The organism is Macrococcus equipercicus (assembly GCF_024205945.1).
GTDB lineage: Bacteria > Bacillota > Bacilli > Staphylococcales > Staphylococcaceae > Macrococcus > Macrococcus equipercicus.
Map to the genome: position 1 here is coordinate 1,892,513 of NZ_CP073809.1, position 57,269 is coordinate 1,949,781.

Annotated in this window: 62 protein-coding genes, 1 pseudogene and 1 riboswitch (2 of these 64 running past the window's edge); of the genes and pseudogenes, 21 read left to right on the top strand and 42 right to left on the bottom strand. The window is 45.9% G+C overall.

All coding sequences use genetic code 11. The features are described 5' to 3' along the window. From glpX to KFV11_RS10105, 5 genes are all read right to left on the bottom strand, one after another. Window positions 1-558, bottom strand: the 5' portion of a protein-coding gene (gene glpX / locus KFV11_RS10085) for a class II fructose-bisphosphatase (RefSeq protein ID WP_149459161.1). The gene continues 420 nt to the left of window position 1, outside the view; the window shows 558 of its 978 coding nt (coding positions 1-558); the start codon lies at window positions 556-558; its stop codon lies beyond the left edge, outside the window. A gap of 130 nt (window positions 559-688) precedes the next feature. Further along, window positions 689-1,024, bottom strand: a complete 336-nt coding sequence (locus tag KFV11_RS10090) for a winged helix-turn-helix transcriptional regulator (RefSeq protein ID WP_149459162.1) — start codon at window positions 1,022-1,024, stop codon at window positions 689-691. Between the two features lie 97 nt (window positions 1,025-1,121). Continuing rightward, window positions 1,122-2,384, bottom strand: a complete 1,263-nt coding sequence (gene murA, locus KFV11_RS10095; protein WP_149459163.1) for a UDP-N-acetylglucosamine 1-carboxyvinyltransferase — start codon at window positions 2,382-2,384, stop codon at window positions 1,122-1,124. 189 nt (window positions 2,385-2,573) lie between these two features. Beyond that, entirely contained in the window at window positions 2,574-3,431 is an 858-nt protein-coding gene (fdaB, locus tag KFV11_RS10100) for a class IIb fructose-bisphosphate aldolase FdaB (protein WP_149459164.1), read from the bottom strand. An 88-nt stretch (window positions 3,432-3,519) separates the two neighbouring features. Further along, window positions 3,520-3,870, bottom strand: coding sequence for a response regulator (locus KFV11_RS10105; protein ID WP_149459165.1), 351 nt, complete (start codon window positions 3,868-3,870; stop codon window positions 3,520-3,522). 61 nt (window positions 3,871-3,931) lie between these two features. On the opposite strand from KFV11_RS10105, the gene KFV11_RS10110 reads away from it, so the two are divergent. After that, window positions 3,932-4,432: a DUF2529 family protein gene (locus KFV11_RS10110; protein ID WP_149459166.1), complete on the top strand. Its 501-nt coding sequence runs from the start codon at window positions 3,932-3,934 to the stop codon at window positions 4,430-4,432. A gap of 266 nt (window positions 4,433-4,698) precedes the next feature. On the opposite strand, the gene pyrG is transcribed toward KFV11_RS10110, so the two are convergent. The 6 genes from pyrG to KFV11_RS10140 form a co-directional block, all read right to left on the bottom strand. After that, window positions 4,699-6,294, bottom strand: coding sequence for a CTP synthase (pyrG, locus tag KFV11_RS10115; protein ID WP_149459167.1), 1,596 nt, complete (start codon window positions 6,292-6,294; stop codon window positions 4,699-4,701). A gap of 145 nt (window positions 6,295-6,439) precedes the next feature. Then, window positions 6,440-6,970, bottom strand: coding sequence for a DNA-directed RNA polymerase subunit delta (gene rpoE / locus KFV11_RS10120; RefSeq protein ID WP_149459168.1), 531 nt, complete (start codon window positions 6,968-6,970; stop codon window positions 6,440-6,442). An 86-nt stretch (window positions 6,971-7,056) separates the two neighbouring features. Next, on the bottom strand, window positions 7,057-8,181 hold the full coding sequence (locus KFV11_RS10125; RefSeq protein ID WP_149459169.1) for an acyl-CoA dehydrogenase: 1,125 nt from the start codon (window positions 8,179-8,181) through the stop codon (window positions 7,057-7,059). Between the two features lie 60 nt (window positions 8,182-8,241). Further along, on the bottom strand, window positions 8,242-9,051 hold the full coding sequence (locus tag KFV11_RS10130; protein ID WP_436970232.1) for a GNAT family N-acetyltransferase: 810 nt from the start codon (window positions 9,049-9,051) through the stop codon (window positions 8,242-8,244). After that, a complete protein-coding gene (locus KFV11_RS10135) occupies window positions 9,048-10,226 on the bottom strand; it encodes an acetyl-CoA C-acetyltransferase (protein WP_254249850.1) in 1,179 nt (392 codons plus the stop codon). The genes KFV11_RS10130 and KFV11_RS10135 overlap by 4 nt, the downstream gene beginning before the upstream one ends. Window positions 10,227-10,228: 2 nt before the next feature. Continuing rightward, window positions 10,229-12,286: a (Fe-S)-binding protein gene (locus KFV11_RS10140; RefSeq protein WP_254249851.1), complete on the bottom strand. Its 2,058-nt coding sequence runs from the start codon at window positions 12,284-12,286 to the stop codon at window positions 10,229-10,231. A gap of 294 nt (window positions 12,287-12,580) precedes the next feature. Between KFV11_RS10140 and coaW the strand changes: the two genes are divergently transcribed. Next, window positions 12,581-13,399 (top strand): type II pantothenate kinase, encoded by an 819-nt coding sequence (coaW, locus tag KFV11_RS10145; RefSeq protein ID WP_149459173.1) that lies wholly within the window; start codon window positions 12,581-12,583, stop codon window positions 13,397-13,399. 194 nt (window positions 13,400-13,593) lie between these two features. Here the strand turns inward: coaW and ldmS are convergent, their stop codons facing one another. From ldmS to KFV11_RS10170, 5 genes are all read right to left on the bottom strand, one after another. Next, complete coding sequence (gene ldmS / locus KFV11_RS10150; RefSeq protein WP_149459174.1) at window positions 13,594-14,769, bottom strand: L-aspartate--L-methionine ligase LdmS; 1,176 nt, start codon at window positions 14,767-14,769, stop codon at window positions 13,594-13,596. A gap of 4 nt (window positions 14,770-14,773) precedes the next feature. Continuing rightward, window positions 14,774-15,973: a M20 family metallopeptidase gene (locus KFV11_RS10155; RefSeq protein ID WP_149459320.1), complete on the bottom strand. Its 1,200-nt coding sequence runs from the start codon at window positions 15,971-15,973 to the stop codon at window positions 14,774-14,776. 75 nt (window positions 15,974-16,048) lie between these two features. Next, a riboswitch (SAM riboswitch) is annotated at window positions 16,049-16,147 on the bottom strand. A gap of 75 nt (window positions 16,148-16,222) precedes the next feature. After that, a complete protein-coding gene (locus KFV11_RS10160; protein ID WP_254249852.1) occupies window positions 16,223-17,875 on the bottom strand; it encodes a sensor histidine kinase in 1,653 nt (550 codons plus the stop codon). Continuing rightward, the gene (locus tag KFV11_RS10165; RefSeq protein WP_254249853.1) at window positions 17,872-18,540 is read right to left on the bottom strand and encodes a response regulator transcription factor; all 669 of its coding nucleotides are present in this window, start codon (window positions 18,538-18,540) and stop codon (window positions 17,872-17,874) included. Before KFV11_RS10165 ends, KFV11_RS10160 begins: the two co-directional genes overlap by 4 nt. 97 nt (window positions 18,541-18,637) lie before the next feature. Further along, window positions 18,638-19,180: a GrpB family protein gene (locus KFV11_RS10170; RefSeq protein ID WP_254249854.1), complete on the bottom strand. Its 543-nt coding sequence runs from the start codon at window positions 19,178-19,180 to the stop codon at window positions 18,638-18,640. 172 nt (window positions 19,181-19,352) lie between these two features. On the opposite strand from KFV11_RS10170, the pseudogene KFV11_RS10175 reads away from it, so the two are divergent. The 4 genes and pseudogenes from KFV11_RS10175 to KFV11_RS10190 all read left to right on the top strand — a co-directional run. Beyond that, window positions 19,353-19,898 (top strand): annotated as a pseudogene (locus KFV11_RS10175) (methyltransferase domain-containing protein); the annotation flags it as partial. A gap of 45 nt (window positions 19,899-19,943) precedes the next feature. Beyond that, entirely contained in the window at window positions 19,944-20,849 is a 906-nt protein-coding gene (locus tag KFV11_RS10180) for a PLP-dependent cysteine synthase family protein (protein ID WP_254250620.1), read from the top strand. Between the two features lie 11 nt (window positions 20,850-20,860). Beyond that, window positions 20,861-22,006: a bifunctional cystathionine gamma-lyase/homocysteine desulfhydrase gene (locus KFV11_RS10185; RefSeq protein ID WP_254249855.1), complete on the top strand. Its 1,146-nt coding sequence runs from the start codon at window positions 20,861-20,863 to the stop codon at window positions 22,004-22,006. A gap of 11 nt (window positions 22,007-22,017) precedes the next feature. After that, the gene (locus tag KFV11_RS10190) at window positions 22,018-22,482 is read left to right on the top strand and encodes an S-ribosylhomocysteine lyase (protein ID WP_254249856.1); all 465 of its coding nucleotides are present in this window, start codon (window positions 22,018-22,020) and stop codon (window positions 22,480-22,482) included. Window positions 22,483-22,984: 502 nt separating this feature from the next. Here KFV11_RS10190 and KFV11_RS10195 read toward each other — a convergent pair. Then, window positions 22,985-23,581, bottom strand: coding sequence for a hypothetical protein (locus tag KFV11_RS10195; protein ID WP_254249857.1), 597 nt, complete (start codon window positions 23,579-23,581; stop codon window positions 22,985-22,987). Between the two features lie 198 nt (window positions 23,582-23,779). Here KFV11_RS10195 and KFV11_RS10200 point away from each other — a divergent pair, with 198 nt between their 5' ends. Continuing rightward, window positions 23,780-24,049 (top strand): hypothetical protein, encoded by a 270-nt coding sequence (locus KFV11_RS10200; protein WP_149459182.1) that lies wholly within the window; start codon window positions 23,780-23,782, stop codon window positions 24,047-24,049. A 249-nt stretch (window positions 24,050-24,298) separates the two neighbouring features. Here KFV11_RS10200 and KFV11_RS10205 read toward each other — a convergent pair whose 3' ends face one another. From KFV11_RS10205 to KFV11_RS10230, 6 genes are all read right to left on the bottom strand, one after another. Continuing rightward, window positions 24,299-25,219, bottom strand: a complete 921-nt coding sequence (locus KFV11_RS10205) for a nuclease-related domain-containing protein (RefSeq protein ID WP_149459183.1) — start codon at window positions 25,217-25,219, stop codon at window positions 24,299-24,301. Window positions 25,220-25,414: 195 nt separating this feature from the next. Continuing rightward, complete coding sequence (locus tag KFV11_RS10210; protein WP_149459184.1) at window positions 25,415-25,762, bottom strand: DoxX family protein; 348 nt, start codon at window positions 25,760-25,762, stop codon at window positions 25,415-25,417. Continuing rightward, window positions 25,755-26,936 (bottom strand): phosphopentomutase, encoded by a 1,182-nt coding sequence (deoB, locus tag KFV11_RS10215; RefSeq protein WP_254249858.1) that lies wholly within the window; start codon window positions 26,934-26,936, stop codon window positions 25,755-25,757. Before deoB ends, KFV11_RS10210 begins: the two co-directional genes overlap by 8 nt. 11 nt (window positions 26,937-26,947) lie before the next feature. Continuing rightward, entirely contained in the window at window positions 26,948-28,249 is a 1,302-nt protein-coding gene (locus KFV11_RS10220; protein ID WP_254249859.1) for a pyrimidine-nucleoside phosphorylase, read from the bottom strand. A 38-nt stretch (window positions 28,250-28,287) separates the two neighbouring features. Beyond that, a complete protein-coding gene (gene deoC / locus KFV11_RS10225) occupies window positions 28,288-28,950 on the bottom strand; it encodes a deoxyribose-phosphate aldolase (protein WP_254249860.1) in 663 nt (220 codons plus the stop codon). 146 nt (window positions 28,951-29,096) lie between these two features. Further along, window positions 29,097-29,483 (bottom strand): Dps family protein, encoded by a 387-nt coding sequence (locus KFV11_RS10230; RefSeq protein WP_246143141.1) that lies wholly within the window; start codon window positions 29,481-29,483, stop codon window positions 29,097-29,099. 211 nt (window positions 29,484-29,694) lie between these two features. On the opposite strand from KFV11_RS10230, the gene KFV11_RS10235 reads away from it, so the two are divergent. After that, window positions 29,695-30,375, top strand: a complete 681-nt coding sequence (locus KFV11_RS10235; protein ID WP_149459189.1) for a hypothetical protein — start codon at window positions 29,695-29,697, stop codon at window positions 30,373-30,375. A 28-nt stretch (window positions 30,376-30,403) separates the two neighbouring features. Here KFV11_RS10235 and KFV11_RS10240 read toward each other — a convergent pair whose 3' ends face one another. Beyond that, complete coding sequence (locus tag KFV11_RS10240; RefSeq protein WP_254249861.1) at window positions 30,404-31,339, bottom strand: LCP family glycopolymer transferase; 936 nt, start codon at window positions 31,337-31,339, stop codon at window positions 30,404-30,406. Window positions 31,340-31,495: 156 nt separating this feature from the next. On the opposite strand from KFV11_RS10240, the gene KFV11_RS10245 reads away from it, so the two are divergent. The 5 genes from KFV11_RS10245 (at window position 31,496) to icaB (ending at window position 35,191) form a co-directional block, all read left to right on the top strand. After that, window positions 31,496-31,681, top strand: coding sequence for a hypothetical protein (locus KFV11_RS10245; RefSeq protein ID WP_149459191.1), 186 nt, complete (start codon window positions 31,496-31,498; stop codon window positions 31,679-31,681). A gap of 141 nt (window positions 31,682-31,822) precedes the next feature. Beyond that, window positions 31,823-32,647: a GGDEF domain-containing protein gene (locus KFV11_RS10250; RefSeq protein WP_254249862.1), complete on the top strand. Its 825-nt coding sequence runs from the start codon at window positions 31,823-31,825 to the stop codon at window positions 32,645-32,647. Between the two features lie 11 nt (window positions 32,648-32,658). Continuing rightward, window positions 32,659-33,906 (top strand): poly-beta-1,6-N-acetyl-D-glucosamine synthase, encoded by a 1,248-nt coding sequence (gene pgaC / locus KFV11_RS10255; protein ID WP_254249863.1) that lies wholly within the window; start codon window positions 32,659-32,661, stop codon window positions 33,904-33,906. Next, complete coding sequence (locus KFV11_RS10260; RefSeq protein ID WP_254249864.1) at window positions 33,864-34,322, top strand: hypothetical protein; 459 nt, start codon at window positions 33,864-33,866, stop codon at window positions 34,320-34,322. The genes pgaC and KFV11_RS10260 overlap by 43 nt, the downstream gene beginning before the upstream one ends. A gap of 2 nt (window positions 34,323-34,324) precedes the next feature. Beyond that, complete coding sequence (gene icaB, locus KFV11_RS10265; protein WP_254249865.1) at window positions 34,325-35,191, top strand: intercellular adhesin biosynthesis polysaccharide N-deacetylase; 867 nt, start codon at window positions 34,325-34,327, stop codon at window positions 35,189-35,191. A 31-nt stretch (window positions 35,192-35,222) separates the two neighbouring features. Here the strand turns inward: icaB and nhaC are convergent, their stop codons facing one another. The 17 genes from nhaC to KFV11_RS10350 form a co-directional block, all read right to left on the bottom strand. Then, complete coding sequence (nhaC, locus tag KFV11_RS10270) at window positions 35,223-36,656, bottom strand: Na+/H+ antiporter NhaC (RefSeq protein ID WP_254249866.1); 1,434 nt, start codon at window positions 36,654-36,656, stop codon at window positions 35,223-35,225. 246 nt (window positions 36,657-36,902) lie between these two features. Beyond that, window positions 36,903-37,424, bottom strand: a complete 522-nt coding sequence (locus KFV11_RS10275; protein ID WP_254249867.1) for an acetyltransferase — start codon at window positions 37,422-37,424, stop codon at window positions 36,903-36,905. Window positions 37,425-37,433: 9 nt separating this feature from the next. Next, window positions 37,434-37,994: a sugar transferase gene (locus KFV11_RS10280; RefSeq protein WP_254250621.1), complete on the bottom strand. Its 561-nt coding sequence runs from the start codon at window positions 37,992-37,994 to the stop codon at window positions 37,434-37,436. Window positions 37,995-38,026: 32 nt separating this feature from the next. Continuing rightward, complete coding sequence (locus KFV11_RS10285) at window positions 38,027-39,214, bottom strand: glycosyltransferase family 4 protein (protein ID WP_254249868.1); 1,188 nt, start codon at window positions 39,212-39,214, stop codon at window positions 38,027-38,029. Between the two features lies 1 nt (window position 39,215). Further along, on the bottom strand, window positions 39,216-40,490 hold the full coding sequence (locus KFV11_RS10290; protein ID WP_254249869.1) for a nucleotide sugar dehydrogenase: 1,275 nt from the start codon (window positions 40,488-40,490) through the stop codon (window positions 39,216-39,218). 40 nt (window positions 40,491-40,530) lie between these two features. After that, window positions 40,531-41,760 carry a lipopolysaccharide biosynthesis protein gene (locus KFV11_RS10295; RefSeq protein WP_254249870.1) on the bottom strand — a complete coding sequence of 410 codons (1,230 nt, stop codon included), beginning with the start codon at window positions 41,758-41,760 and terminating at the stop codon, window positions 40,531-40,533. Window positions 41,761-41,774: 14 nt separating this feature from the next. After that, complete coding sequence (locus KFV11_RS10300; protein WP_254249871.1) at window positions 41,775-42,935, bottom strand: capsular biosynthesis protein; 1,161 nt, start codon at window positions 42,933-42,935, stop codon at window positions 41,775-41,777. Window positions 42,936-43,155: 220 nt separating this feature from the next. Beyond that, complete coding sequence (locus tag KFV11_RS10305; RefSeq protein WP_254249872.1) at window positions 43,156-44,241, bottom strand: glycosyltransferase family protein; 1,086 nt, start codon at window positions 44,239-44,241, stop codon at window positions 43,156-43,158. Beyond that, entirely contained in the window at window positions 44,238-45,362 is a 1,125-nt protein-coding gene (gene wecB / locus KFV11_RS10310) for a non-hydrolyzing UDP-N-acetylglucosamine 2-epimerase (protein ID WP_254249873.1), read from the bottom strand. Before wecB ends, KFV11_RS10305 begins: the two co-directional genes overlap by 4 nt. A 2-nt stretch (window positions 45,363-45,364) precedes the next feature. Next, window positions 45,365-46,474: a polysaccharide biosynthesis C-terminal domain-containing protein gene (locus tag KFV11_RS10315; RefSeq protein WP_254249874.1), complete on the bottom strand. Its 1,110-nt coding sequence runs from the start codon at window positions 46,472-46,474 to the stop codon at window positions 45,365-45,367. Window positions 46,475-46,483: 9 nt separating this feature from the next. Beyond that, window positions 46,484-47,506 (bottom strand): nucleoside-diphosphate sugar epimerase/dehydratase, encoded by a 1,023-nt coding sequence (locus KFV11_RS10320; protein ID WP_254249875.1) that lies wholly within the window; start codon window positions 47,504-47,506, stop codon window positions 46,484-46,486. A gap of 29 nt (window positions 47,507-47,535) precedes the next feature. Further along, entirely contained in the window at window positions 47,536-48,228 is a 693-nt protein-coding gene (locus KFV11_RS10325; RefSeq protein ID WP_254249876.1) for a CpsD/CapB family tyrosine-protein kinase, read from the bottom strand. Between the two features lie 9 nt (window positions 48,229-48,237). Further along, window positions 48,238-48,915 carry a YveK family protein gene (locus tag KFV11_RS10330; RefSeq protein ID WP_254249877.1) on the bottom strand — a complete coding sequence of 226 codons (678 nt, stop codon included), beginning with the start codon at window positions 48,913-48,915 and terminating at the stop codon, window positions 48,238-48,240. A gap of 184 nt (window positions 48,916-49,099) precedes the next feature. After that, window positions 49,100-49,489: a transcriptional regulator, SarA/Rot family gene (locus KFV11_RS10335; protein WP_254249878.1), complete on the bottom strand. Its 390-nt coding sequence runs from the start codon at window positions 49,487-49,489 to the stop codon at window positions 49,100-49,102. Window positions 49,490-49,696: 207 nt separating this feature from the next. Further along, window positions 49,697-49,912 (bottom strand): hypothetical protein, encoded by a 216-nt coding sequence (locus KFV11_RS10340; RefSeq protein ID WP_254249879.1) that lies wholly within the window; start codon window positions 49,910-49,912, stop codon window positions 49,697-49,699. Window positions 49,913-50,020: 108 nt separating this feature from the next. After that, complete coding sequence (locus KFV11_RS10345) at window positions 50,021-51,460, bottom strand: EVE domain-containing protein (RefSeq protein WP_254249880.1); 1,440 nt, start codon at window positions 51,458-51,460, stop codon at window positions 50,021-50,023. Between the two features lie 103 nt (window positions 51,461-51,563). Beyond that, window positions 51,564-52,526 carry a YeiH family protein gene (locus KFV11_RS10350; protein ID WP_254249881.1) on the bottom strand — a complete coding sequence of 321 codons (963 nt, stop codon included), beginning with the start codon at window positions 52,524-52,526 and terminating at the stop codon, window positions 51,564-51,566. Window positions 52,527-52,600: 74 nt separating this feature from the next. Between KFV11_RS10350 and KFV11_RS10355 the strand changes: the two genes are divergently transcribed. Continuing rightward, a complete protein-coding gene (locus tag KFV11_RS10355) occupies window positions 52,601-53,227 on the top strand; it encodes a thermonuclease family protein (RefSeq protein ID WP_254249882.1) in 627 nt (208 codons plus the stop codon). 117 nt (window positions 53,228-53,344) lie between these two features. Next, the gene (locus KFV11_RS10360) at window positions 53,345-54,115 is read left to right on the top strand and encodes a thermonuclease family protein (RefSeq protein ID WP_254249883.1); all 771 of its coding nucleotides are present in this window, start codon (window positions 53,345-53,347) and stop codon (window positions 54,113-54,115) included. Window positions 54,116-54,189: 74 nt separating this feature from the next. Here KFV11_RS10360 and KFV11_RS10365 read toward each other — a convergent pair whose 3' ends face one another. Further along, the gene (locus tag KFV11_RS10365) at window positions 54,190-55,230 is read right to left on the bottom strand and encodes a LysM peptidoglycan-binding domain-containing protein (protein WP_436970202.1); all 1,041 of its coding nucleotides are present in this window, start codon (window positions 55,228-55,230) and stop codon (window positions 54,190-54,192) included. A 508-nt stretch (window positions 55,231-55,738) separates the two neighbouring features. Between KFV11_RS10365 and trhA the strand changes: the two genes are divergently transcribed. From trhA to KFV11_RS10395, 6 genes are all read left to right on the top strand, one after another. Beyond that, on the top strand, window positions 55,739-56,395 hold the full coding sequence (gene trhA, locus KFV11_RS10370) for a PAQR family membrane homeostasis protein TrhA (protein ID WP_254249884.1): 657 nt from the start codon (window positions 55,739-55,741) through the stop codon (window positions 56,393-56,395). Between the two features lie 74 nt (window positions 56,396-56,469). Continuing rightward, window positions 56,470-56,658, top strand: a complete 189-nt coding sequence (locus tag KFV11_RS10375) for a hypothetical protein (protein ID WP_254249885.1) — start codon at window positions 56,470-56,472, stop codon at window positions 56,656-56,658. Window positions 56,659-56,711: 53 nt separating this feature from the next. Continuing rightward, window positions 56,712-56,849, top strand: coding sequence for a hypothetical protein (locus KFV11_RS10380; RefSeq protein ID WP_254249886.1), 138 nt, complete (start codon window positions 56,712-56,714; stop codon window positions 56,847-56,849). Between the two features lies 1 nt (window position 56,850). Next, entirely contained in the window at window positions 56,851-57,039 is a 189-nt protein-coding gene (locus KFV11_RS10385) for a hypothetical protein (protein ID WP_254249887.1), read from the top strand. Further along, entirely contained in the window at window positions 57,039-57,236 is a 198-nt protein-coding gene (locus tag KFV11_RS10390) for a hypothetical protein (RefSeq protein WP_149459217.1), read from the top strand. The genes KFV11_RS10385 and KFV11_RS10390 overlap by 1 nt, the downstream gene beginning before the upstream one ends. Next, window positions 57,236-57,269: the beginning of a hypothetical protein gene (locus KFV11_RS10395; protein ID WP_149459218.1), read on the top strand. Its footprint extends 170 nt past the window's final position; 34 of the gene's 204 nt are visible here — the first part of the coding sequence; it begins with the start codon at window positions 57,236-57,238; the stop codon falls past the right edge of the window. The genes KFV11_RS10390 and KFV11_RS10395 overlap by 1 nt, the downstream gene beginning before the upstream one ends.

Below are 57,269 nucleotides of genomic sequence, written 5' to 3' on the forward strand. Positions count from 1 at the left end.
GTGTTCAATCAGCTTGATGCGGGCACCTGCCGCACGAATTTCCTTGATGATCGCTGCATGACGTTCACGGTTCAGCAGTGTTGCCGTGACGTTAGTAATATCTTTGTTCTTCGCTTTCGCCACTGCATGCAGATTTTCAGTGACGCTCTTTGATATATCAACGACGCCGACACATTCCGGTCCGACGGCGATTTTCTCCATGTACATGTCCGGTGCATGCAGCAATGTGCCGCGGTCGCCGACAGCAAGAACAGTCATCGCGTTCCAGCTTCCTTCAGCGACAAGCGTCGTCCCTTCAAGCGGGTCGACTGCGATGTCGATTTCAGGACCTTCTTTAGTTCCGAGCTCCTCACCGATATAAAGCATCGGCGCCTCGTCCATCTCCCCTTCACCGATAACGACAACACCATCCATCGGAATTGTATCAAATACTTCACGCATGGCAGTGGTCGCTGCGTCATCCGCCTCATTTTTCAGCCCTTTGCCGACCCAGCGTGCACTCTGCAGAGCAGCCGCCTCAGTCACTCGTACTAGCTCCATCGATAAACTACGTTCCATCGTCATTCTCCTTTGTCCAACGTGATATAACTTTCAGCAATAGTATAACACATTTATCATTAAGTCCTACCCATGATTATCAACAATCCAGAATAAATGAAATATATACAGCCATAAAAAAACAGCCATATTAATGACTGTTCACTTCTTCTGCAAGCTCCAGGTTATTCTGGGCCCATTGTTCTATAGGAATCATCGCCTGACTTAACGCATAGCCTTTGTCCGTCAGCACATATTTGATTGATAATGGTGTCGTCGTTATGACTTTCTTCTCCACTAAGTCCCACTCTGCCAGTTCGCCGAGTTTCAGGCTTAATGCTCTAGGTGTAATGGACTTCAAATCGCGTTTGATGTCTGAAAAGTGGGCCGCACGGTCATCACAGCGTGAAAGATAATTGATCAACAAACCATTCCAGCTGCGCCCAAGAATTTTAAACGTTTCCTCTAAATAAGGACATATTTCCATATCTTTCACCTCACTGACATATTATACCACGGTATAAAAAATATATCAAATATATAATATATATAAAAGAAGAAACCTCCTGTTAAGGAGGTTGCTGTTAGTCTTCGATTGTCTCACGCCAGATGTCTGCGCCTAATGCTTTCAACTTCTCGACGATACCGCTGTAGCCGCGGTCGATGTGCTTGACGTTGTAGACAGTCGTCACACCTTCTGCAGTCAGACCCGCGATGACGAGACAGGCACCTGCACGAAGGTCACTTGCTGCGACTTCTGCGCCGGTCAGCTTTGACGGCTTGATTGTCGCAGTGCCGCCCGCTTCCTTGATGTCCGCAGACATTCTTGCAAGCTCCGCTACGTGGTTGAAGCGTGCCGGATAAATCGTGTCAGTAACCGTGCTTTCACCGGTCGCTAAAAATAACAGTGGTGTATACGGCTGCTGCAAGTCGGTCGCAAACCCCGGATAAACGTTCGTCGTGATCGTCAGCGGAGCGAGCGGTCCGGATTTACGGATGACTGCTTTATCTTCTCCCACTTCAATGTCGACGCCCATTTCAACGAGCTTCGCTGTTAAAGGCTCCATGTGCAGCGGGATGATGTTCTCGATGACGACTTCCTCACCCATGGCAGCTGCGGCACACATATAAGTCCCCGCTTCGATACGGTCAGGAATAATCGTATGCTTTGTACCGTGCAGCTGCGGCACACCTTCAATCTTCAGTGTATCTGTTCCTGCGCCGCGGATTTTAGCGCCCATATTGTTCAGCAGTGTTGCGACATCGACGATTTCAGGCTCTTTCGCCGCGTTCTCGATGACCGTCTTACCTGTTGCCATACTGGCAGCCAGCATAATATTAATGGTCGCACCGACACTGACGACATCCATGAAGATCTTTGCACCGATCAGCTCTTCAGCTTCCAGATGCATCGCGCCCATTTCATTCGTCACTTTAGCGCCTAAAGCTTCGAATCCTTTAATGTGCTGGTCAATCGGACGTGGTCCGAGCGGGCAGCCGCCCGGCAGACCAATCGTACATTTCTTGAAGCGACCGAGCATCGCGCCCATCATATAGTATGAAGCACGTAATGACTGTACTTTGTTGTTAGGCAGTGGCAGGTTGATTGCTTCGCTTGAATCGACTTTCAGCAGATCTCCGTCAAGCTCTGTCTTAATGTTCAGATCTTCAAGCAGGCTCATCAATGTGACAACGTCTGAAATTTCGGGCAGACCTTCAAGCGTTACGACACCGTCAGCCATCAGTGTCGCAGGAATTAACGCGACCGCACTGTTTTTAGCGCCGCTGATCTGCACCTTTCCGCGCAGAGGATTTCCACCTCTAATCTTGATTACTTCTTGTGACATGTCAGTACTCCTTTTCTATCTCCATTAAAAATCTTATCATCGTTCATTATTTATTGTATTGTAAACTAAGTCGTTGAATGATTGCAAAACATAGAATGCGCGACCTTAAATATAATTCAGTTTTACACGACGAGTCAAGAAAAAAAACACATCAGCGGAGCTGATGTGTTTGTGTTGACACCCAGTAAATTACGCTTTGCCAGATGTACCGAACTCGCGGATTTTACCTTGAACAGTCGCTTTGATAGCTTCACGTGCAGGTCCAAGATATTTACGTGGATCGTATACGTCAGCATCATTATTCAATGTATCACGCACTGCTTTAGCAGATGCGATCTGGTTTTCAGTGTTGACATTGATTTTAGCTGTTCCTAAAGAGATAGAGCGTGTGATGTCTTTAGTCGGGATACCCGTACCACCGTGCAATACTAATGGCAGACCAGTCGCAGCGCCGATTTCTTCCATTTCTTTGAATCCAAGGTTTGGTTCACCTTTGTAAGGACCGTGTACTGAACCAAGAGCTGGTGCTAAGCAGTCGATACCTGTTTTTTCGACAAGTTCCTGACATTCGCGAGCATCTGCATAGACAACACCGTCAGATACGACGTCATCTTCCTGACCGCCGACACGACCTAATTCAGCTTCTACAGAAACTCCTTTAGAATGTGCATATTCTACTACTTTTTTAGTGATTTCAACGTTCTCTTCAAATGAATGGTGAGAAGCATCGATCATGACAGATGTGAAGCCGGCATCGATCGCTTCTTTACATTTCTCGAAACTTGAACCGTGGTCTAAGTGAATCGCTACAGGAACAGTGATGTTCATGTCTTTCATTAAACCTTCAACCATTTTCACTACAGTGTAGAATCCGCCCATGTATTTTCCAGCGCCTTCAGACACGCCAAGAATTACGGGTGCGTTCTCTTCTTGAGAAGCGCCAAGAATTGCCTGCGTGAACTCTAAATTGTTGATGTTATACTGACCTACCGCATAACCGCCTTCTTTAGCCTGGATTAACATTTCTTTCATAGAAACTAATGGCATGAAAAAATCCTCCTTGTGTGCTGCTGCACAATTTTATGTCATTAGTATATCAGACAATTCGCGTATTTGCATAACATTAGAACCTGTTTCAGCGATATTTCAAAGCAATTTCCGCCACTTCTTCAATTGAAAACGGCTTCATTAAAATCCCTTCTATACCAAGGCTTATAAACGCCTCCATCTCTTCACTCGTCTGATAGGCAGAGATGAGATAGACGGGCACATCGCTCACTTCCCGCAGCCGTTCAAGTGTTTCAAATCCGCTCATGACCGGCATGCGTTTGTCCATGAAGACAAGGTCATAATGGGCAGCGGCAAGCTTGTCCAGGCCGACTCTGCCGTTTTCTGCTTCATCCATCGTCAAGCCGTAGAGCGCGAATATTTCTTTTAGCAGCAGCCTGATATTATCTTCATCATCAATCACTAAAATGCGTACCATTGTCTTCAGTCCCCTTTTTATAATAGAATTGTACTATAAATGGAGAGAAAGAAGGATTAAAATGTTAAAGATATTCAATACGCAGCTGAACGGTATATTCAAAAAAATCGACGCCCAGGAAACAGAGATTGACATCGCCTCGCGTCTCCTCGCCCAGGCGGTCGTCGGTGAAGGCAGAATTTTTGTCAAAGGCTTCGGTGACTTGAGATACTTCGAAGATTTCATCGTTGAAAGCGAAGAAAGCCTGTTCGGCGCTGAGAAAATGATCACGGAGTCCGTGCTTGACCGTACTGACCGCGTGCTCTTAATGGCAGATACATATGACGACGCCGTTATCGAATACATTAAAGACCTTGACGAGTTCGACATCGATTATGTGCTCGTCTGCAATAAAGACGAACGCATCAACAGCATGAACTTCATCGATCTGTCAACGCCGCGTGCGCTCGTGCCGATGGAAGACTTCAGCCGTATTATCAAGCCCCACTTAATGGCGATGAACTACATCTACTACGCTATCTATGCCGGAATGAAAGAACTGCTGGAAGAAGAGACAGACTGATTGATCGTTTGAAGGCCAAAATTCAGGTGTTGACCGCCGAACTCGAGGAGAAGTGGCCTTCAGGAGCCGTTTGAAGGCCAAAATTCAGGTGTTGACCGCCGAACTCGGGGAGAAGTGGCCTTCAGGAGCCGTTTGAAGGCCAAAATTCAGGTGATGACCACCGAACTCGGGGGAAAGTGGCCTTCAGGAGCCGTTTGAAGGCCACTTCCCACTTCTCCAAGCTTCATTCATACATAAAAGCCGCTCATGATGAGCGGCTTTTATTATTAGTTAAGCGTTGCTTCGATAAATCCTCTGAATAATTTCTGTGGTCTTGTCGGACGTGATAGGAATTCCGGGTGGAACTGACATGCGACAAACCATTTATGGTCCGGAATTTCGACGATTTCAACGAGTCGGCCGTCAGGAGATGTGCCAGAGAACACCAGTCCTTTAGCTTCCAGATGCTGACGGAATTCATTGTTGAACTCATAACGGTGACGGTGGCGTTCTTCTACTAAAGCTTCACCATAAGCTTCATGGGCTTTTGTGCCTTCAACAAGCTGACATGGGTATAAGCCAAGACGCAGCGTGCCGCCGAGATCAACGACATCTTTCTGGTCAGGCAGCAGCGCGATGACCGGGTACGGCGTGTTCGGATCAAGCTCTGCTGAATGCGCGCCTTCAAGGCCGACGACATTACGTGCGAACTCAACAGTCGCGAGCTGCATGCCTAAGCAGATGCCGAGGAACGGAATGTTGTTTTCACGCGCATACTGCGTCGCTAAAATCTTCCCTTCGATACCGCGCTCACCAAAGCCTCCTGGAATTAAAATACCGTCGACGTCTTTCAGTTCATCTTTGAAGTTCGTGACATCTAAATGCTCTGAATTGATCCATTTGATCTCTACTTCTTTGCCGAACTCATAACCTGCGTGCTTCAATGCTTCCGCTACTGACAAGTAAGCATCCTGCAGCGCGACATATTTACCGACTAACGCGATGCGCGTTTTACCGTTTAAGTTACGTACAGTCTCAAGTAATTTTGTCCATTCAGTCAGTTCTGCTTCTTCTGCAGCTTCAAGACCAAGGCGGTTGATGACGATATCATCCATTTTCTGTTCTTTGAGTGCAAGCGGCACTTGATACAATGTGTCAGCGTCACGGCATTCAATGACTGACTTTTTGTCGATGTCACAGAACAAGGCAATTTTATCGCGTAAGTCCTGCGTCATTTCGTATTCTGTACGGACGACGATCATGTCCGGCTGGATACCGAGGCCGCGCAGTTCTTTCACACTATGCTGCGTCGGTTTCGTCTTCATTTCTCCCGCTGCCTTGATATACGGCAGCAGCGTGCAGTGAATGTACATCACATTTTCGCGGCCGAGGTCGCTTTTAATCTGACGGATGGACTCTAAAAATGGCAGTGATTCAATATCACCTGTCGTCCCGCCGATTTCAGTGATGACGACGTCTGCCTTCGTGCTCTCACCGGCAAGCAGCAGACGTGATTTGATTTCATTCGTAATGTGCGGGATGACCTGCACTGTACCGCCTAAATAGTCGCCGCGGCGCTCTTTCTTCAGCACGTGGGAATAAACTTTACCCGCTGTCACGTTGGAATACTGATTCAAGTTAATATCGATGAAACGCTCATAGTGCCCAAGGTCAAGGTCTGTCTCCGCGCCGTCATCAGTGACGAACACTTCGCCGTGCTGATACGGGCTCATCGTACCCGGGTCAACGTTCAAATACGGGTCAAATTTCTGGATGGTGACGTTCAGCCCACGGTCTTTCAATAATCGCCCTAAGCTCGCTGCAGTAATCCCTTTACCTAACGACGAAACAACGCCGCCAGTCACAAATATAAATTTAGTCATTACGTTCCTCCTGAATAAAAAAATAAAAAACGCTCCTTTTGCATATCGCAAAGGGAGCGTATCGGTTTATACATTTGTCCTAATTAAAGGAGCCCAAGTAAAATAATAATCACTTTTCAATCAAATGTCAACATAGAGAAGAAACTTATTCCTCTTCTTCCTCGTAGTCTTCATAGTCTTCTTCGTCTTCATCCTCGTCGAACTCTTCATCTTCTACAACAAGACCTGCTGTATCGATCTCGTCTTCCACTTCTTCATCTTCAGGGTCTTCAAGGTTCTCCTCGTCAGCGCCGCCCTGGACCACAAGATCCAGGTCGTCTTCTACTTCTTCTTCTCCGAGAAGAACGATGTTCGCATCATCTTCGTCCTCATCAAGAACATCAAACTTCTGAACAGTCGGCGCGATTTTCTCTTCGATATCATCGACAGAGTACCAGTCGCGGAGCCCCCATAAGTTTTCGCCGGTTGACAGGAAACGGCCGTCTGTATTTAAGTCTGTGTAGAACTGCAGTACACGCGTTTCGATTTCTTCGTCGTTGTAACCGCCGATTTTCTTGAATTCATCTATCATATCGTACAGGCCGGTATCTTTGCCTTGTTCGCTTAAATAAAGGTAGGCAAGGTCAATGAATGAATTTTCGTTCATCATTTCTTTTGTATATTCACTGATTTTCATTAATGTTCGTCCTTTCAGCTCGTTCAGTCGATTGTTATTCACAGTTCATCATATCAAGAACCCGACTGTTTTTCCAGTAAATTCTGCTAGTGCATGAGCTGTCTTGAAATGACGAGCCGCTGAATCTGCTGCGTCCCTTCGTAAATCTGCGTAATCTTCGCGTCACGCATAATGCGCTCCACCGGATAATCCGTCGTATAGCCGTTGCCGCCGAATATTTGCACCGCATCAACCGCCGCTTTCATCGCTATGTCCCCTGCCAGCAGTTTCGCCATGCTGCTCATCATCGTGCTCGGCCGGCCCTCAGACAAATACCAGGCGGCCTGCCGCGTCACTAATCGTGCAGCTTGTATTTCTGCTGCCATATCCGAAAGCATAAAGCCGATACCTTGATGCAGAATGATCTTTTTGCCGAACGTGCTGCGCGTGTTGGCATAGTCGAGCGCATGGTCAAGCGCGCTTTGAGCAATACCGACTGCCTGCGAGGCAATGCCCATACGGCCGCCGTCCAGAGCTGCCATCGCCACTTTGAAGCCCTCGCCCGCTTCCCCGAGCACGTGGTCATCACTAACAAAGACGTCATCAAAAATGATTTCTGTCGTCGCCGATGACCGAAGCCCGAGCTTGTCTTCCTTCTTGCCGACCGTAAATCCCGGCAGCTCTTTATCAACGACAAAGCACGTCATGCCATCGTCCGTCCGAGCGAATACGATGTAAATATCTGCATGACCGCCGGATGTGATCCAAGTCTTCGTGCCGTTCAGTATGTAACCCGAGTCGACAGCACGTGCCGTCAGTTTCATCGCCTGGACATCGCTGCCGGCGTCAGGCTCACTGAGTGCATAAGCTGCAAGATAGTCCCCGCTTGTCAGCTTCGGCAAATACCGCGTCTTCAAGAATTCTGAGCCGAAGCGGTAGATCGGCACGCAGCCGAGCGAGACATGTACAGACAGTGTGACACCGATTGAAGGGTCGACTCTCGACAGCTCCTCGAGACAGATGGAATAGCTCAAGTAATCCATTCCGGCGCCCCCATATGTTTCAGGAATGACGATTCCCGTCAGTCCGAGCTCACCCATCGCTGTAAACAGCGCGCGGTCAAACCGCGCTTCTTTGTCACGCTCTTTTACGCTCGGTGCAATCTGCTCAAGCGCAAATTCCCGCACCATTTTTCTGAGCATCTGCTGCTCATCAGTCAAATTAAAATCCATTCCCCTTACCCCTTTGTGCATGAAAACAGCTGAACCATTCATGGATCCAGCTGCATCATTTTAATATTGGATTAATTTTGTCAGTACGTCCGGCTCCTGCTGGTCCATATGAACAAAATTAGCATTCAAGTACTCATCCGGCTCAGCTGTCTTGACGACGAGCTTGAGGACATCCGGTTCATTTTTGCGCACGAATGTCGAGAGCTGACGGAGGGCGCTTTCCCTTACCGCGGCGTCATCCGCTTCAAACGTTATGATATAAGCAGTGTCCCCTTGAACATCAAGCTTGATGCGACCTACTGCTGTGCCGTCTTTTTCAAGCGCGATGTCACCGTGCTGCTGCACTAAGCGCAGTTTAGAGACATACTTCCCTTCAAGGTCGAGATAATACAGCCGCTCTTTACCGAGCGGTCCTTCAGGATTCGTCGCGAGATGCAGGAATCCTGCACGCTCGTATAAGTTCCACGCTGCCTGATTCTCAGCGTCGACAACTAAATACAAGTCTTCAAAATCCAGGAACACCGTCTGCACGAATGAAGGGATGTTCATCATAATCTCCGTGCCGTAGCCTGACCCTTGAAGCTTCGCATCGATGGACAGACTTCTGACATACACTGCATTAATCGGTGTATCATACCCTTCATGCTGATAAAACTGATGCAGCACGAAGAAGCCGACGACCTGTCCTTCTTTATTAAGCACGATGCACGGACGTCTGTTCGGGTCCATCAGCCCTTCGTCCAGCACTTCTTTCGGTAGTGATGAATAGATGAGCTGACGCTCTTCCAGTTCAAATGCTTCCAGCTGTTCGCGGTATCTCTCATTGTATTGTACGATATCAATCTGCGATCCTTTATATTCCACTGTTATACCTCCAGGAGAACAGCATCCCCCTGACCACCGCCACTGCATATCGCTGCGATTCCTTTTCCTCCGCCTGCACGTTTTAAGCTGTGAATCAACGTCAGAATAATACGGGCACCGCTCGCACCGATCGGGTGGCCGAGAGCTACTGCCCCGCCATTTTGATTTATTTTTTCTGATGGTAGTTGTGCAATGTGCTGACTGGCAAGTGCGACCGCGCTGAATGCTTCGTTCATCTCAAAGAGCGTGATATCATCTGCCGTGAGCTGCTGTTCTTCAAGGAGCTTATTGATGACGAGTCCCGGCGTTTCAGGGAAGCGCTCCGGCGCAACACCGATTTCACTGTGGGCGATGAGCGTCGCAAGGACGTCCAGCCCTTCAGCTGCTGCGCGTTCTTTCGTCATTAAGATCAGTGCGCAGGCACCGTCGTTAATGCCCGGTGCGTTCCCGGCAGTCACCGTGCCGCCTTCTCTGACGAACGCAGGCTTCAGTGCCGCGAGCTTGTCGACCGTCGTATCACGGCGCGGCGCTTCGTCCTTATCGACGATAACGGTCTCTTTACGTCCTTTCACTTCAACCGGAGTGATCTCATCATCGAACAGTCCGGCATCAGTCGCCGCCACGGCCTTCTGATGAGAATCAAAGCTGAACTGGTCCTGAGCTGCGCGTGACAAGTTGAACTTCGCTGCCGTCTTGTCGCCGTAGACACCCATATGACCGCCTGTAAAGCTGCATGTCAAGCCGTCGTAGATGAGGCCGTCAATAAATTCAACGTTCCCCATCATCTTGCCGGAGCGCATATCCTTTGAATAAAAGACGGCGTTTGACATCGACTCCATGCCGCCTGCAACAACGGCCTCGTAATGGCCGAGCTTCAGCTGGTCCATCGCGTGAGACACCGCGCGCATACCTGATGCACATACTTTGTTGATCGTCTCCGTATGCACATGAAATGGAATACCGGCATGATGCTGCGCCTGGCGTGACGGCAGCTGGCCCTGGCCGGCCTGCAGCACGTTGCCCATAATGACCGCATCCACTTTGTCAGGTTCAAGACTGATACTGTCTAAAGCCCCTTTGATGGCGATGCCACCGAGTTCTCCCGCGGTCTTCGTTTTCAGGCTTCCACCGAGCTTACCAAATGGTGTTCTCTTGCCAGCAACTATTACTACCTCAGTCATCTTTACACTACCCCTTTTTTTATGGAATCATTCAATAACTCTGCTAAATCTTTCGTCGCGACGTGGTCGTTCACTTCAAGCGCCTTTGTCCCGTCTGAAATCATCGTCAGACAGAACGGACAGGCTGTGGCGATCATTGTCGCACCGGTTGTGAGCGCCTGCTCCGTCCGGTTGATGTTGACGCGTTCCCCTTCTTCCTCCGTCCACATCATGCCGCCGCCCGCGCCGCAGCACATGGCGTCTTGACGATTGCGCTTGATCTCGACGACATCTGCACCGAGTGCATTGAGCAGCTGGCGCGGTGCGCTGTAAATGTCGTTGTAGCGGCCGAGATAACATGAATCATGATACGTGATTGTCTCGTCAAGCGTCTCGGTCGGCTGCAGCCGCCCTGCTGCGACAAGTTCCGCCAGCAGCTCGGTATGATGCTTCACTTCAATGTCGAGTCCGAAGTCCGGATATTCATTTTTAAACGTATGATAGGCGTGCGGGTCGATTGTGACCAACTTCTTCGTACCGGTCTTCTCGATGTCTTTCACGTTCTTGTCGGCAAGCTCCTGGAACAGAAACTCATTGCCGAGCCTGCGCACCGTGTCACCGGAATTCCGCTCTTTATTGCCGAGAATCGCAAATGTGACGTCTGCTTTATTCAGCAGCTCACAGAAGCTCGCGGCAATTTTCTGCGACCGTTTGTCAAATGCGCCCATGGACGACACCCAGAACAAGTACTCAAACGGCGTGTCCCCTAGTTCTTTCACCGTCGGAATAGTGATGTCCGGATAATCGTCACGCCACTTTTCCTTATCTTTCTTGTTCAGTCCCCACGGGTTGCCCTGCCGCTCAATATTCTGCATGGCACGCTGTGCGTCGGGCTTCATGCGGCCTTCTGTCATGACGAGATAGCGGCGCATATCGATGATCTTATCGACATGTTCATTCATCACCGGGCACTGGTCTTCACAGTTCCGGCACGTCGTGCACGCCCATAGTTCATCTTCTGTTATGACGTCACCGACCATCGCCGGATGATACAGCTCTACAGGACTGCTGCTTAGTGCGAGCTGATTGCCGAGCGTCCCGGCGAAGAGCGGTGCCGGCACCCACGGCGACTTGCTCGTGACGGCGGCACCGGTCAGCGTCAAATGGTCGCGCAGCTTCGTGATGATGTGCATCGGCGACAAAGTTTTGCCGGTGATGGACGCCGGACACATATTCGTGCAGCGGCCGCATTCGACGCAGGCATATAAGTCGAGCAGCTGCTTGTCGGTAAACTGGTCGATCTGTGATACACCGAACGCCGGTGCTTCTTCATCCACCTCTTCAAAGTTGACGGTGTCAAGCTTGCCGGTCGGCCGCGTGCGGTTCAAATAGACGTTGGCCGGCCCCGCGATTAAATGGGCGTGTTTGGACTGCGGCACGTAGACAAGGAATGCCAGCAGGAATAATAAGTGCAGCCACCAGAACAGAAAGAACAGCGGTGCAGCAGCCGGCTGAATGAACCGGAAGACAGCTGCAATCGCTGACGCAATCGGTTCCGACCACACGCCGCTCTCACCATGCCAGAGCAGCTGCATCGCGTTTGCAAACAGCACCGACAGCATCAGGCCGCCGATAAAGATCAGCACAAGCCCTGCCTTCCAGCCTCGTTTCAGGCGTGCCAGCTGTTCAATGTAACGTCGATAGAACGCCCAGACTACTGCGACAAGTATCATCAACGTCACAAGCTCCTGGAAAAATGTGAACAGCGGATACACCGGTCCGAACGGCAGATGTTTCCCGGGCAGTAATCCTTTAATGATCAGATCAATCGCCCCGAACTGCACGAGCAGAAAGCCGTAGAAAAACATGACATGAATCGTCCCGGACTTTTTATCTTTCAGCAGCTTCTTCTGGCCGAACACATTGACGAGCACTTTATGAATCCGTTCATCACGCGCGGCATTGAACTCATGCTTTTTGCCGAGCTTGATGAACTGATAGCGCGTCCTCACTAAATATATAAACAAATAAACCGCATAGCCTGTCACAGCTAGAAATAACAGCCAGTTCAAATAAATCAACCTACTACCCCCTTGACCCCTTTGCGTTCATTCTACATAATGAATGAACGTTCAGTCAACAATAATCTGAAAATTCTTACGGTTATTACGGCAGGACGCGCGAAATAAATGCAGATGATAATAAAAATTATTTAAAAAACTTGAAAATGCATTTAAATCATTATTGTTTACTGTTATAATGAATGTACCTAGGCAACTCAGAAAAGGAACGGGACTGCACCCGTTCCTTTTTTTATTGTACAGCGGGATATGAGAGGCTAGAATAGAGCTATCACAACAGAACGAGGTAATGACATGAAAATTGGTATTGATGCAGGTGGCACATTAATTAAAATTGCGGTTGAGGACCAGGGGCAGCTCACGTTCAAAAAGCAGCCTTCTACTGAGATTACAGAAGTTGCAGCATGGCTTGCAGCACTGCCGGATGCTGACGTTGCACTGACCGGCGGCAAGGCGACTTATCTGCAGTCACTCATTCCGCAGCAGGCGTTTCAGTCGATTGAGTTTGACGCGACGTTCAGAGGCATCCAGAGTTTTCTTGAGCAGCATGACATCGCGCTTGCTGACTATATATTTGCCAACGTCGGCACCGGCACATCCATTCACTTTGTCGACGGTGAGAATCAGCTGCGTGCAGGCGGTACTGGTGCAGGCGGCGGCATGATCCAAGGTTTAAGTTATTTATTGACCGGCATCACTGACTTCAGTGAAGTGACGTCACGTGCGGCAGCAGGCGACCGTGAGAAGATCGACTTGAAAGTCAAACATATTTATAAAGGGGATAAGACGCCGATTCCGGGTGATTTGACAGCCGCGAACTTCGGTAATGTGCTCCACAATATGCATGACATGACATTCACAGCTGATGACAAGCTGGCAGCAGTCATGGGTGTCGTCGGTGAAACAGTGACAACAATTTCTATTCATGCAGCCCGTGAATTCAAGACAGAGCATGTCGTCTATATCGGCTCCTCATTTTTAGGCAACGCCCTGCTGCGCGAAGTCGTCATGGACTACACTGTTCTCCGCGGCTTTAAACCTTATTTCATCGAAAATGGTGAATTCTCAGGCGCCGTCGGAACGATGCGTCTAATGGAAGCAGCTGCCCGTTAATCATAGTGCGGCCGTCAGCTTATTACTCAATCTGACGATCTTCTCCTGAATTTTGGCCTTCAAACCGCTCCTGAAGGCCACTTTTCACTTAGTCTGACAGTCTTCTCCTGAATTTTGGCCTTCAAACGGCTGCCGTCTTTCACTTCAAGCCAAAAAAATCCCGCAGTTGACTAAAGTCAGCTGCGGGATTTCCATTATGAGTTAAAAGCAGCCAATGCTGCATCTTTTGCTGCCACTTCTTCTTTTGTGCCGTGCCATATGCCGACGAAGCGCGATATCGTCTGATCTTTGCTGTAGAAATCGCCGTCATAATAAGCGAGCGGGAACAGCTGACCGGATTTTACTTCCTGCATAATGCGGTCATAGAACTTACTGTTCTCGATATTGGAATAATAGCCGAGGAATTTCTTGTGTTCTCCTGCCAGTAAATCATTAATCAGCAGCAATGACGTTGAGCCGTTCTGACGGAAATTCAAGTCGATTGCATAAACATGGTCCTTGTCATCCAGCAGCAGATCGAATCCTGCGATGCCGCGGTAACCTGCGTCAACGCCGTTCTGCATAATTTCCTGCCCGGCTTTAATGACGTGCTCCGGCACATGCTCTGCCGTCGTGTTGCCTTTATATTTCCCATATTCATCTGTATTCTGGATTGAGGCACCTAAGTACTTCATCCCCAGTTCATCACTGTAAGCATACTGCACGCAGTAGTTGGCAGTCGTCTGAATGAAATCTTCGATGATGAAATCACTCGCGCCTTCTGCTTCCCCGATGCGCTGCAATGCTTTTTTCAAATCCTTATCATTATAACAGATCATCACGCCGTAACCGCCTGCTGTCGGGTGGTCGTCCGCCGGCTTCAGTACATACGGGAATTCCCAGTCACGAAGTTTGTCGGCCAGCACTTTGACATTCACTACTTCACGGTGCGGCAGAAATTTACCTTTCGTCCATTCCGCTAGACGCATCTTGTTGTTCAGTGCGATGAACGTCGCACGGTCTACATATGACGTCTCAGAATTCACATATTCTGCTTCATGGGTATATTGAAAGAAAATCTTTTCTCCGTTGTTCTCTGCTTCTCTGAGCCGCGCATTATAAGAAGCTTCATCCGTATAACTGCGGAAGTTCTCCGGCATAGCGATACCGGCTGCTTCAAATAAGGCGCGTGATTTGTCGCCGACTGCTGCTTCGTGGACAATGACCGGCATATCAGCGATCAGCAGTTCACGGGCTGTCAGCATATTGGATTGATGTCCTTCAGTCGTCAGCCATGGATTTTTGCCGAACGACGGGCGGGACGTAAAAACTACATGATCACCATATAGTTTGTGTAGTGTCAGCGGTAGTTTCGCAGCGAAATTGTTCATTAATTTACCCCTTCAGATGTTGATGCAGCTCCTTGATTTCGTCAAGGACAGCTGGTTGTGTGATTAGCTCAACTGCCATTGTCGCCATTATACGGGCACCCTGCAGCAGCGCGCGGTCGCCTTCAGCACTTGCTGCGGCCTGCTCAAATTCATACGTATGCCCGATCAATGTGGACGGACCGATCTTAAGGTGCGGGTGAATCGTCGGAATGACATGGCTCACATTTCCCGTGTCCGTAGACCCAAAGCCAAAGTCATCGTGCTGAATCACTTCGCCGTGAAGCGCAGCATGCCGTTCAAACAGATCGTCCAGACGGTCATTCACTATAAATTCATCGACACCGTTTTGAATATGATTCAGTCTGTACTGACCACCGGCCATCTCCGCGGCACCTGCTGCGATGCGTTCCACTTTCTCTGTCAGCCCGTTTAAATCACGACGGCTGAGCGCGCGCGTATAAAATCTTGCTTTCGTATAATCCGGTACAATATTGGCACTTGCGCCACCATTTAATATAATACCATGAACTTTGTCTTTTGGTTTAATATGTTGTCGCAATTGTCCGACACCATTGAAAAAGCTGATCATCATGTCGAGCGCGTTGACGCCGTTGAAGGCATTCTCTGAGGCATGGGCACTTCTGCCGAAAAACTCGACTTCAAATACATCGACGGCAAGCGTCGGCACTGTGCGGTATGATTCATGTCCCGGATGGACCATGAGCGCGACGTCACAGTCATCAAACAGGCCGGCTTTGACATAAGTCGCTTTCGCGCTGCCGTTCACGCCGCCTTCTTCTGCCGGTGTGCCGAATACTTTGATGACGCCGCCGATGTCATCGATCACGGTCTTCAGTGCCAAAGCGGCAAGGACACTGCTCGTGCCGATAATGTTATGGCCGCATGCGTGTCCAAGGTCAGGCAGCGCATCATATTCCGCTAAAAACGCGATGACCGGCCCTTGCTGCGCCGCTTTATAAGTCGCGATGAAGCCGGTCGGATGGCCTGCGATGTCACGGACAACGTCAAATCCGTTTCTTTCCAGCAGCTCTGACAGCTGCTCCTGCGCGAAGTACTCTTCGTTGCCGAGCTCCGGCCGTGCATGGATGGCATGGCTGATTTTAATAATGTCGTCTTCATGTGCTGCGATATAGCGGGTGATGCTTTCTGTATAGGCGATTGCTGCCGTTGAATTAGTTGTCATGGTTTCATTTCCTTCCTGTTCCACTCATTCAAGAAAACAAAAGAGGCATCCCTGTCAGATAAGGAATGCCTCTTCTTCTTATCTTCCAGCTGCTGCTGGTAGGAATTAGCACCTTGCCGTAAGGTAGGTTGCTGGACGTCATTGGGCCGTTCCCTCGATCCGTCTTGATAAGTGATTGAATTGTTATTGAACACTATACAATTGTTTGCTGGAAACGTCAACCTATTATTGACTGAAAATTCATTTATTTCATGTCTCATTAAGCGGCAGATAAATTCTGAACTGCGTCCCTGCGACCGAACTCTCGACTTCTATCCGGCCGTTATGGCTGCGGACAATCTGCTGCGCAACCGCGAGACCGAGGCCGGAGCCGTTAGTGTCAGCGGTCGTATTCGTCCCTCGATAATAATGGTTGAATATATAAGGCAGTTCTTCTTTGTTGATGCCGCTGCCGTTGTCCGCAATCGTGATGACCAGCGCATCGTCCACTACTGTCGTGTTGAGCCAGACGTCAACATTATCGTTATGTACGAAGGCATTCGATATAATGTTGAGCAGCACCCGCTTCATCCGTTCGCGGTCAATCAACACGACTACATCCGTCTGATTGACATAGCGCAAGTTCGGCTGATTGTAGTTATCGACAAACTGATTGATATAAGGCACGATAGGCGTTGCTTCCTTATTGAATTCCAGCACATCGCTTTTCAGCTCGTAAGTCATGTTCAAGTCTTTGATCAACGTATCGATGTAGAGCGCTTTATCTTCAATGATCTCGGCAAATCGCTGCCGTTCCTCGCCCGTGATCTCGATGTCGCTTGTCAGCAGTTTGCTGTAGCCGTAAATCGAGCTGAGCGGCGTCTTCAAGTCATGACTGATTCCTGCGATCCATTCCTCACGCAGCTTGCCGATCCGCTTCTGATACGCTTCATCCATCCGGAGTTTCGTCGTCAGCTCTTTAATCGATTCATCGACAGACGTATACATGCGGTACTTTCGGCGCAGACGGCCACGCCGATATACTTTGTCGTTCTCCGGCACTACATAAGTCCCGCTCTGCAGCTGCTTCACCCAGTCGATAAAATGGACGAGCGGCCGTGTCAGCCGGTAGCCGAGAATCAGCGCAAGCGTCAGTATGATACCGAATACGAGGACGGAAAAGCCGAGGTACCACAGCAGGAAATTCTTTATGTCCGACATAAAGGCCTGATCTTTGAACACGCCGTTCTCGTCAAAGATGATCTGCTTGTCGAGCACGCTCGGATTTTTCTGGACGAACAAGTAGTAGCGGCCGTCGCGCATCGTCTCCCGGATATTGTAGTCATTGAAGTTATCCCCGTTTAAATCCTGGAACCACGCCTTCTCAATAAGCTTCGTCGAGAAATCACCATGGATCTTCTTCAGCTCCGCCGCTCGTGAACTCTGCATGAATAAACCGAGCTCATGCTGATTCATATAGCGCTTCAGCTTGTCGTCCTGCCTTAAGTCAAACAGCTCCGCCGCCTTGACGATCGGCTTCCGGCTGATTAAAACCGCCTGGCGGTCAGGTGTCAGCGACCATGTCGTTATATCTTGAATATAATACCAGTACAGCCCGTGCAGCTGTTCATTGTTCTGGTTGAAGACTTTTAGTGTCCTGCCGTTCTCATCTCTAATAAGCAGCATGCTGTCATTCTTCTTCAGTGCATCCCGGAGCGGCTGCTTGATGGAGATGCCGCCCTTCGTGTTGATCAGTGACTGCATCGTTGACGTCGACTCAGTCGTGAGGTCACCGGTGAGCAGCGTGCCGTCCCAGCGGATGGTCAAATAAATGAAGAGCGCGATGACAGCGATATTGATCAATACATATAATAATAGGAAATAATTGATGAAACGCCATGTGAATTTCCGTCCGATGCTCATTCTTCAATGCCTACTTTTAAAATATAGCCGACACTGCGGATGGTCAGCAGCCGCTTCGGTTCACTCGGATTGTCCTCGAGCTTCTCTCTCAGCTTTCTGACATGGACCATTACTGTGTTCTCATCGACGAAGCGATTTTCCCACACTGCCTCGTAAATCTCTTCTTTCGTCAGCACCCTGTTCTGGTTTTCGTACAAATACTGCATCAGTAAATACTGCTTGCCGGACAGGTGATACGTCCTGCCGTCCACAATCAGCTCTGCTTTCCGCTCATCAAAGAAAAACGCAACATTCCGGTAATCGCGTACATAACGCTGGGCATTCGCTTTGACGCGTGCCGCTAAAATAAGCGGGTTAAAAGGTTTTGTAATATAATCATCTGCGCCTGTAGCGAAGCCTTTCAGCTTGTCGTCGTCAGTGACATTCGCTGAGACATAGAGGATCGGTGCCTTCGAGAAGCTTCTGATCTGCTCAGCAAGCTTATACCCTGAGCCGTCCGGCAGATTGATGTCCAGTATATACGTGTCATGGTGAACGGCCAGCCGGTCTTCCGCTTCCTTGCAGTTCAGCGCGATATTTACTGGCTCAAAGCCTTCTTTCAGCAGAATGAAACGAATCATTTCAGCAATCTCAATCTCATCTTCAATTATCAGGACGCTTGTCATCCTCTCACCTCTTTGCCATTTGTTATAGCATTAAACATGACCGGATTCAATAGCGTCCCTTAATTTTTAAGGAAAATTTAAGAAAAAAGCCCGGCTCTCACGAAATCAGTTCTTTCGGCAGCAACGAATGATTGTTATACCAGGACAATGCTTTCTGCTCCATCACCAGGACGAAACTATTCTTCCCTTCGATATAGGACGCGATATCAAACGGATAGCGCTGTGCAAGCTCGAACTTCAGGGCTTGATAGCGTTCCATCTCACCGCGGAACGTCCGCAAGTAGTCACGGAACGCCAGATGCCGCACGATATTGGCATCTCCTTTTTGGTACACATGAACGTGATGCGTCCGGTTGTCACCGCCTTTTTGGAAATAGCGGCGGCCCGGTATGCCGTTCTCACCGTGCACCGTGTAGCCGAGCGCTGTGAGACAGTCGGTCAAGTCATCGACCGCCGCAAGATCTTTGACGACCGGCATGATATCGATGACCGGTTTCGCGGCCAGCCCCGGCACAGCTGTCGAACCGATATGATGGATGGCCACAAGCTGGTCTTTGAACACGTCGCGGAGCTTCCGTGCTTCTTCAATGTAGAGATGCTGCCATATGCTGTCATAAGGCTCCACTATGACTCTTCTCATCTAACTCCCTCCTTAGAAATCATAATAATCAGACTTCTCTGTTGGAAGTATTATAGTATGATGCCGGCATTTTCACAAATCATTTCATTGTCACTACAAGACATTCATGGTATTATTAATCCCGAGTTAATCAGTAGGAAAAAGAAGAGGTGGCATAATGGCTTTATCTTTTATGGATATTTTTGAGGAATGGGCTGTGAATTATGACGAGGCAGTGAGCGGTCATAATCCAGAGTACAAAGATGTGTTCGAGAACTACACGTTTATGCTGAAGGAAGCAGCAAAGCGCGCTGAAGGACGGACGATTGAATTCGGTCCCGGTACCGGCAATTTGACGCTGCTGCTCCTGAACAAAGGACTGGAAGTGACCGCATACGAACCAAGCCCTGAGATGGCGGCAATCGGCGAGCAGAAGACCGGCCTGTCATTCAAGACAGGTGACTTCCTGCATTTTGCTGCGACCGAAGCCGATACGATCATCAGTTCGTTCGCCTTCCATCATCTGACGGACACGGAAAAGTCAGCAGCCATCAAACAGTACGGCACACTGCTCAATGACGGCGGCCGCATCGTCATCCTTGATACGATGTTCAACAGCCGGGACGAGAAACAGCACATCATCCGCCATTACGAGGCGCTCGGCCATCATCATCTGGTCGAGGATTTGAACCGCGAATACTATCCATTGAAAGAGACAATCATGGCCATCGCAAAGCAGCACGGCTTCAACTTTGAGTCGGTGCAGCTGAACAACTTCGCTCATCTGACGGTCCTCACTAAAAAGACATATCACAAGCCTGCTGACTTAACCGGCGGCACACCGCTTGTCGAACTGACAGCATTTGAGCTGCCGGCAGGTGTGCGCCTGTTCGCAAAGCTTGAGATGTATAATCTCGGCGGCTCCGTGAAAGACCGGCTCGGCCGTCATTTGATCGACGAGGCTGTGCGCCGCGGTGACATTAGCACCGGTGAAGTTGTAGAGGCGACTGCCGGCAATACAGGCATCGGCCTCGCTCTCGCCTGCCTCGCGCACGGCTTGAAACTCCGCCTCTATGTTCCTGAGAAATTCAGTATTGAGAAGCAGGCGATCATGCGGGCGCTCGGCGCAGAGCTGATCATGACCGCGACTGCTGACGGTATGCTCGGCGCCCGTGCAGCAGCCGCGGCAGACGCAAAGAGGACCGGCGCCTACTATACGAATCAGTTTGAATCGTCAGCTAATCCCGCAAGTTATGATAAACTGGCAAATGAACTGACCGCTGAACTCGGTGAGGTCGCGATGATTGTTGCCGGTGCAGGCAGCGGCGGGACGTTCACCGGTCTCGCTGAACGGCTGAAGCCAAGAGGTGCGCGCACGGTCGTCGTTGAACCAGTCGGCTCGATCTTAAACGGCGGTGACAGCGGGTCACACCGCACAGAAGGTATCGGTGTGGAAGTATGGCCGAAGTTTATGACACGGGAACTGATTGACGCGATTGAGACCATTACTGATGACGCCGCGTTTGATGCAGTGAAAGAACTGGCACGACGTGAAGGGCTGCTGGTCGGCAGTTCATCGGGCGCTGCACTTGCTGCAGCACTGAACCAGGCACCTTATGTCCAGGGAAATATCGTTGTTATTTTCCCGGATGCAAGCGACCGTTATTTATCACAGCATATATATGATTAAGGAGCGTTATAATGAAAAAGAAAACAATGATGATTCACGGCGGCCGTACGACCGATGAATTTACCGGGGCAGTCTCCACGCCTATCTACCAGACAAGCACGTACAAGCAGGACGGAATCGGCGGACTCCGTCAGGGCTATGAATATTCACGGACAAAAAATCCGACGCGGTCCGCACTTGAGTCACTCATCGCAGACCTCGAGCACGGCACTGACGGCTTTGCCTTCGGTTCAGGGATGGCAGCTGTATCAGCGGTCATCATGATGCTGAATGCCGGCGACCATATCGTCGTCGGTTCTGATGTCTACGGCGGTACATACCGCGTATTCACGAAAGTATTCGACCGTATCGGTGTCAAATCAACGTTTGTCGATACGACGGACGAAGCAGCAGTGACAGCAGCGATTACAGAGAACACAAAGATGCTCTACATCGAGACACCGACTAACCCGCTGCTGAACGTCACAAATATTGAACGCATGGCCGCCATCGCAAGCGCGCACGGCTTGATCTCTGTCGTCGACAATACATTTATGACACCCTACTTCCAGAATCCGCTTGACCTCGGGGCAGACATCGTGCTGCACTCAGCGACTAAATATATCGGCGGTCACAGTGACGTTGTCGCAGGTCTGCTTGTCACAAAAGATGCCGCGATTGCGGAGCAGTTAGGGTTCATCCAGAACTCAGTCGGCGGCGTGCTCGGACCACAGGACAGCTTTCTGTTGATCCGCGGCATTAAAACGCTCGCTCTGCGTATGGAGCAGACGGAGAAAACGACGCTTGAAATCGTCGATTATCTGAACAGCAACAGTCAAGTGACAGCTGTCTTCCATCCAAGTCAGCTCGGTGCGGCGCAGCTTGCTGTACAGAAACGCCAGGCGACCGGTTTCGGTGGAATGATCGCCTTTGACGTCGGTTCTAAAGAACAAGCAGAACTGCTCGTCCGCTCGCTTGAGTACTTTACGCTGGCAGAATCTCTCGGCGCCGTCGAAAGCTTGATCTCAGTACCGAGCCAGATGACGCATGCTTCTATTCCACGTGAACGTCGCCTTGAACTAGGTATTACAGATGGATTAGTCCGTATCTCAGTGGGTATTGAAGATAGTGAAGACTTACTGGAAGACTTAAAACAAGGCTTTAAAGCCATTCAATAAGGAGTGTCAACATGCAGAAAATGAATGTGGAAAGTTTCAACCTTGATCACACAAAAGTCGCGGCACCATTTGTCCGCCTAGCAGGCATTAAAGAAGGACAGCACGGCGATGTCATCCATAAATATGACATCCGTTTCAAGCAGCCGAACAAAGAACATATGGAGATGCCGGCGCTTCATTCACTGGAACACTTAATGGCAGAAAACATCCGTAATCATACCGACAAAGTCGTCGACATCTCACCGATGGGCTGCCAGACCGGCTTCTACTTATCGCTCATCAACCATGCGGACTACGATGACGTCCTTGTCATTTTAGGGCAGACATTGAACGACGTGCTGACAGCAACAGCCGTGCCGGCCTGCAACGAAGTGCAGTGCGGCTGGGCAGCAAGCCACAGCCTGGCAGGCGCACAAGCACTCGCGACAGACATGTTAGCTCATAAAGACAAATGGTCTATCATTTATCAGGATTAATTATTGAGAGTAGTGGCCTTCAAACAGAGCGTTAATTTGAAGGCCACTTTTTTGCTGATTATGGTGATTATTCCGGAATTTTGGCCTTCAAACGGCTCTTGAAGGCCACTTCTCACTGATTTCACTCATTTTTCTGGAATTTTGGCCTTCAAACGGCTTCTGAAGGCCACTTTTCATATAATAACAAAAAAATCCCGCTGTTATTAGCGGGATTTTATTTATCGACCGAACTCTGTCCGGTAATGTTGGAACCTTGGATGAAGTATTTGTAGAGCATAAAGAACAGAACGATGACCGGCAGCAGCACCATCAGCCACCCTGCCATCAAATAGTTCTATCGGGTCGTGCTTCGTTCTTTGAAAACTTGCAGATCGAGCTGCAGTGTATAAAGATTTTCATCATTGCTGTCAAGCTGTGGTCCTAAAAAGTCATTCCAGACACCGCAGTTTATTTGTCTAAAATTATTCTAAATAAAAAAGCAGTGCTACTGCTTTTTTAATATTTAGAAGCGGATGATATTCACCGCGCCATACACATCATCAAAGTTATTCAACACTTTCAGCTGGTTATCTACGATGTCGAGTTTGTATTTCCCGGTTCTTTCATTCAATTTCGCGGCAGTGTTCTTATCAGCGTCTTCACGCTGCTTGAAGTCGAATATCACGGCATAGTCTTTACGGTCGCCTGTGCCGTAGACTAAGTCACCGATCACTTCCGCCGTCCCGTCACCTTCAAATGACTGTCTGTATTCTTCAGGCAGTGTGAATCTGAATGTGTAGTGCGGTGTGTTATGCATCAGATGGTTGTACAGTATATCATCAATCGTATAGTCGATGCGCACTGATACGCCCGTCTCATTCGGTGTCACATGGAAGTTTTTCAGCATAAAATGCGGCATGTAGAACTCCTGACCGATATACTGGTTCGGTGTCTTCTGTTTTTCGAACAGCTTAGGCGCGTCAGCCCCCTCACTGGATGATTTCTTTGTTAATGCTATAACTGTTGCTCCGATTGCCAGCGCACCAAGCAGTACTCCAAGAGTGTATCTGGATTTGCCAGGGCGACGGACCGGTTCTTCATAATGATATGGGCAGCCCATAGTTGAACCCCTTTCGTCTATAGAATAATACTAGTATACCCTTTTACTGTGCTGTAATGCATGTCCCACCTAAAAAAGTTTCCTCTAACAGCTAAGGCTGAATGTCGTCACGTATTTACTTTATTTACAATTACTTAACTGAAAATTAACCGCATGGCCGACCGTTTCTTAGTATGATGTGAATACGGAGATGATGTCATGTTCAACAGAAAAGAACGGCTGCAGCTCATTGAGACATATGGCAGAGAAGATGCGCTTGCTCGTTACACTGCTGAAGCTGAGCTGATCACAGCGGAAGAGCTGAAACGCTACCGGGCAGAACTCATCAGTGACTTCCATCATCATTGTGCAGTCGATGATGCGACCTGCTTCATAGACTACTGCTATACTCATCATACTGACAACTTCGACGATATCGTCGACTGGCTCCATACGTTGAGAGCCATCCAGCGTCAAATCGAAGGATAACTCCTTAACAGGAGAACAAAAAGTGGCCTTCAGCTAATTGCTGAAGGCCACTTCTCACTCTTTTCAGCGGTCACCGCCTGAATTTTGGCCTTCAAACGGCTCCTGAAGGCCACTTCTCACTCTTTTCAGCGGTCATCGCCTGAATTTTGGCCTTCAAACCACTCCTGAAGGCCACTTCTCACTCTTTTCAGCGGACTCCATCTGAATTTTGGCCTTCAAACCACTCCTGAAGGCCACTTCTCACTCTTTTCAGCGGACTCCATCTGAATTTTGGCCTTCAAACGGCTTCAACTTGTATTTTGTCGACCGGTTATTGCCCATTTTAATCGCATGTTTCCTTAGAAACCGCTTGACGGTCGTTCTGGAACTCATCGTCCAGTCCATCGCTTCTGCAATCGTAAACGAGTCGTTCTTAATCAGCATCAGTTCATGCAGGTTGGCCATCATCACCGCTTCCCGCTTCATTGAATGACCGCAGCTGCAGTCCACGTACTGCTGATACAGCACTGGCGTAAACAGCTGCCGGCAGTCCATACATCGCAGCCGTGAATCAACACACTCATAATCAGTAGTCTTCCTGTTACTGTACGGATAATGGCCAGCGTGCTTCGCGACGAGTGTTTTTCCGATGGCGATGTCGCGCGGTGTCACTTCCAATGTGTTTAAATAATCGACAATCTGCGGGCACTGCGCCGGAAATACGACCCGCGCATCACCGTCAAACCCGACAAGGCGGAATGTTTCGTTGATAAAGACAATCCGGCTCGTTATTTTCGCTGTGATGCCGCTGTCCTGCAGCACTTTGTCGAGCATGTAGCGGGCGCGTTCCAGCTGCGGCCGGTAATCTTTAATAATGCGTGCGTTTCTGCCGATCATATTCCCCTGGTCATACTGATAAATCCCGCCGTTATTCTTGACATCAAAGAGCAGCACATGACCGCCCGCAATCACGATGAAATCATACTGCGCGTAGTCTTCCGCTTCCAGCAGCAGATCCCAGATGACAACACTATCGAGCGATTCAAGCAGCTTGAAAAACTGCTTCTCCCCGTCCAGTCCTGACCGGTGCTTCATTAACTGCCGGTAATCTTCATCGACCAGCGTCACCCGTTTTTCCAGCGCTTCAAGATAGACAAATTCATGACTTTTACTATAGCTTTTCAGTAGCAACAGCTCACCTCCGCCACTATAATAACACGTCTACGTGAATGACGTTTTTTCGCGCCGCTGCAGTTTTTCAAGAAAATCTGGCAGCTTTTGAAGAAATCACGCTCACAAGCTGCAGATTTTCACGAAAATCACACTTTTCATCAAAATTCGCTTTTTTCGCGCCGCAGAAAAAAGAGAGTCGTCATCGACTCTCTTCTACAACTTATCCATCTCTTTAATCAGCCATCCCTGCAGCGGCAGTCTGCCCCACAGCGCCCACCATGGCAGCTTTCTGCCGTTCAGGTCGATATTGTTCGCCGCCATATAGACGTTCGCCGGAAAGACTGCGACTAAAAACAGCTGCAGCAGCCGCTTTGTCTTCGGGCCCGGCTTTCTTAACAGCAGGCTCAAGCCGAACAGCACTTCCATGACGCCGGACGCCTGGACGATGAACTTGCGGCACGGCAATACTTTCGGCACAATCTTACGGAAGTTCTCCTCCCGTGTGAAATGCAGCACGCCGGCCACCGTATAAACCGTGCCGTACAGCAGCCGCCTAAACATTCATGTCACCTAAATAGCTGCGGCCGAACTCAGGCAGCGGTACACCAAAGTTATCAGCGATCGTCGCACCGATTGACGCGAATGTGTCGTGGCCGGCAAGCTTATGGTAATCCTTCACTTTCGGACTGAACATCAGGAGCGGCACATATTCACGCGTGTGGTCAGTGCCTGGTGCGGTCGGGTCGTTCCCGTGGTCCGCCGTAATGATGACCAGGTCATCTTCACGGAGCTTCGGAATGAGTTCGCCTAACCGGTCGTCGAATGCTTTAATGGCATTCGCATAGCCTGCTTTGTCGCGGCGGTGACCGTACAATGCATCGAAGTCCACTAAGTTCAGGAAGCTCAAGCCTTCAAAGTCACGGCCGACCACTTCAATCAGCTTGTCCATGCCGTCCATGTTGTCCTGCGTGCGGATCGCTTCTGTCACGCCCTCGCCGTCATAAATATCATTGATCTTACCGATGGCGATGACGTCAAAGCCGTTATCTTTCAGCTCATTCATCACTGTACGGCCGAACGGTTTCAGCGCGTAGTCATGGCGGTGCGCTGTCCGCTTGAAGTTGCCCGGCTCACCGACATACGGCCGGGCGATAATGCGGCCGATCAAATATTTCGGGTCTTTCGTCAGCTCGCGGACTTTCTCGCAGATGTCATACAGTTCATCCAGCGGAATGATATCTTCATGTGCCGCAATCTGCAGCACCGGGTCAGCAGAAGTGTAGACAATCAGGTCACCGGTCTCCATTTGATGCCTGCCATATTCCTCAATAATCTCTGTGCCTGACGCCGGCTTGTTCGCGACGACTTTCCGCCCTGACAGTTCTTCGATGGCTGCCACCAGTTCGTCCGGGAAACCGTCCGGATAGACGTTGAACGGCTTGTCAATATTCAGCCCCATGATCTCCCAGTGGCCGGTCATCGTATCTTTGCCGACAGACGATTCGCTGAGCTTCGTATAGAAGGCTTCCAGCTTATCGACGGCTGCGACGCCCGGCAGCGCTTCAATGTTACCGAGTCCGAGCTGCTGCAAGTTCGGCAGTGATTCACCGAAGCCTGCCAGTGTGTTTCTCAACGTATGGCTGCCAGTATCGCCGAAGTCAGCCGCATCCGGTGCCTCACCGATGCCGACGGAGTCCATGACGATTAGATGGATTCTGTTAAATGCTTTAGTCATAATAACCACTCCTACTCTGTGATAATCGTATGAATCAACGTCGGTGCGTCAGCATGCGCGCTGATCTCGATATTGTCATAGATTTTCTGTTTGACGTCTGCCACGTCTTCGCGGTTCGCATAAATTGTCACAAGTGACTCGCCTGCTTCTACTTTGTCGCCGACTTTTTTGCGGAGCATCAAGCCGACCGCAAGATCTATCGTATCTTCTTTCGTCGCACGGCCCGCACCTAGTAGCATGGACGCCACGCCGATTTCGTCTGCAACGATGCGGCTGACGACCCCGCCTGCTTGCGCCGGCACTTCAATCGTGTAAGCTGCCTGCGGTAACTTCGACACATCATCCACGACACTGCCGTCACCACCCTGGTTCACTAAAAAGTCGCGGAACTTCTCAAGTGCGGCTCCGTTGGCAATGACTTGCTGGAGCTTCACACGCGCTGCATCCAAGTTGTCAGCCTTGCCGCCGAGCACGACCATCTGGCTGCCGAGCGTGAGCACGAGCTCCGTCAAATCTTCCGGCCCTTCGCCGCGCAGTGTCTCAATCGCTTCCTGCACTTCCAGCGCATTACCGATCGCAAACCCGAGCGGCTGACTCATATCAGAGATGATCGCCATCGTCCGGCGGCCGACGTTGTTGCCGATCTTCACCATAGCACGCGCCAGACGTTCTGCATCTTCGTCGGTCTTCATGAATGCGCCGGCACCTGTCTTGACATCAAGCACGATTGCGTCTGCGCCTGCTGCAATCTTCTTGCTCATAATGCTTGAGGCGATCAGCGGGATGCTGTTGACCGTCCCTGTCACATCGCGCAGTGCGTACAGCTTCTTGTCAGCCGGCGTCAAATTGCCTGACTGACCGATGACTGCCACTTTATGCTCGTTCACAAGACGCGTGAACTCGTCCTCTGTAATTTCCACGTGGAACCCTTCCACCGTTTCCAGCTTGTCAATTGTGCCACCTGTATGACCCAGTCCGCGTCCACTCATCTTGGCGACTGGAACACCGAGCGCTGCAACGAGTGGTGCCAGCACAAGTGTCGTCGTATCGCCGACGCCGCCTGTGGAGTGCTTGTCGACTTTAATGCCGTCGATTGCTGACAAGTCAATCTGGTCCCCGCTTTCCACCATCGCCATCGTCAAGCTCGCGCGCTCGTCATCATTCATATCCTGAAAATAAATCGCCATCGCAAGAGCAGACGCCTGGTAATCCGGAATCTCTCCGTTTGTATAACCTGTGATGAAGAATTCAATCTCTTCTTGCGACAGTTCGCCGCCGTCGCGTTTCTTCGCAATAATGTCCACCATTCTCATGATATGACCTCCCCTTATTCAGATAAAAAAGCAGACGGTTAGTAGTTCCCGTCTGTTGTCTGCCCCTGCAGAATTTGCACGCCCGCGCTCGCGCCGATACGCGTCGCACCCGCTTCGATCATCGCATTGACGTCGTCAGTCGAACGGACGCCGCCCGATGCTTTAACACCCATGTCCGGGCCCACTGTCTCGCGCATCAGCTTCACGTCTTCAACAGTCGCGCCGCCTGTAGAGAAACCCGTTGATGTCTTGACGAACGTTGCGCCCGCTTCTTTCGCAAGACGTGATGCACGGCGTTTTTCGTCGTCATTGAGCAGACTTGTCTCGATGATGACTTTCGTCGTCACACCGCCTGCTGCCGCAACCACTGCTTGAATGTCTTCAAGGACAAGCGCGTCGTTACCTTCTTTCAGGGCGCCGATGTTGATGACCATATCGACCTCGCCGGCACCATTCTGGATCGCATCCTTCGTTTCGAATGCCTTCACAGCAGATGTCGCTGCGCCTAACGGGAAGCCGATGACCGTGCAGACTAAGACGTCAGTCCCTGCCAGCGCTTCCGCACAGCGCTTGACGTGCGTCGGGTTGACACAGACGCTCATAAAGCCGTGCTCCTTCGCCTCAGAGACAAGTGTGTCAATCTGCGCGGTCGTTGCTTCTGGTTTCAATAAGGTGTGATCAATATATTTAGCTAATTCCATAAAAAAATTCCTCCTTTATAATCATGTCAATTATACATTATCCAGCGGTAATAATCATACTAAAGTGGATGCCACGGCGAAGCAGCAAAAACGTGATATGGGCCGCATCCCAGGAATACGGCCCATGTCATATTATTCAGCTGCTATTATTTCCCTAAGTAAGAAGCAAGCATCCAGTTATGTTTCTCGAACTGCGTGATCATCTCTAAGATCATGTCAGCTGACATTTCGTCTTTTGCTTCCTCAGCTGTATTCTGTCCTTCTTTCAGCTGCTCGATCAGCTGCTGCAAGTCATTGGACAAGTCTTTGACCATCTCTTCAGCCGTCAAATGCTTACCGGCTTCTTTGACGATTGACTGCTCCAGACATTCTTTCAGCGTGGCAACCGGATGACCGTTGATCGCAAGCACACGTTCAGCTGTCATATCCAGATACTGACCGACTTCTGTATAGAGCTCCTCGAATTTCACATGCAGCGAGAAAAAGTTAGGACCTTTCACATACCAGTGATAGTTATGCAGCTTCGTGTACATCACTGTGAAGTTCGCGACCTGCTGATTCAAGACATCAATAACCGGTGACTCTTGCCGCTCTTTCGGTGCTTTAGTGACTTTCTTTGAAGTGGCCTTTGTTTCTTTTTTAGCTTTTTCCATGTAGAAATTCCTCCTATATTATAATGAATGCTGACACAATATGTCTTTACCCACAATTTCGGGGTATAATACATTAAAAAAGGAGTGTCCTATGTTTAATAAATATATCATCCCTGCTGTGCTTGTCATTATCCTCGCTGTCATGCTCTTCACTATCGACTTATGGAAAAGTGCTGTCGCCTTGCTGCTGCTGACGGACAACTACATTATCTTCGTCATCAGCGCGGCCGTCATCGCCGGACTCATCGGTCTCGTCTACAGCCGCCTCGCCTACAAAGTCGATAATGACCCGTCACTCGCGCACGCTGAGCAGGACCGTCAGTCGTTCAAAAAGTTCTCGCTGATGAACATCGCCCTCATCATCGCCTTTTATTTCGCGCTCGGCTCCATTTTACTCGTCACGCTCAATCATGCGCCCGTCTGGTTAGCCGTGACAAGTGTCATCGTCTTGCTGTTCGCCGTCGTCATCCGCTATTACGGCTACAGCCTGATCAACACACTGTACCCGGAACGCGAGCTGCCGAACAGCTTTGAGCCGGACTTTGATGACCGGCTCATCCAGTCACTGAACAAAGAAGAGATGCTCGTCATCTTCACCGGCCTCTACAATGCTTTCAAGCTGACCAACATTCTGCTGCCGGCTGCGATGCTCGTCATCACACTGTACGGCTATGCGACAGGGCAGTCGCAGCACTTCGCGCTCTGCATCATCGCGGTGAGTGCGATGCTCATCAACATCATCTACCAGCTCACCGTCAGAAAAATGATTTAAAGCTCCGGCCAGACGGCCGGAGCTTCTTTCATTTATTCAAGTTCTTCATATATAACGCTTTAATGTGCTGCTTGTTCTTTTCGTCTGCCATGAAGTACCACAGGCCGTCGTCCAATGTCTGGCCGGTACCTTCCAGCTGGTGCTTCTCCACGTGATCCAGTGCCGCTGTGTAGCTTGTGCCGAGACTCTCCAGCTCATTGAATGACAAGTCCGTCACGACGTTGCCTGATATCGTCTTCAGCATGCCGTCAAGCTTGCTTACGGAACCGACGCTGAGCACTTTCTTCGCCAATGCCTGCACGACCAGCTGCTGACGTTCCTGACGGCCGAAGTCTCCGCCTGACCCGTCTTCTTTCCGGCTTCTGATAAATGCCATCGCCGTATTGCCGTCCATCTTCATAGCCTGGCCTTCCACAAACTGATAGTTACGCACTGTGAACGTCGCGTTGCTGACGACTTTAACGCCGCCGACATTATCGATCATGTCTTTCATGCCGTCCATGTTGATCGTTGCGTAGTAATCAATCGGCACACCCATCAGCTGCTCGACCGATTTGACTGCCATTGCAGCGCCGCCGTATGCATAGGCATGGGCGATTTTTTCCTGCGTCCCTTTACCGACCATCGTGCTGTACGTATCGCGCGGTATTGACACCATCACCGTCTTCTTCGTGCTCGGGTTGATGCTTAAGAGCATGATCGTGTCACTGCGGCCTGCGTCTCCTGTCGCAAGACGCGTGACATTGGAATCGACACCGAACAGAGCGACTGATATCGGGTCTTTCCTGTCGATTGCAACGGCGCTGTCCCGCAGCTCCGATTTCTTCCGGTTCTCGATCGGCTTATGGATAGAATCCGCTGTGCCTTTCACCTTGAAATAGGAATAACCGAGAAAGCCGGCGCCGGCAATGATCACTAAACTTAAAATAATTAACGGAATAAAACAGCCTTTTCTTTTCTTCATCTCTCCACCTCAGCAATATTGTACACTTATCTTTACAAAATTGCATCCACCTTAAGGCGGATAATACGGGAAACTAGCTACTATGCTGCCTGGACAGGCATTTATGTTAACAGCTGCCGGGAGTTTAGTTATAATTGCTCTAAAAGGAGGATGATTATGAAAGAACTGACGCCTGACGAAATCGCTCATTTAACACAGGGGGAATTTCTGCATGATAAAGCCACATGTCCTCACCAGCAGCTGGCCGTCGTCCTGCCTGACAGGACGCTCTACATCTGCCTTGACTGCGGGATGGAACGCACGACGCTCACTGAGTTCACCCCGCGAACCGGCATTGTTTAGCAGCAGGCCGTAAGTGGTAAACAAGAACTTATAAGTTACAGCGTCAGCACTATATTGCTGCTAAAATGGTTGTGTAAGATTTAATATTTCTGCTCAATGCTTATCCAGCGGCTGTCAGCCGTCGCATGAAAGGATTTTATTATGAAACAATTCGATTATACTTTAGTGCTCGCTGTCTCCTGCTTTATTTTCAGCTTGCTGATCAGCGCCTCTTTCGTCGGTGCGAATGTGCTGATCCATATGAATACGCATAATGTACCGGGAACACTGCTGCTGCTCACTGTTATCGTCACACTGCTGCTTTATACGTCCTGCATGATCGCCATCCGCCTGCTCAGTAATAATATGAAATATGCACTGGATGAAGTGAAAAACGGCAGTTTCTCTGAGGAGCCGGCGAAAAACTCGCATTTCCGCCTGCGTCTGTTCAACGCGGAAATGACTGAGAAGTTGAGCAGCCTGCAGACTGACATTTATCTGGACAAAGTCACAAGCATTCCAAACAGAAGAGCACTGTACCGTCACTTTGACGAGCTTTCCCGTAACCACGCTGACCAGCATCATTACATCTGCCTGTTTGACATTGACCGCTTCAAAGCAATCAATGACACATACGGCCATGTGACAGGAGATGAGCTGCTCGCAAGCATCTGCCAGCGGATCACCGGCTCACTTGCTGACGGTGAACAGTTATTCAGACTGGCGGGCGATGAGTTTGTCATCATCACCTCCTCTGACTACAGCAATCCTTATTTCCCGGCCACATTAAAGCTCGACAATCTGTTCAAGCTGCCCTTCGCAGTGACGGAGCACGTGCTCTATACCGGCATCAGCTACGGCTGCAGTGAATACGGTGCAGACGGCACGACACTGGATGCGCTCCTTGCGAAGGCGGACGAAGCCATGTATGAACAGAAAAGAACACGGCACGGCAACGAGTCACAGCCTGTCAAATCAACCACATAAGGAGCACTTACATGATTACTACACTTATCAGCGGCTGGTCAAGCTTCGTCTTTCTCTATCCGCTGCTGATGGCCATTGTCTGGCTCGCAGGTTCCACGATCTACTTCCTGCGCCGGGAAGGAGCGGCATCTGATGCCATCCCGACCGATATCGACTGGCCGCTCATCAGCATCCTTGTGCCCTGCTACAACGAGCAGGACACTGTGCGGGAAACAGTCGAGAACTTGATCAAGCTCGACTATCCGAAGAAAGAGATCATCTGCATCAACGACGGCTCAAAAGACAACACAGCTCAGCTGATCAACGAGCTCGCTGCGACGTACGACATTGTACGCGCCATCGACAATCAGGAGAACCGCGGGAAAGCGAACGCACTCAGGCTCGGCCTGTTCGCCTCACACGGAGAATATCTGCTCTGCGTCGACTCAGATGCGATCATCGACAACGATGCACCGTACCATCTCATCAAACATTTCTTCCATAAAGGAGAACGCGTGGCTGCTGTCACCGGCAACCCGCGCATCCGTAACCGTGACACGCTGCTCGGTAAACTACAAGTCGTAGAGTACGCCTCCATCATCGGCTCCATCAAACGCACGCAGCGCATCATCGGCAAGATCATGACCGTGTCAGGGGTGATCGTCGCCTTCCGTAAGAAAGCGCTCGTCGACGTCGGACTGTGGGACGTCGATATGATCACAGAAGACATCTCCGTGTCATGGAAGTTCCACGAGCGGTTCTGGGATATCCGCTACGAACCGCAGGCACTGTGCTGGATGCTTGTGCCGGAGAAGCTCGGCGGCTACTGGAAGCAGCGCGTCCGCTGGGCACAGGGCGGTCAGGAAGTCATCTTCCGCCACTGGGGCGTCTTAAAGAGCTGGAAATACCGCAGACTATGGCCGATCTACATCGAGCAGTGGGTCAGCATATTCTGGAGCTACTCACTGTTTCTGCTCAGCATCTACTACATGCTCTTTCAGGTCAAGTCACTGCAGGACTTAATACTGCTCCTCACGTTCTCAGCGTTCACACTGACCATCGTCGCTGTCATCCAGCTGGTCGTGTCGCTCATCATCGATGCGAAGTATGACAACGTCTCCGCCATGTACTTCTGGGTGGCATGGTATCCGTTCATCTACTGGATCGTCAATGCGGCCATCGCGGTCGTCGCGTTCCCTAAAGCGATCAAGTCTCGAATCAAAGGAGGTTATGCAGTATGGTCAAGTCCCGACAGAGGAAACAGAGAAGAAACGACTTAATCGTCAGAACGAAGAAAAACCCGGTCATCGAAACCGTGCTGTTCATCCTATCCATCCTGCTCTGGTTCTACGTACTGTACGCCGTCACTTTCTTTGTCGCAGCATTCTTCAACCTGCCGGTCGATATCGTCAACATCGTCAAGATCATACTGAACTTAAAGAACAAGGACATCATCAGCTTCAGCTTGTCCCTGCTCTACTACACCCTCTTCATCTTCGGCGCACTCTATTTCTGGGGGCTGTACAACAAGCTGCGCTACGGCAGACTGAACCGCCGGAAATATCCGGGGCCGACGACAGAAGAAGAACTCATGCAGCTCGACTACATCAGTCACGACATCTATGTCCAGCTGCAGCAGGCGAAAACCATCACGTTCAAACAAAATCCAATCGTGGATAAGAAAGTGAAGTCCTGATTATGCCAAACATCAAAACATTTCTGACATATGCACTCATTGCCGTCAGCCTGCTCGTCATCGGTCTGTTCACTTATCACAACATCACCGATGAGAAAAAGCACGAACACTACAAACCGCTTGAAGCGCACAACAGCTGTCTTGCGCTTAACTACCACCGCATTCGAAGCGGCACGTTGTACGAACGTGCGCTGAAGCTGATGTCGAACAGCAACGAGCTTAATCGGTACAATGTGTTCAAAGATGACTTCGAAGCGCAGCTCAAATGGATGACAGCACACGGCGCGACGTTTGTGTCAGAGCAGCAGCTGGAAGAGAGCTACAAAACACAGCGCTTCCCAGCAGGCTGCGTCTGGCTGTCGTTCGATGATGGAGACGAAACGACGTATACAAATGCACTGCCGATTCTTAAGAAATACCATGTACCGGCGACTGTCTTCGTCATCGCAGGGCAAGTCGGCAACAAAGACTTCAACAACATCAAGCTCGCAACGTGGGCAGAACTGCGCAAGATGAAAGACAGCGGGCTCATCACGTTCGGCTCACATACGTATAACATGCATGAGCTGCTTGATAACAAGCCGATCTTCAACAAAGTACCAGCAGCGGAGTTCAAAGCAGATCTGCTGAAAAGCAAAGCGACACTGAAGAAAGAACTCGGCATTGACGCCAAGTCGTTCGCCTACCCATACGGTAACGCCAATGACAAGACGATGAACGTCGTTGAACAGGCAGGATTCGACTATGCCTATATACTCGCACCGCACGCCATCACAACAGATAATTACCGGTCTCTATTGAACCGGATCATGGTGGACGATGAGACGTTTGAGCGTCAGGTGAAAGAGTGGAAAGGGTTTAAGACATGAAGAAGCGGCTGATTATTCAGCCGCTTCTTTGTTATGCTGCCAGAGATTTCTCGGTGAAGTATTCGCGTTCTTCTCTGCTCATCTTCACAATCTTAAAGCCGGTGATACCGTAAAGAATAGAAATCACCGGAATGACATAGTTCAGTATGGCAAAAGGCGCATATTCCATGACCCCTACATTCAATGTTGTAAATATAAATACCCCGCATGTATTCCACGGAATGAAGACGCTTGTCAATGTACCACCGTCCTCCAGAGCGCGTGACAAGTTCTTCGGATGGAGGTTCTGGTCAATATACGCTTTAATGTACATGCGGCTCGGCACGACGATACTGATGTACTGCTCAGAACACGTCGCATTCGTCACAAAGCAGCTCGTTACAGTCGCAGCAATTAAGCCTGCTGTGCCTTTAGCGACCTTTAAGATCTGCTCGATGATTGCTGTCAGCATGCCGCTGTATTCAAGGATGCCGCCGAACGTCATCGCGACGATAGTCATCGAAATCGTGAAGAACATCGATTCCAGTCCACCTTTGTTGAACAGCTCGCTGATTAACGTATTATCTGACTTCAGCACATAGCCTTCCTGAAGCGTTGAAGCTGCTACGTTGAGCGAGTCACCTTGAACAAACAGCTGAGCCCCCGAGCCGAGCAGAATGCCGACGACGAGTGCCGGCACAGCAGGTACTTTCAGTGCGACAAGAACGATGACAATGACCGGCACAAGCAATAACCAAGGTGTAATAACGAACTGCTGACTCATCTCATCACTGATCGAATCAATCTTCGACGTATTCAAGTGACTGGCGTTAAACTGGCGGCCGATGATGAAATAAGCAGCGAGCGCGATCAGAAGTCCTGGTATCGTCGTATAGAACATATGCTTAATGTGGTCGAACAGATGAGTGCCCGTCAGGCCGGCAGCCAAATTTGTCGTGTCGGATAACGGACTCATCTTATCGCCGAAGTAACTGCCGGAGATAACAGCCCCGGCAATCATGCCTGCCGGAATATCCATGCTCAGCCCGATGCCCATGCCGGCGACACCGACAGTCGCCATCGTTGACCACGACGAGCCGATGGCCAGTGACACGATGCCGCAGATCAGGCAGATTGTCACTAAGAACATGGACGGTGTAATCAACTTAAGACCATAATAAATCATCGTTGCGACCACGCCGCCGCCAATCCATGCACCGATGACAAGACCGACTAGAATAATGATGACAATCGCAGGTAGTGCGAGCTTTATCCCCTTATACATCATTTCTTCGATTTCTTCCCAAGTATAACCGTGAAAATAAGCGACAATCGCTGCCAGTGCAGTGCCGATCATCAACGGAATGTGTGGTGCCTGTTGCAGGAAGACAACAGTAATAATCATACTGACAATCATAAAGACCAATGGAACTAAAGCAAACCAAACATTAATCTGACGTTTTCCCCTCTTGCTGTCTGAAATCATCTTTCTATCTCCTCTTAAATGATATCGCTTACATTAATAGTGTATACAAAGCTCAGACAAATGACTAGGTCATATTTCACTAATGTAATTAACGTCATCTTAAAAATCACTTCTAATCTATATCAATTGGTATAGATTATTCGTTTGTTTGGGGATTTTAACACTGTTACTAAAAACAGTATTACTCACACTAAAAAAACCCTAAAAACGATAAATCGTTTTTAAGGTTTTTTTATAAATAGATTACTATTCAGGTTGTTTGAGTACTATAGTACTTCCCACTTTAACAACAGAATCATTTTCGATTTTTGTTTGACTGTAGAGTGTACTTGATGTATTAATTAAACAAAAATCTCCGATGTTACAATCATGTTCTATAGTAGCATTGGTATTAATAATAGTATGGTTTCCAATCGTTGTATTGGCATTTACAATAACACCCGCACCGATGTAAGATCCACAACCTAATTTTACCGTCGGACTTACTATAGCATGAGTAGAAACAATAGAAATAAAACGCTCATTATTGATATTAAGTTCATCAATAATTTTCTTGCGTATACTATTACTACCTATTGCAATGAAATAATGAACATCTGATGGAGCAGTTAGAGTATCGAACATGCTTAAATGATATTTCTCATCTATTATGCTACTATTTTTAAAAGACGAATCCATATAACCTATAACATTATAATCATTTAATTGATTCATTTCCTCTTCGACAACGTAAGAAAAACCACCACGACCAATAATGATGATATCCATTATTCCTGCCTAGTGACTGACGCCTTTTGACGTCACTACGCCTTTAATCGTTTCCCATATAATCCACATGTCGAACATAAAACTTTGATGATCTACATAATACTTATCATACTTTACTTTTTCATCATCTGAAATTTCATCACGCCCCATGACTTGGGCATACCCAGTAATACCAGGTTTGACTTTATGGATGCCTAAGGCTGTTCTTTTCTCAATCAACTCATATTGATTATAAAGTGCTGGTCGTGGTCCTACTATAGACATCTCGCCTTTAACTACATTGATTAGCTGCGGTAATTCATCAATAGATGTCTTTCTAATAAATTTCCCAACTGGTGTGATATAAGAAACTCCTTCACCTAATTTAGCTGTTTCAATATTTGGAGTGTTGACAGCCATTGATCTAAATTTATAAATAGTAAATAATTTATTATCTAGACCTGGACGCTGCTGCTTAAATAAAACCGGTCCTTTAGAATCAGCTTTTATTGCAGCTGCTGTTAACAATAAAATCGGTGATGTCATAACCAGACCAATAAATGAAGATGTTATATCAAAGCTTCTCTTCAGCATTTAATGTTTCCTCAATTCTTATTTTTATATTATGAGTTTGATAGTCTTTTTAAATCTTCAATTAATATTTTTATAAATTTATCTTTACCAAATTTTTCATAATAATATTTCTTACCATTTTTACCATTTAATATGAAGTCATCTTTTTTCTTCATAAATAATTCAATATTTCTAGCAAGCTGTTCGATATTACCTGCATTCGAAACTATTCCAACATTTGCTTCCTGGATGACTCGAGCAGCCTCTCCATTAATAGTACCTATAATAAATTTCCCACTCTTTAGATAAGACTGTAATTTAGCAGGCATTGTATAAGAAATAGCTTCATCATCTTTCATTGATATAATCAATGCATCAGAGTAATGTAAATAACTATCCATTTGTTCAACAGGTTTTCTTCCGTGAAAAATTACTTTCTCAGTAATATCCAAATCTTTAACAAGGCTCTTTAAATTTTCTAATTGAGATCCATCACCAACAATATTTAATTGAACATTATCACTTTCGATAATAGACATAGCATTAACAACAGTATCCAGAGACTGCATTTCTCCTACATTACCAGTAAAAGTAATATTGATTTTCTTATCATCATAAGGACTTTTCTCCATGATAGTTGCTGATGTTTCGACAGCATATTGAGGATTATAAATAAATTTTTTCTTAACGTTTAATACTTCATTGAAATATTTAGGAAATTGACGACTGGAAATGTGGATAGAATCTGCTTGCTTGTAAATTCTTTTACTTATTATTTTAAAAACGTTATAAATAAACCTGTCTTTCTTGATACCTCCAGAAACCAAACTTTCCGGCCACAAATCTAAGCAATAGATGATAAGGTTCTTTTTGAATTTTTTTTTGTATTTAATTCCTGGAATTGCCATAAATACTGGTGATAACTGATAAACATATACAACATCAAAATTAGCATCTAAAGATTTTACAAATTTATTACCTTGTATTACATATGAAATATAATTTAGAAACAGATTTTTACTACCAGTCTTTCTAGGCCTTATAGGTAATCTAACTATATTGACACCATCTATAATTTGTTTACCTGGTTTATAATCCTTCATTACTTCTCCTTTAGGATAGTTAGGCAGACCAGTAACCACAGTGACTTCATTTCCATTATTTACTAGTTCTTTCGTCTTATCGTGAATAAGGAAAGGTTCAGGTTCATAATATTGAGTAAAAAATAAGATTTTCATTTTATAACCTATTATTACCATCTAGATTGTTTTGAATTTGATATATATTACCTAAGTTATAATATTTAAAATCATCGTGTTTAATTACTACATTTTTTGTGTCAAATATTATCGACTCTTTCATATTATCTATTCCTTCTAAGTTTTTAAATTCACTATGATCAGATAATATTAAAATTAATGAACTATTTTCAGTTACAACTTCTATATCTTGTTCGACAAAATCCTTTTTAACATGGGGATCATATACAGAAACATCTATAGTAAGCTGTTGTTTGAGCGATTTAAAAATTTCTAGAGCAGGTGATTCTCTTATATCATCTACATCACCTTTATAAGTAAGACCAAAAACACTGATTTTTTTGGCATCAGTTTTTTCTACTATCTGTTTAACATTATCTATAATATATTCGGGCATTGAATTATTAATAGAACGAGCTTGTTGAATTAACGGAGAATTTGTTGGGTCTTTTGCAATAATAAAATATGGATCTACCGCTAAGCAATGACCCCCCACACCTGGTCCAGGATAATGAAGATTAACACGTGGATGTTTATTCGCCATTTCAATCACATCTAACGCATTTATATTAAGATTATTACAAATCTTAGCTAGCTCGTTAGCTAAAGCAATATTGACATCTCGATAAGTATTTTCCATTAGCTTAGACATTTCTGCTGTTTTAGCATCTGTTTCAATCATTTCTCCTTCAACGAAAGTTCCATAAAATTCTTTAGCACGTTTTGTACATTCGGGAGTAATGCCGCCAATAATACGATTATTATTTATTAATTCATGCATTATTTTCCCTGGTAATACACGTTCCGGACAATGAACTAAGAAAAGATTTTCACCAATAGTAAATCCTTTTTGCTCAAAAAAAGGTTTAACAAAATCATCCATTGTTCTAGGTGCAATTGTAGATTCTACTATAACTGTGTTTCCTTCTACTAAAACAGGAACAATACTTTCACATGCGCTCATGACATAAGAAATATCACAAGATTTATATTGATCTTCTAAATTAGGTGTAGGAACGGCAATAATAAAAACATCTGCAGGTTCTGGTTTTAAAGAAGCCTTAAATTTTTTTGAGGTAATTGCTTCATTTAATGCTTCTTCAAGGAATGGTTCTTCGAGATGAAGGATTCCCTTATTAAGGGAATTAACGGCTTTTATATTAATATCTACTCCTGTAACATTTACTCTATGTTTAGCAAACATAATTGAGGTTGGTAAACCAATATAACCAAGACCAATTGTTGTTAAATTCATATTTATCTCCTTTTAAATTCCTATTATTGTAAATATTTCTTTAAGAGCCTTTTTCTTTTGAGTAATAAAATAGTGTAGAATAAAAAATTAAATAGCAGGTCACCATTGCTAATGAATTTATAAAGACGAAATTAATAAAATTTAAATTTATTAACATTGCATAGAGGCATGATAATACAGCTGAACATAATAATAAAATTTGAAAATACAAATCAAGTTTTTGTTTTCCAATTACTACACTAGATAAAGAAACTGTTGAAACTATTAATCGGATAAAGCAGAGTATAGAGAGGGGTAAAAATAACTTGCTAGCATCTCCCCATTGATCTCCTAATAAAATAATAATAATTTGTTTTCCCCATAATAAAATTGGTATATAAACTGACATTCCTAAAAAAGATAAAAGGAGAGTGTACTCTATTAAAAGTTTTCTAAAACTCCTATCTTTGTTATAAACATTATTTGCATTTTGCATAAATATTTTAGATAAGCCTAATCCTGCTACTACTACTGGAACAGCCAATACTCTTAATGCCATACCATAGATCCCTACATCATGTTTGGTATATATTAGGCCTATAACAAAGACTATAATACTAAATGAAAAACTATTTATAATTAATGATGGTGTCGAATATTTTAGCTGATTAATATTTTCAAAGAATATATCTTTTAAATCTTGTTTATTACCATTAAATTTAAAATGCATTTTAAATTCTTTATAGCCTATAGTGATTCCTGCCAAATATGAAGCTGAAAAACCAATTATCAAACCTATTGCTCCTAAGTGATAAAATCCAAAGACTATTTGAATCAACACCATAAAAAATGATCTTGTTACATTGATTAAACTAACAAGTTTATATTTTCTATTTAAATTAAGATAACTTGTAAAAATATTAGTTAAACTTACAAATACTAATAAAATAATCAGTATTAATAGCTCCCTAAAAAAGGCATTATATAATATCGAAAAAACCAGGCCAATTGGTGCTAGTATTATAATAATTATTAAACTTATATAAAAAGAAATTTGAGAAAGCTTATTAGCCATATCTTCAGACTTTGCATTTATAATTAACAAATCATATCGAGCATTAATTATTGGAATTATTATAGTTGCAACGTTAGTAAAAATAGTGAATATTCCAAACTCAGTTGGTGAGTATAATCTAGAAATCAAGGGAACCGTTATAATCAAAATTATTTGTGAAATGGCACTAGAAATAATTAACAAGAAAGCATCTGATTTAAATAACTTATTTATCATATTCTATTACCTTCTCATAAAATAAACTTTTTCTTTTTAGGTATAATATGTTTTAACATTAAACTTCCTAAAACTATAGAAAGATCCATTGCTACTATTAATGTAATATGACTGATTAATTGAGGTGGATTACTAAAGAGATTAAATACGACCCTCATCAATATATACATAGAAATATATTTCAATTCTAAATAATTCGTATTTTTGTTAAGATATTCAATTATTCCTCCGAGTAATAAATTAAAGCATATCACTAATGGGAAAAAGAAACCGAAATAAGCATAACCATATGAAATGCTTGAAATTAAATGGCCAGTCAATTGTCGATTATCGTATATATATGCATTATAATATTGGCTAGTTATCATTGATTCATCACTTATTAAACTGCTAATACCAAATATCGATCTACCAATGTCATAAAAAAATTGTTTTATACTTAACCGGTAAATTTCATTGAACTCTATAAAACCTGCAATATTATGTGGTCCATAAAAATATGACTGAAATGTATCTGCTATATTTAATGCTTTTAAATTATCAAATTTTAAGGCTTGACTATAGGATGAATAAGCAAATATATATAGTTCCTTATATAGGGTTACTCCTATAAACACAAATAATCCTAATCCTAATACCACTAAATTAATTTTTTTACTATGATATTTAAATAACAATGTAATTATTGAAACAATAGCTATTAATGTATAAACTTGATAACTTCTTCTTTCCCCTATAATAAAAGAAACGTTTAATGCTGCGAAAATCAATGGTAAAATAAGCAATTTCCAATTAGGATTATATATATATTTTCTATAACTTAGATAACTTGAAACAATAAATAATAATGCCAAAGAAAATTGCATTAAAAATTGTATTAAAGTAAAGTATGAATTTATATCTTCATTGGTTCTTCCGTTAGTATTTGCTTTGATAGCCATAAAAGATATACTATCTCTAGCTTGGGGAAATACTATGAATAAAGTAAGTGCTAATAAAATTACTATGGCATAAGCTATAGATGACCCTAATAATTTAAAAGAACTTTGTTGATTAACACTATTTTTAAAGATAGAAATCATTCCTATAAGAAATACGGTACCTATAATATATTCTATGGCTATAAAGTAAATAGATTGAGTTATATATGCATATCCTAAAGGTAGATTATCCACTCTATAATCTCGAGATATAGAAATTAAAATAGGTATTATGAGCAACCGTATCAATCCCATAACGAGAAAACTTATTTTAATTATATATAGGTTTGTATTGTGAAATTTTGACAATAACATTACACAAAATAAATAGGTCAAAGGTAACATTAACAGTAACCACTGTGAATTTAGGGTGATTATAATAAATCCGATCAATGAAACTATCATTAAGAGTATGTTATAAACCTTCATTATTTAACATCCTTTTAAACGATAAATAAAAATCTTCGTTATGTTCTTGTATTTTTTCCTTTTCAAGATTAGTTCTTTTTTTAATTTCTAACATATTCAATGAGTGATACCATTGATAAATTTCATCACCAATATTAGTCATATTTTTTGGATCAATTTCATATCCAAGCTCTAATTTTTTAGCAAGTTCAGCAGTAAATGTGTTTGTCGAAGTTAAAATAGGAATATTTAAAAAAATTGAATAATATAATCTGATTGATAAAGCAGTATTTAGAGCAATATTGTTATTACCATAAATATTATTGATAATATCTGTTTCATCTAATAAAGCTGCTGTTTCCTTAACATCAAATCCATCTCTAAAAACTACATTAGAAATATTTTCCTCAACGCAATATTCTTTTAGAGGCTGTGAACCTGTACCAAAATATTTTAAAATAAAACGGCTGTCATTTTTTAAATTTGTTATAAACGCTTTGTTCACATCTAAAAATCTGATATTTCCAATAAAACTAATCCTTATAGGAGGATCTTGTTTTATACCATTTCTCATGTTTGCTTCATCAGTAATTTTTTTATTTATACTGTAGATAACTTTATATTTGTTTGAAGAGGGCAGAAATTTATAAAATCCTTCTGAAGATAGAGTTACAAAATAGCTATGTTTTATCAGTCTTTTTAGTAAAAAATATATAATTTTATTATTTTCATAAAAATAATCTCTAATATTCAAAATATACTTATTATCATAATTTTTTATTAAAAATCTTGAAAATAAGTGCCCCGTATATGTACCCCAAACTATTATTAAATCATACTCATTATCTTTTATTATTTTCTCAGCAAACGGCTTGAACTGGTAGTATTTAATAGCCTTCATTAACAATGACCATTTTGAATTAATTTCGATATTAAATTTGTGAGTCTTTACTCTATCAACTTTTTCATCTATACCATATTTATCAATATGAATTATATCTACTTCATGCTTGTTAAAATCTATATTGTCTAAGTAATGTGATATTAAAGTCATATGTTTTATATTTACAGCCCCGAGAATTGCAATTTTCATTTATTCCACGTCACTCTATTAATTATTTCTGTAAAACTTTGGATGATTTTAACAACTTTCTCTGACACGTTTGTATCTACATAATCATGGGCATCTACATAAGGCACGTTGTTTTCCTGCATTGATCGCGCAAGTTCAACTGATTGAACTAAGTTATCATATTTAATTCCACCGATAATGACCGTCCCTTTATCAATTACTTCCGGTCTTTCAGTCGACGTACGAATCAGCACTCCCGGGAATTTCAGCATTGATGATTCTTCCGACAATGTTCCACTGTCACTTAATACAACAAATGCATTTTTCTGAAGATGATTATAATCAAAGAACCCAAATGGCTTCAACTGTTTTACTAAAGTATGGAATTTGAAGTTACGTTCCTCAATTTTTTTCCAGCTTCTTGGATGCGTAGAGTAGATGACTGGAATTTGATATTGTTCAGCAATCTCATTAATTGCATTCATGAGTGAATTGAAGTTCTCTTCGTTATCAATGTTCTCTTCACGATGGGCAGATACTAAGATGTATTTTTCTTTTTCAAGTTCTAGTTGCTTTAATACTTCGCTATTATTGATCTTATCTTCATATTGTTCGAGTACTTCTCTCATCGGAGAACCTGTTACGAAAATATGTTCTTTCTTGAATCCTTCATCTAATAAGTAACGTCTTGAGTGTTCTGTATATGGGAGGTTGATGTCAGATACATGATCAACAATCTTTCGGTTAATTTCTTCAGGTACATTCTGATCGAAACAGCGATTACCCGCTTCCATATGAAATACAGGAATTTTTAGTCGTTTGGCTGCTACTGCTGATAAACAGCTGTTAGTATCTCCAAGAATTAAAAGTGCATCTGGCTGCTCCTGAGCTAGAACTGCATATGACTTAGCAATAATGTTACCCATTGTTTCACCAAGATCTTTGCCAACTGCTTCTAAGAAGTAATCAGGTTCTCTTAATTCTAATTCTTCAAAGAAGACTTGATTTAGCGTGTAGTCATAGTTCTGACCTGTATGTACTAATACTTGATTGAAATACTTATCACATGCTTTAATTGTTGCTGACAAACGAATGATTTCTGGTCTTGTACCAACAATGGTCATTAATTTTAATTTTTCCATGATTAAACCTCCAAGAAATATGTATCTGGTGTATTCGGATCAAATATTTCGTTCACCCACATAACAGTGACCATATCAGTATCACCTAGGTTCTCGATGTTATGTGTATATCCGACTGGTATATCGACGACTTCAAGTTTATCTCCTGATACGAAGTATTCAATGACCTTCTCTTCGTCTGGCTTGCGGAATCTGATGACCCCTTGTCCTGACACAACTAAGAACTTCTCATTCTTCGTATGGTGCCAGTGATTACCTTTAGTAATACCAGGCTTACTAATATTCACTGACACTTGACCTCTGTCCGGTGTCTTTAAGAATTCCGTGAATGACCCTCTATCGTCTGTATGCATTGTCAACGGATAGCTGAATTCATCTTCCGGCAGGAAGCTTAAATAAGTGCTATATAGCGCTTTCTCAAATGCATCGTCGAACTTTGGTAACGTCCGTCTTTCGCGGTCTTCTTTGAATGACTGGATTAATGATGCAATACGACCTAACGTCACTTGATGGTGGTTAGGCACAGTATACTCACCGTTAATGATAGTCGGATTCCCTTCAAGTGCACGCTTGAACTCAGCCATAATGTCATCAATATAATTAAGTGTCAGTTCAATAGATGGATCGTTCACTTGAATCTCTTCATTACGTGCAACTTTGTAGCAGAACGTTGCAATCACTGTGTTGTAGTTCGGTCGTGACCACTTACCGAATAAATTCGGCAGACGATAAATCAATATTTGATTACCGTTCTCTTTACCGAATGCCTCGAGCACTTCTTCTGCCGCTCTCTTGCTTCTGCCATATGGATTATCAAGTGCAGCTTGTATAGTGGATGAGAAGACAACTGCCGGCTTCTTGTCATTATCACTTAACGCATCCAGCATCGCACGAAGTGTGTCTACATTGCCTGTCTGAAACTCATCTTCAGTTTCAGGGCGATTGACACCCGCCAGATGAAAGACGAAGTCTGCGGTCTGCATCGCTTGTTTAATTTCTTCTGCAGATGACTGACGTGTAATTTTGATGACTTCATAGGCTTCGTTTCGTGATAATTCCGCACTCAAGTTTTTGCCGACAAATCCATTTGCTCCTGTAATGACGATTTTCATGAGATCCTCCTATTTAACTTTGTAGTTTTCAAGTTCTGATTTCACATAATCCAGTTCAAGCAGCTTCTGCTTAATTTCTTCTACATTCAATCGATATGTATTATCTGAGTTATATTCTTGTGCTTTAGTGATTTCTTTAGAACCTTCTTCAAAGTAATTCTCGTAGTTCAAGTCACGGGAATCGGCCGGAATACGGTAATACTGCCCCATATCTTCTGCCTGCGCACTTTCTTCTACTGTAAGCAGTGTCTCATATTTCTTCTCACCATGACGTGTACCAATGACTTTAATTTCATTATCAGCATTGAATAATTCTTTCAGCGCCTGTGCAAGGTCACCCACTGTAGAGGCTGGTGATTTCTGAACCATAATATCTCCTGCATTCGCATGTTCAAAAGCATGCACTACGAGTTCGACTGCTTCTTCGAGACTCATCAAATAACGTGTCATTGCACTGTCTGTCACTGTCAATGGCTGCCCTGACTTGATCTGTTCGATGAAGAGCGGAATAACAGAGCCACGTGATGCCATAACGTTGCCGTAACGCGTACCGCAGATCAGCGTTTCCTCTGGACTAATATTACGAGACTTTGCAACAAATACTTTTTCCATCATCGCTTTTGAGATACCCATCGCATTGACAGGGTACGCAGCTTTATCTGTCGACAGACAGATGACTTTACGTACTTTATTATCAATAGCCATATTCAGTACATTTTCAGTACCTAATACATTAGTCTGCACCGCTTCCATCGGGAAGAACTCACATGAAGGAACTTGCTTCAGAGCAGCCGCATGGAAGACATAATCTACATCTTTCATCGCATAATTCAGGCTGTTAGAATCACGCACATTGCCAATATAGAATTTAATCTTGTCATTGTTATACTGTTTCCGCATATCATCCTGTTTCTTCTCATCACGTGAGAAGATACGGATTTCCTTGATATCAGTCTGCAGAAAACGATTAAGCACAGCATTACCGAACGACCCCGTACCGCCTGTAATAAGTAATGTTTTATCTTTGAACAACTAAAGTCACCTCATTATGTTAGTTATTACTATTCACCCTGGGCATAATAGTAATAGTTAGATCCTTCTTCTTTTACATCGAGTTCATTTAATACAACGCCTAATATCTTCGCTTCACTTTTCTCAAGTTCAGCTTTAGCAGCAATTACTTTTTCGCGATGTCTGTGATTAGCATTGACAACAAGAAGAGAACCGTCAACAAGATTAGCGACAATCTTTGAATCTGTAACCGCAAGAACTGGTGCTGTATCAATAATAATGATGTCATAAACTTGATCAAGTTTATTAAGTAATAGTTCCATAGCTGTAGAGCCTATTAGCTCTGAAGGATTGGGAGGAATTGGACCGGATGTGATTAAGTCAAGTTTGTTTACTTCAGTTTGTTTTATCGCAGCTTCCAGTTCTACCTGCCCTGCAATGAGGTTGGAAAGCCCAATTGCATTACTAAGTTCAAAGATCTTATGCTGTGTCGGCTTACGCATATCTGCATCAAGTACTAAAGTTCTATAACCTGCCTGCGCAAAAGCTGTAGCTGTATTAGCAGTCACTGTCGATTTACCTTCTCCTGGTTCAGATGAAGTAATCATAACGCGTTTGATTTCTCTGTCTGATGAAGTGAATAATATATTAGTTCTTAATGTTCTAAACTGTTCTGAAATAACAGATTTAGGTCGATTCATTACTTCCAGCTGATTGATAGCACTCTTTTTTTTCTTCGCCATGATATACTCCTAACCTTCAATCTTGTAGATCTTACCAAGTGTCGGCAAGCCTAAATATTGTTCTATTTTTTCTTCTGTGTTCATTCTGTTATCCAGTAACTTCTTCAGGAAACCGATTGCTGTTCCAAGAATTGCACCAAGTAACCCGGCAATCACTGCATTTTGTAATGGCTTCGGTTTCACAGGAGACTGCTTTTCATTAGTATCTGCTTTTGAGAATACTGATAAGTTATCGACACCCATGACACGCTTGACTTCTTTTTGGGTTACAGTTGCCAGCTCATTCGCTATTCTTGCATTCTGCTTCGTATGAGGCCCGCTCACATTGATTTTCATCAACTGTGAATCTGCTTCACTTGTTACTGTAATTCTATCGGCTAAATCTTCTTCCTTAGCATCAATTTTCAGATTATCAACGACTTTTTGACGGACAACTTTGGAGTTGACCATCTGACTATATGTATTGATCAGCTGCAAGTTAGTCTGCACTTCGCCAGGATTATAGACATTAGTGTCTTTACCTTTCTGATTGATAATAACTTGCGATTCTGATTGGTAGATCGGTGTTTTGAGAAAGGCAGAATACAAAAAGGCAAGTAACGCCAATGTCACAGCCAGTCCGATAATCCATTTCAAGTTTCTTTTTAAAATATGTAAGACTTCCTTTAAATCAATAACTTCTTCCATAATTCCTCCTAAGTTAATAAGATATTTTATTTAACTATACCGTACTTTGAATTACCTTTAAATAGTAAAAACAGTTGTAAATGCAAATATTCCAACTTATCTAACATTATATTAATAAACTAAACACTCTTTACAGAATGGTAATATTAATCGATTAAGCCATAATAAAAAGAGCCGTAACTGTTTACGACTCTTGCTTTACTTCTACAAGTTCTTCAACTTGCAACTCTTCCACTTCATGTGCAAACTCTTTGATCATCTTCTCGACCTTAGGCAGACTATCTTCTTTAATCGACAGCTCCACTGTCCGTTCATCCATCGGCAGTCTCACTTTATTGATCAGCTTCTTTTCGTATAGATTCTTCACTGCTTTATTCGCCTGATTCACTTTCATCAGCTCGTTCTTAATAACCTCTCGCAGCTGTATAGTCTTACTTTTATAGATGACGAGCAGTAGATGAAACTCATAAATACTTAAGTTATATTGCGCCGTGAAACCGCTTAAGCGTTTATACTTTTTATCCAGCACTTCGTAGAAATTCATAGATGTTTCCAGACTTTTCCTCACAGGCATGACTACCTACCTTTCTGCCTTTAACAGACATTTACAAGTATCGTACATACATTTTATCCTAAACCTACTGATTTGACTATGTTTTTATTCATCCTGTTATCAGTTAGTAGAATTTATTTTCAGGTAGATGTTATACAATTAATTGTTGTTATTTGTCCGGTAAAGTGTCCAGCCTGCCCATTAAAAAATCCTTGCTCAGAAATCTTATTACCGCTCACGCTTTCTTTCCACGATAATATAGATACCCCCGATTAAGGATATAATCAATGCCGCTGTCAATGCATTAATGTCTATTCTGCCTGTATTCATGCCTAGCAGCAGCAAGTTTTCGCTGCCCACTTCTTTTGCGAAGGTTTCGGTTTTGTTCAGCAGCACTGCTAGAAATGTCATGACGAAGACTGTCACTATTAATTTGTTGGTCACTGCCTCACCTGCTCCGCTTTAGAATATAATATATTTTCATCATAATCTTTTAATTGCAACCTTTCAAATATAAAAGCTTATCGCAGGCGATAAGCTTTTATGACATATTTATTTGAACTGATACACTTTGATCAGCGGATGCATGGCAGCGGGATAATGTGCTTTGATCTCTTCTGCTGTCTGGCTGGTGATGCCGATGATGCGGAAGTTCGGGTCGACGTTATAGGTCGCGTCTCTGCCGATGGTCGCGGGTGCGCCGTTATACTGGAACGGCAGGTGGACGGTCTGTCCCTGCATGGCGTAGAGGAATGGCTTCCACGCATCTGCGTCCAGCTGCTCGATGTTCTCGATGATGAGTGTGTTGTCTGCCAGGTGCTTCGTCAGCACGCCGGGGTGGAACGTCACTTGTTCTGCTTCGACGTAGTGGCCGTAGAGCACACCCATCGTCCACGTATGATCGGCGACGTAGTAAGGTGTGTTCTTCTCGAGCTTCATGTAGTTCATCACGACGGCATGCGGGTTCGGCATATGGCCTGCCATGAACAGGTGGATGCGCTTTTCTGTCGTTCGGGGTTTCGTGATTGGTCTGGCCTGCTTGGTGACGGGTTTGTCTTCATACTTTCTGCCGCTCGGTGTGACGAATGTCTTCGTCGTCGTGACGACGGGTTTTGCGGGCCGCTTCGCCTGCTTGATCAGTTCGTGCAGGTACGGCGTTGTCGTCAGCGGCTCCGGCTTCTTGTCGCCTTCTTCCAGCATGACTTCGTACTGCACTTTCGTCAGCTCGGTCACGGATTCGTTCCAGTTCTCGGCCAGGAAGTACTGCGCCCGCAGCAGCGGCTCACGGTCGAGGTCATAGATGGTCTTCGGTTCGATGTCGCCTAAGTATTTGATGATGATGGCGGTTGAGTCGGTCCGCCCTTGGATGACGGGCAGTTTCTGCATCCCTGACACAACTTCTGCGACCCCGTACACACCGCGTTCAGGGATGGTTCTATAGATGATGACCTTATCGCCCTGCTGCATCTCCTCGTAATGCTTGAAGCCGTTACGATTGATGCCGTTCACCGTCCGGACGAAGATGGTGTACTCCTGGTCTTTCACGAAGTTCTCCATCTCCTTCATCATGAAGTAGCGGTTGATCTTCTCTTCGCCGCGGCCGACGGCAAGGATCTGGTTGAAGTCTTCTTCGCTGAGCGGATTGAGCAGCTGCTCTTTCATCCGGTAGAGCATTGTCTTCAGCTGTTCGCTGCGCTCCAGGTATTCTTTCTTGAGCGGCTGCAGCAGTTCTTCCAGCTTGAAGTGGATGATGATCTTGCCGCGTCTCGGCTCCTCGTATTTGACGACTGTCCCTGTGCCGAGCAGGCCGACTTTGTTCTGCACTTGATAGAAGATGACTTTATCGCCGAGCCGTGCACGCTTGAACGCCGTGTAGCCTTCCGACGGGTTGAAGTGGACCGATGAGTCAAAGACCGAGATCTGGCCGGTCAGCTCTTCGAAGTGATTGAAGCGGTTGTAGCCGCAGTTCAACCAGAAATAATGTGTGCTCATAAGTGCCTCCTAGTGATTATTATTCTGCGTTGTTTTGCTGGAGCAGCACGGCGATGACTGCGAGTATGATTGTGAAGGTCAGTTTCTTCTGCATTGGATTCACCTACCATATACCGAGTATTTGCTGCATGATGAGGGTTGTGATGGTCACGACGAACCAGGTGACGGCACCGAGTGCGACAGGTCTGCAGCCGATCGCTTTGAATGACTTCAAGTCGACGGACAGGCCGATGCCGGCAAGTGCGGTCGCGACCATGAACGCCGCGATGTGCTTGATGACGGTGACGAGTACGTCCGGCAGCGGGATGATGCTTGCGATCACGCTTGCCAGGAAGAAGTACAGGATGAACCACGGGAAGATCCTGCGGACTGAGACGGTGCGCGTCTGCCGTCTGACTTTGATGCCGACAAGCAGCAGGCAGACAGGGACAATCATGAGTGCGCGGACGAGCTTGACGATGGTCGCCGTGTCTCCTGCGTCCTTGCTGAATGTATACCCCGCTGCGACGACGCTGCTTGTGTCGTTGATGGCTGCACCTGCGAAGTAGCCGAAGCCTTCTGATGTCATATGCATCAAATGGCCGAGTACAGGGAACAGGAAGACAGCGATGATGTTGAAGAGGAAGATCGTCGAGATGGAGAACGCGATCTCCTCATCGTCCGCTTCAATAATCGGGCTTGCCGCTGCGATCGCCGAACCGCCGCATATCGCTGTGCCGACGCCGATCAATGTACGTATGCGTGCCGGGATATTCATGACGCGGCCGATGACGTAGCTGCAGATGAGTGCCGTTGTAATCGTCGTCAGCGTGATCGGCAGTGACGAGACGCCGAGCGTCACTGCTGTGCTGAAGCTCAGCGTGAAGCCCATCAGGATGATCGCCCACTGGAGCACTTTCTTGCCGGCAAACTTAATGCCGGGTTCATAGCGCGTCAGCGGCACGAACTGCCGGACGAGTATACCGAGTATGATGCTGAACACGGCAGCACCGACGAGCGGTACGGCGTTGCCGAGGAGCGTTGCGACTGCCGCTAAAATGACAGTCAGTAATAAACCTTGTTTCATCATTCCACCTCATTTACCTGTTATTCTATCATATCCATTCATGTTATAATGAATAAATCTTTGGGAGGTATCATATGACATTATATATGAAAGCACTGCTCTTAACATTGACATGTCTGCTCATGCTCACGACGACCGCAGAAGCGAAGAGAATACCGGTGACGTTCGACCGGGCGATTGACGGCGACACGCTGAGCATCAAGCAGCACGGCCGCAAAAAAACGATCCGGCTGCTGCTCGTCGACACGCCGGAGTCGAAGAAGCCGAACACACCGGTCCAGCCGTACAGCTTGGAAGCGGCGAAGTATACAGAGTCACTCGTATCGACATGCCCGCTGTCGATTGAATACGATACGAAGGGCCGCTACGACCGCTATAAGCGCGAGCTCGTCTACTTGTACTGCGGTGATACAATGGTCAACGAACAGCTCGTCCGTAAAGGATATGCGCGCGTCGGCTACATCTATCAGCAGAAGGACCATCTCAAAGAGCTTGAGGACGCCCAGCGTTACGCCAAGCAGCATCAGCTTAACATATGGTCGATGGACGGTTACGTCAACGAAGACGGCGAAGGGTTCAACACGACACAGGAAGACCGCGACAAAGAGACCGATTTCGTCGAACAGCTCCGCCAGGCACTCTACAGAATCGTCGACGCTGCACTCGATACACTGATCAAGGAACTGATGAGCAACTTTTAGACTGCCGCGAGGGCAGTTTTTTTTGTGCGGTAAAAAATTATGTAGGCTAACACGCTCATTATTCTGTATAATAAAAGCTAAATATATGCACTCTATACACAAAAGGAGAAAAAATCTATGTCATTCGTACGTATTGCCCTCAGTTTCTTCCTGCTCGTCACACTGTCACTCAGCACGCTGCCGGATTCCCATGCCGCTGCCCGCCAGAAAGTCTTCTATACAAGAACGGTCGACGGCGACACGTTGAAAGTCAAGACGACGACCGGACAGCTCATCACGCTCCGCCTGCTGCTCACCGACACACCAGAATCCGTCAAGCCCGGCACAGCCGTCCAGCCGTACAGTCTGGAAGCTAAAAGCTACTTGACGAAACTCGCACAGTCAGGCAACTTGTCCATCCAGTATGATACTGGCAGCAGGACCGACCGCTACGGCCGCCACCTTGTGTATTTGTACAGCGGCAGCACGATGCTGAACGAAAGACTCGTCTATAACGGCTATGCCCGCGTCGGCTACATCTACCAGCAGCGCCATTATTTGAGCATGCTGAACAATGCGCAGTCTCATGCGAAGCTCTCACGTCTTCGCATCTGGAAGACAGCAGGCTACGTCAATCCTTACGGTGAAGGGTTCATCGTCAGGAAAGCAGCTGCAAAACCAGCCGTGAAAAAGCCGGTCGTGAAAAAGCCCGTCGTTACTAAACCGGTCGTTACTAAACCGGTGTTCAGCACAAGCCCGACTTCAGTGAAGCTGAAGAACGCACCTTTAGTCTTAACAAACTGCACGGCAGTCAGAAAGTACTATCCATACGGCATCACTTACAAGCATCCGTCCTACAAGAAGAAGCTGGACCGCGACCATGATAATGTCGCGTGCGAAAAGAACTAATAATGAAGCACACGCAGCTGCGTGTGCTATTTTTGCGGCCAAAAAAACACACCCCGGAGGATGTGTTGTCAATGTTAATGGATGAAGACGTATTGCGTCAGCTGCGTGCGTGTCAGTGTTCTGTATCCTACTACAGTCGGCGGCGTCAAGTAGTTCATCTCTGAGACGAGGATCGTACCGTCAGCATTGACCCGCTCGACGAAGGCGACGTGACCGAGTGCGCCCATCGCTGTCTGCGCGATCGCACCGACTTCCGGTATGCGGTTCACTGTATAGCCGTCGTTACGGGCACCGTTTGCCCAGTTGTTGGCATTCCACCAGTAAGTCGAGATGCCTTTACCGATTGCCGCCCGTTTGTTGAACACATACCATGTGCATTGTCCGTAATCATACCAGTTCGGATGATTGAAGACTGGAGACGTCGTCGTCTGCTGCGGTGCCTGCTTGGCTGGAGACGTGGTCGTCGTGACCGCTTTTGACACGACCAGCTGCTGGTTCGGGTAGATGATGTTTGACGTCAGGCCGTTCCAAAGCTTCAGCTGCTCAACAGTGACGCCGTACTGCACTGCAATCTTGGATAAGTAATCGCCTGCCTGCACCGTGTACTTCGTACCGCCCGCAGTTGTTGTCGTCGATGATGGTGTCGTTGTCGTCGTTGTTGTCGTCGATGATGGTGTCGTCGTTGTTGTCGACGCTGCGGCTGATATTTTCAGCTGCTGGCCCGGGAAGATCAAGTAAGAGCTTAAGTTGTTCAGCTCCATCAGTTTCGTGTATGTTGTGCCATATTTCATGGCGATGATATACAGGCTTTCACCTGACTGCACCGTATGTGATCCAGCAGTTGTCTCTTGCTGCTTTGTTGTGACGGTCGTTGTCGTGGCCGGTTTGTCAGTAGTCACGGTGCCTGAGACTACAAGAGGCTGATTCGGAAAGATCAGGTTTGAAGTCAAGTTGTTTAATTTTTTGAGTGCAGTGACCGATGTGTTGTATTTGCTGGCGATAGACCATAATGAATCATTTGCTTTGACAGTGTATGTTGCTGCTTCAGCCTGATGACTGTATGCTGCTGCAACAGCAGTGGCTGTAGTGGCCATGATATAAACTTTTTTCTTCAAACCGTGGTCCTCCGTTATTTGAGATATGACAACATTATGACATATTCTTTTCTGTCACAGTGTTACAGTTTTCTTTCATTTACCGTCATACTTAGTCTTAAGCGGTCATCCGCTATCAAGAACAGATCATCGCAATATTAGCGTTAAACGTAGGCGTATGAACAGTTCTGATGTTCGCCCCTAAAACTTTGTCAGCGGCTATAGTTTCAGTAATTATTAGCTATATGTAAAGTTTATGCAGCGAACAAACGGCGTAAATTCAGCATTTTTATTGCAGACCATTATTTTTTTGTAAATATTTCGCCGCTCGTAATATAAATGTAATATTTCGCTCATGTCTTTTAGGAAATGGGCTGAAAATCTGGCGGCAGCTGATGACCCGTGCGACTGCTACAATGCATCAGTACGTGACTATGCTGCTCTTTATTTATTCTGCAGATTCATCTGCAGCTGAATGCCGGCTATTTCGTGTTACACTGATGATAGGTCAAACTTAAAGGTGATAATGATGGAAGCAAATAACTTTAAACATATCCGGCAGCTGAAGCTCGGGGAAGAGGTCGGCAACTCAGTGTCGCACGGCGTACCTGCCTTGTTCATCCTGCTCTCTCTCCCCTACTTCGCTGTGAAAAGCTATATGATGGGCGGCACGGTCTTCTCGATTGGTATATCCGTCTTTCTCATCAGTATTTTCCTGATGTTTCTGTCATCGGCGGTCTATCATCTGATGCCTTATAACTCTCCGCATAAATATGTCATGCGCATCATCGACCACAGCATGATCTACGTGGCGATATCCGGCAGCTATACGCCGCTTGCACTGAGCCTTGTCGGCGGCGGGCTCGGCTGGACAATCATGATCATCCAGTGGGTCATTACAATCGGCGGTATCTTATACAAGGCGCTCTCTGTCCACGTCAATCCGAAAGTCAGTCTCGCCATGTATTTAATCATGGGCTGGCTCGGTATCATCTTGTTTCCGATACTGTGGACGAAAGTCAGCGTGACGTTTGTCATGCTTATTATCGCGGGCGGGCTGGCCTATTCCATCGGGTCATGGTTTTATGCGCAGAAGTCGCGCCATTACTTCCATATGATCTGGCACTTCTTCATATTGATGGGTGCGGCGTGTCATTTCGTCGCGCTGCTCTACTTCGCTATTTAGCGCTGATGTTTAACGTGCGCTATACGTGGTAAATATAAAGGGCAGTTAAACTAGATGAAATGGAGTGATTGTTAATGGATTTCAACAAAAGTTTAGATGATTTGAAAGACAAAGGGCAACAGCATTTCGACGAGAATAAAGATGAATATATGGACAAAGGGAAGGAATTGATCTCTGAACGCTTTAATAGCGACAATGCTGAGGCAGGAAAAGACATGGAAGCAGGCCCGGACAGAGACGATACATCAAGAGACGAACAATAATAACAGCGCACGTTGCCTGCAACGTGCCTTTTTTATAAGTGAGGGGAACGCTGATGACTGAGAAAGATGAGTTCCGTGAAGAGCAGGACACGCCGTCCGTCTCTCATCATGACGATAAACAAGATACGAATCAGCTGGAACAGCTGATAGACGACTTATTTGATGAAGATGACCAGAAAAGGAGCGACTAACATGGTTGAAGAAAACTACGAAGGTTTAGAGACAGAACGCAATCAACTGACAAATGAAACGATAACGACTGACCAGGAAGAAGCAGCACTTGTGAACGATTCACTAGGCGTTGCACCTGACGCAGGCGTTGAAGAACTGGATCCTGACCCATTGATGGATAACGAGATGATTGCAGAGGACGATGAATAGTGACAGGGCTGTTCGGCATCAGTGCGGCGGGACTCTTCCTCGCGCTGCTGCCACTGTTAATTCCGGTCCTGCTGCTGATAGTGATGACCGGGCTGCTCATTCTGCAGCAGCGTAACCAGCAGCGGCTCATTCAGCAGAACGATGAGATCATCAGACTGCTGGTCAGACAAGACCGTAAGACAAGGGAGGATATATGATGACTGAGGATAACAAACAATATGACAGCAGTA

Excerpts from the sequence above, each read along its gene's own strand:
- KFV11_RS10090 (WP_149459162.1), bottom strand. The coding sequence starts at position 1,024 with ATGGAAATATGTCCTTATTTAGAGGAAACGTTTAAAATTCTTGGGCGC.
- murA (WP_149459163.1), bottom strand. The coding sequence starts at position 2,384 with ATGTCACAAGAAGTAATCAAGATTAGAGGTGGAAATCCTCTGCGCGGA.
- fdaB (WP_149459164.1), bottom strand. The coding sequence starts at position 3,431 with ATGCCATTAGTTTCTATGAAAGAAATGTTAATCCAGGCTAAAGAAGGC.
- KFV11_RS10105 (WP_149459165.1), bottom strand. The coding sequence starts at position 3,870 with ATGGTACGCATTTTAGTGATTGATGATGAAGATAATATCAGGCTGCTG.
- KFV11_RS10110 (WP_149459166.1), top strand. The coding sequence starts at position 3,932 with ATGTTAAAGATATTCAATACGCAGCTGAACGGTATATTCAAAAAAATC.
- pyrG (WP_149459167.1), bottom strand. The coding sequence starts at position 6,294 with ATGACTAAATTTATATTTGTGACTGGCGGCGTTGTTTCGTCGTTAGGT.
- rpoE (WP_149459168.1), bottom strand. The coding sequence starts at position 6,970 with ATGAAAATCAGTGAATATACAAAAGAAATGATGAACGAAAATTCATTC.
- KFV11_RS10125 (WP_149459169.1), bottom strand. The coding sequence starts at position 8,181 with ATGGATTTTAATTTGACTGATGAGCAGCAGATGCTCAGAAAAATGGTG.
- KFV11_RS10135 (WP_254249850.1), bottom strand. The coding sequence starts at position 10,226 with ATGACTGAGGTAGTAATAGTTGCTGGCAAGAGAACACCATTTGGTAAG.
- coaW (WP_149459173.1), top strand. The coding sequence starts at position 12,581 with ATGAAAATTGGTATTGATGCAGGTGGCACATTAATTAAAATTGCGGTT.
- ldmS (WP_149459174.1), bottom strand. The coding sequence starts at position 14,769 with ATGAACAATTTCGCTGCGAAACTACCGCTGACACTACACAAACTATAT.
- KFV11_RS10155 (WP_149459320.1), bottom strand. The coding sequence starts at position 15,973 with ATGACAACTAATTCAACGGCAGCAATCGCCTATACAGAAAGCATCACC.
- KFV11_RS10160 (WP_254249852.1), bottom strand. The coding sequence starts at position 17,875 with ATGAGCATCGGACGGAAATTCACATGGCGTTTCATCAATTATTTCCTA.
- KFV11_RS10165 (WP_254249853.1), bottom strand. The coding sequence starts at position 18,540 with ATGACAAGCGTCCTGATAATTGAAGATGAGATTGAGATTGCTGAAATG.
- KFV11_RS10170 (WP_254249854.1), bottom strand. The coding sequence starts at position 19,180 with ATGAGAAGAGTCATAGTGGAGCCTTATGACAGCATATGGCAGCATCTC.
- KFV11_RS10185 (WP_254249855.1), top strand. The coding sequence starts at position 20,861 with ATGAAAAAGAAAACAATGATGATTCACGGCGGCCGTACGACCGATGAA.
- KFV11_RS10190 (WP_254249856.1), top strand. The coding sequence starts at position 22,018 with ATGCAGAAAATGAATGTGGAAAGTTTCAACCTTGATCACACAAAAGTC.
- KFV11_RS10195 (WP_254249857.1), bottom strand. The coding sequence starts at position 23,581 with ATGGGCTGCCCATATCATTATGAAGAACCGGTCCGTCGCCCTGGCAAA.
- KFV11_RS10200 (WP_149459182.1), top strand. The coding sequence starts at position 23,780 with ATGTTCAACAGAAAAGAACGGCTGCAGCTCATTGAGACATATGGCAGA.
- KFV11_RS10210 (WP_149459184.1), bottom strand. The coding sequence starts at position 25,762 with ATGTTTAGGCGGCTGCTGTACGGCACGGTTTATACGGTGGCCGGCGTG.
- deoB (WP_254249858.1), bottom strand. The coding sequence starts at position 26,936 with ATGACTAAAGCATTTAACAGAATCCATCTAATCGTCATGGACTCCGTC.
- KFV11_RS10220 (WP_254249859.1), bottom strand. The coding sequence starts at position 28,249 with ATGAGAATGGTGGACATTATTGCGAAGAAACGCGACGGCGGCGAACTG.
- deoC (WP_254249860.1), bottom strand. The coding sequence starts at position 28,950 with ATGGAATTAGCTAAATATATTGATCACACCTTATTGAAACCAGAAGCA.
- KFV11_RS10230 (WP_246143141.1), bottom strand. The coding sequence starts at position 29,483 with ATGTACACGAAGCTGCATAACTATCACTGGTATGTGAAAGGTCCTAAC.
- KFV11_RS10235 (WP_149459189.1), top strand. The coding sequence starts at position 29,695 with ATGTTTAATAAATATATCATCCCTGCTGTGCTTGTCATTATCCTCGCT.
- KFV11_RS10240 (WP_254249861.1), bottom strand. The coding sequence starts at position 31,339 with ATGAAGAAAAGAAAAGGCTGTTTTATTCCGTTAATTATTTTAAGTTTA.
- KFV11_RS10245 (WP_149459191.1), top strand. The coding sequence starts at position 31,496 with ATGAAAGAACTGACGCCTGACGAAATCGCTCATTTAACACAGGGGGAA.
- KFV11_RS10250 (WP_254249862.1), top strand. The coding sequence starts at position 31,823 with ATGAAACAATTCGATTATACTTTAGTGCTCGCTGTCTCCTGCTTTATT.
- pgaC (WP_254249863.1), top strand. The coding sequence starts at position 32,659 with ATGATTACTACACTTATCAGCGGCTGGTCAAGCTTCGTCTTTCTCTAT.
- KFV11_RS10260 (WP_254249864.1), top strand. The coding sequence starts at position 33,864 with ATGGTCAAGTCCCGACAGAGGAAACAGAGAAGAAACGACTTAATCGTC.
- icaB (WP_254249865.1), top strand. The coding sequence starts at position 34,325 with ATGCCAAACATCAAAACATTTCTGACATATGCACTCATTGCCGTCAGC.
- nhaC (WP_254249866.1), bottom strand. The coding sequence starts at position 36,656 with ATGATTTCAGACAGCAAGAGGGGAAAACGTCAGATTAATGTTTGGTTT.
- KFV11_RS10275 (WP_254249867.1), bottom strand. The coding sequence starts at position 37,424 with ATGGATATCATCATTATTGGTCGTGGTGGTTTTTCTTACGTTGTCGAA.
- KFV11_RS10285 (WP_254249868.1), bottom strand. The coding sequence starts at position 39,214 with ATGAAAATCTTATTTTTTACTCAATATTATGAACCTGAACCTTTCCTT.
- KFV11_RS10290 (WP_254249869.1), bottom strand. The coding sequence starts at position 40,490 with ATGAATTTAACAACAATTGGTCTTGGTTATATTGGTTTACCAACCTCA.
- KFV11_RS10295 (WP_254249870.1), bottom strand. The coding sequence starts at position 41,760 with ATGATAAATAAGTTATTTAAATCAGATGCTTTCTTGTTAATTATTTCT.
- KFV11_RS10305 (WP_254249872.1), bottom strand. The coding sequence starts at position 44,241 with ATGAAAATTGCAATTCTCGGGGCTGTAAATATAAAACATATGACTTTA.
- wecB (WP_254249873.1), bottom strand. The coding sequence starts at position 45,362 with ATGGAAAAATTAAAATTAATGACCATTGTTGGTACAAGACCAGAAATC.
- KFV11_RS10315 (WP_254249874.1), bottom strand. The coding sequence starts at position 46,474 with ATGAAAATCGTCATTACAGGAGCAAATGGATTTGTCGGCAAAAACTTG.
- KFV11_RS10325 (WP_254249876.1), bottom strand. The coding sequence starts at position 48,228 with ATGGCGAAGAAAAAAAAGAGTGCTATCAATCAGCTGGAAGTAATGAAT.
- KFV11_RS10330 (WP_254249877.1), bottom strand. The coding sequence starts at position 48,915 with ATGGAAGAAGTTATTGATTTAAAGGAAGTCTTACATATTTTAAAAAGA.
- KFV11_RS10335 (WP_254249878.1), bottom strand. The coding sequence starts at position 49,489 with ATGCCTGTGAGGAAAAGTCTGGAAACATCTATGAATTTCTACGAAGTG.
- KFV11_RS10345 (WP_254249880.1), bottom strand. The coding sequence starts at position 51,460 with ATGAGCACACATTATTTCTGGTTGAACTGCGGCTACAACCGCTTCAAT.
- KFV11_RS10350 (WP_254249881.1), bottom strand. The coding sequence starts at position 52,526 with ATGAAACAAGGTTTATTACTGACTGTCATTTTAGCGGCAGTCGCAACG.
- KFV11_RS10355 (WP_254249882.1), top strand. The coding sequence starts at position 52,601 with ATGACATTATATATGAAAGCACTGCTCTTAACATTGACATGTCTGCTC.
- KFV11_RS10360 (WP_254249883.1), top strand. The coding sequence starts at position 53,345 with ATGTCATTCGTACGTATTGCCCTCAGTTTCTTCCTGCTCGTCACACTG.
- trhA (WP_254249884.1), top strand. The coding sequence starts at position 55,739 with ATGGAAGCAAATAACTTTAAACATATCCGGCAGCTGAAGCTCGGGGAA.
- KFV11_RS10375 (WP_254249885.1), top strand. The coding sequence starts at position 56,470 with ATGGATTTCAACAAAAGTTTAGATGATTTGAAAGACAAAGGGCAACAG.
- KFV11_RS10380 (WP_254249886.1), top strand. The coding sequence starts at position 56,712 with ATGACTGAGAAAGATGAGTTCCGTGAAGAGCAGGACACGCCGTCCGTC.
- KFV11_RS10385 (WP_254249887.1), top strand. The coding sequence starts at position 56,851 with ATGGTTGAAGAAAACTACGAAGGTTTAGAGACAGAACGCAATCAACTG.